This window comes from Variovorax stachyos (assembly GCF_051400855.1).
Lineage (GTDB): Bacteria > Pseudomonadota > Gammaproteobacteria > Burkholderiales > Burkholderiaceae_C > Variovorax.
Genome location: NZ_JBLFFN010000003.1, coordinates 1 through 53,395, shown reverse-complemented (window position 1 = coordinate 53,395; position 53,395 = coordinate 1). Strand labels below are relative to the sequence as shown.

The 53,395-nt window shown below is 68.2% G+C and carries 55 protein-coding genes (1 of these 55 cut by a window edge); 28 read left to right on the top strand and 27 right to left on the bottom strand.

What is annotated here, in order from left to right; genetic code table 11:
- The 15 genes in view from ACMGEZ_RS06415 to ACMGEZ_RS06345 are tightly spaced (at most 52 nt apart) and all read left to right on the top strand, a layout consistent with a single transcriptional unit that may run on beyond the window.
- On the top strand, window positions 1-587 hold the 3' portion of the coding sequence (locus tag ACMGEZ_RS06415; RefSeq protein ID WP_436821773.1) for a Bug family tripartite tricarboxylate transporter substrate binding protein. 388 nt of this gene lie to the left of the window's left edge; only the last 587 of its 975 coding nucleotides appear in the window; its start codon lies off the left edge, out of view; its stop codon occupies window positions 585-587.
- 5 nt (window positions 588-592) lie between these two features.
- Window positions 593-1,408 (top strand): SDR family oxidoreductase, encoded by an 816-nt coding sequence (locus ACMGEZ_RS06410; protein WP_436821424.1) that lies wholly within the window; start codon window positions 593-595, stop codon window positions 1,406-1,408.
- A 35-nt stretch (window positions 1,409-1,443) separates the two neighbouring features.
- Entirely contained in the window at window positions 1,444-1,998 is a 555-nt protein-coding gene (locus ACMGEZ_RS06405; RefSeq protein WP_436821423.1) for a cupin domain-containing protein, read from the top strand.
- Window positions 1,999-2,018: 20 nt separating this feature from the next.
- On the top strand, window positions 2,019-2,891 hold the full coding sequence (locus tag ACMGEZ_RS06400) for an alpha/beta fold hydrolase (protein WP_436821422.1): 873 nt from the start codon (window positions 2,019-2,021) through the stop codon (window positions 2,889-2,891).
- Between the two features lie 26 nt (window positions 2,892-2,917).
- Window positions 2,918-3,745, top strand: coding sequence for an IclR family transcriptional regulator (locus ACMGEZ_RS06395; protein ID WP_436821421.1), 828 nt, complete (start codon window positions 2,918-2,920; stop codon window positions 3,743-3,745).
- A gap of 10 nt (window positions 3,746-3,755) precedes the next feature.
- Complete coding sequence (locus ACMGEZ_RS06390; protein WP_436821420.1) at window positions 3,756-4,589, top strand: SDR family oxidoreductase; 834 nt, start codon at window positions 3,756-3,758, stop codon at window positions 4,587-4,589.
- Window positions 4,582-6,279: a thiamine pyrophosphate-binding protein gene (locus ACMGEZ_RS06385; RefSeq protein WP_436821419.1), complete on the top strand. Its 1,698-nt coding sequence runs from the start codon at window positions 4,582-4,584 to the stop codon at window positions 6,277-6,279. Before ACMGEZ_RS06390 ends, ACMGEZ_RS06385 begins: the two co-directional genes overlap by 8 nt.
- 9 nt (window positions 6,280-6,288) lie before the next feature.
- Window positions 6,289-7,089 (top strand): aspartate dehydrogenase, encoded by an 801-nt coding sequence (locus tag ACMGEZ_RS06380; RefSeq protein WP_436821418.1) that lies wholly within the window; start codon window positions 6,289-6,291, stop codon window positions 7,087-7,089.
- A gap of 6 nt (window positions 7,090-7,095) precedes the next feature.
- Complete coding sequence (locus ACMGEZ_RS06375; protein ID WP_436821417.1) at window positions 7,096-8,571, top strand: aldehyde dehydrogenase; 1,476 nt, start codon at window positions 7,096-7,098, stop codon at window positions 8,569-8,571.
- 13 nt (window positions 8,572-8,584) lie between these two features.
- Window positions 8,585-9,556 carry a VOC family protein gene (locus tag ACMGEZ_RS06370; RefSeq protein ID WP_436821416.1) on the top strand — a complete coding sequence of 324 codons (972 nt, stop codon included), beginning with the start codon at window positions 8,585-8,587 and terminating at the stop codon, window positions 9,554-9,556.
- Between the two features lie 11 nt (window positions 9,557-9,567).
- Window positions 9,568-10,563, top strand: coding sequence for a Bug family tripartite tricarboxylate transporter substrate binding protein (locus ACMGEZ_RS06365; protein WP_436821415.1), 996 nt, complete (start codon window positions 9,568-9,570; stop codon window positions 10,561-10,563).
- Window positions 10,564-10,615: 52 nt separating this feature from the next.
- The gene (locus ACMGEZ_RS06360) at window positions 10,616-10,837 is read left to right on the top strand and encodes a recombinase-like helix-turn-helix domain-containing protein (RefSeq protein WP_106554704.1); all 222 of its coding nucleotides are present in this window, start codon (window positions 10,616-10,618) and stop codon (window positions 10,835-10,837) included.
- 13 nt (window positions 10,838-10,850) lie between these two features.
- Window positions 10,851-11,888 carry a Rieske 2Fe-2S domain-containing protein gene (locus ACMGEZ_RS06355; protein ID WP_436821414.1) on the top strand — a complete coding sequence of 346 codons (1,038 nt, stop codon included), beginning with the start codon at window positions 10,851-10,853 and terminating at the stop codon, window positions 11,886-11,888.
- A 46-nt stretch (window positions 11,889-11,934) separates the two neighbouring features.
- Window positions 11,935-12,906 carry a PDR/VanB family oxidoreductase gene (locus ACMGEZ_RS06350; protein ID WP_436821413.1) on the top strand — a complete coding sequence of 324 codons (972 nt, stop codon included), beginning with the start codon at window positions 11,935-11,937 and terminating at the stop codon, window positions 12,904-12,906.
- A 28-nt stretch (window positions 12,907-12,934) separates the two neighbouring features.
- Window positions 12,935-14,041 (top strand): porin, encoded by a 1,107-nt coding sequence (locus ACMGEZ_RS06345; RefSeq protein WP_436821412.1) that lies wholly within the window; start codon window positions 12,935-12,937, stop codon window positions 14,039-14,041.
- Between the two features lie 15 nt (window positions 14,042-14,056).
- On the opposite strand, the gene ACMGEZ_RS06340 is transcribed toward ACMGEZ_RS06345, so the two are convergent.
- The 3 genes from ACMGEZ_RS06340 to ACMGEZ_RS06330 all read right to left on the bottom strand — a co-directional run bounded on the left by ACMGEZ_RS06340 (window position 14,057) and on the right by ACMGEZ_RS06330 (window position 16,192).
- Complete coding sequence (locus ACMGEZ_RS06340; RefSeq protein ID WP_436821411.1) at window positions 14,057-14,512, bottom strand: hypothetical protein; 456 nt, start codon at window positions 14,510-14,512, stop codon at window positions 14,057-14,059.
- A gap of 226 nt (window positions 14,513-14,738) precedes the next feature.
- A complete protein-coding gene (locus tag ACMGEZ_RS06335) occupies window positions 14,739-15,218 on the bottom strand; it encodes an aminoacyl-tRNA deacylase (RefSeq protein WP_436821410.1) in 480 nt (159 codons plus the stop codon).
- Between the two features lie 110 nt (window positions 15,219-15,328).
- The gene (locus ACMGEZ_RS06330) at window positions 15,329-16,192 is read right to left on the bottom strand and encodes an SDR family oxidoreductase (RefSeq protein WP_436821409.1); all 864 of its coding nucleotides are present in this window, start codon (window positions 16,190-16,192) and stop codon (window positions 15,329-15,331) included.
- A 100-nt stretch (window positions 16,193-16,292) separates the two neighbouring features.
- On the opposite strand from ACMGEZ_RS06330, the gene ACMGEZ_RS06325 reads away from it, so the two are divergent.
- Window positions 16,293-17,183 (top strand): LysR family transcriptional regulator, encoded by an 891-nt coding sequence (locus ACMGEZ_RS06325; protein WP_436821408.1) that lies wholly within the window; start codon window positions 16,293-16,295, stop codon window positions 17,181-17,183.
- 4 nt (window positions 17,184-17,187) lie between these two features.
- On the opposite strand, the gene ACMGEZ_RS06320 is transcribed toward ACMGEZ_RS06325, so the two are convergent.
- The 4 genes from ACMGEZ_RS06320 to ACMGEZ_RS06305 form a co-directional block, all read right to left on the bottom strand.
- Window positions 17,188-18,513 carry an MFS transporter gene (locus ACMGEZ_RS06320; protein WP_436821407.1) on the bottom strand — a complete coding sequence of 442 codons (1,326 nt, stop codon included), beginning with the start codon at window positions 18,511-18,513 and terminating at the stop codon, window positions 17,188-17,190.
- Window positions 18,514-18,596: 83 nt separating this feature from the next.
- Window positions 18,597-21,320, bottom strand: coding sequence for a CoA-binding protein (locus ACMGEZ_RS06315; protein ID WP_436821406.1), 2,724 nt, complete (start codon window positions 21,318-21,320; stop codon window positions 18,597-18,599).
- A 17-nt stretch (window positions 21,321-21,337) separates the two neighbouring features.
- Window positions 21,338-22,624: an ATP citrate lyase citrate-binding domain-containing protein gene (locus ACMGEZ_RS06310; RefSeq protein WP_436821405.1), complete on the bottom strand. Its 1,287-nt coding sequence runs from the start codon at window positions 22,622-22,624 to the stop codon at window positions 21,338-21,340.
- A 153-nt stretch (window positions 22,625-22,777) separates the two neighbouring features.
- A complete protein-coding gene (locus ACMGEZ_RS06305) occupies window positions 22,778-23,545 on the bottom strand; it encodes a class II aldolase/adducin family protein (protein ID WP_436821404.1) in 768 nt (255 codons plus the stop codon).
- A gap of 246 nt (window positions 23,546-23,791) precedes the next feature.
- Here ACMGEZ_RS06305 and ACMGEZ_RS06300 point away from each other — a divergent pair, with 246 nt between their 5' ends.
- Window positions 23,792-24,040 (top strand): hypothetical protein, encoded by a 249-nt coding sequence (locus tag ACMGEZ_RS06300; protein WP_436821403.1) that lies wholly within the window; start codon window positions 23,792-23,794, stop codon window positions 24,038-24,040.
- A 187-nt stretch (window positions 24,041-24,227) separates the two neighbouring features.
- Here the strand turns inward: ACMGEZ_RS06300 and ACMGEZ_RS06295 are convergent, their stop codons facing one another.
- From ACMGEZ_RS06295 to mltG, 6 genes are all read right to left on the bottom strand, one after another.
- Entirely contained in the window at window positions 24,228-24,890 is a 663-nt protein-coding gene (locus ACMGEZ_RS06295) for an ankyrin repeat domain-containing protein (RefSeq protein ID WP_436821402.1), read from the bottom strand.
- Entirely contained in the window at window positions 24,887-25,693 is an 807-nt protein-coding gene (locus ACMGEZ_RS06290) for a TatD family hydrolase (protein WP_436821401.1), read from the bottom strand. The genes ACMGEZ_RS06295 and ACMGEZ_RS06290 overlap by 4 nt, the downstream gene beginning before the upstream one ends.
- Before the next feature lie 63 nt (window positions 25,694-25,756).
- A complete protein-coding gene (locus ACMGEZ_RS06285) occupies window positions 25,757-26,131 on the bottom strand; it encodes a PilZ domain-containing protein (protein ID WP_436821400.1) in 375 nt (124 codons plus the stop codon).
- Window positions 26,128-27,147: a DNA polymerase III delta subunit-related protein gene (locus ACMGEZ_RS06280; RefSeq protein WP_436821399.1), complete on the bottom strand. Its 1,020-nt coding sequence runs from the start codon at window positions 27,145-27,147 to the stop codon at window positions 26,128-26,130. Before ACMGEZ_RS06280 ends, ACMGEZ_RS06285 begins: the two co-directional genes overlap by 4 nt.
- On the bottom strand, window positions 27,144-27,785 hold the full coding sequence (gene tmk / locus ACMGEZ_RS06275; RefSeq protein ID WP_436821398.1) for a dTMP kinase: 642 nt from the start codon (window positions 27,783-27,785) through the stop codon (window positions 27,144-27,146). Before tmk ends, ACMGEZ_RS06280 begins: the two co-directional genes overlap by 4 nt.
- Entirely contained in the window at window positions 27,782-28,801 is a 1,020-nt protein-coding gene (mltG, locus tag ACMGEZ_RS06270; RefSeq protein ID WP_436821397.1) for an endolytic transglycosylase MltG, read from the bottom strand. The genes tmk and mltG overlap by 4 nt, the downstream gene beginning before the upstream one ends.
- A gap of 86 nt (window positions 28,802-28,887) precedes the next feature.
- Here mltG and ygfZ point away from each other — a divergent pair, with 86 nt between their 5' ends.
- A complete protein-coding gene (gene ygfZ, locus ACMGEZ_RS06265; protein WP_436821396.1) occupies window positions 28,888-29,811 on the top strand; it encodes a CAF17-like 4Fe-4S cluster assembly/insertion protein YgfZ in 924 nt (307 codons plus the stop codon).
- Window positions 29,812-29,815: 4 nt separating this feature from the next.
- Here the strand turns inward: ygfZ and ACMGEZ_RS06260 are convergent, their stop codons facing one another.
- From ACMGEZ_RS06260 to ACMGEZ_RS06245, 4 genes are all read right to left on the bottom strand, one after another.
- Window positions 29,816-30,028, bottom strand: a complete 213-nt coding sequence (locus ACMGEZ_RS06260) for a YbdD/YjiX family protein (protein WP_436821395.1) — start codon at window positions 30,026-30,028, stop codon at window positions 29,816-29,818.
- Window positions 30,028-32,091, bottom strand: coding sequence for a carbon starvation CstA family protein (locus ACMGEZ_RS06255; RefSeq protein WP_436821394.1), 2,064 nt, complete (start codon window positions 32,089-32,091; stop codon window positions 30,028-30,030). The genes ACMGEZ_RS06260 and ACMGEZ_RS06255 overlap by 1 nt, the downstream gene beginning before the upstream one ends.
- Before the next feature lie 118 nt (window positions 32,092-32,209).
- Window positions 32,210-32,848, bottom strand: a complete 639-nt coding sequence (locus ACMGEZ_RS06250) for a response regulator transcription factor (RefSeq protein ID WP_436821393.1) — start codon at window positions 32,846-32,848, stop codon at window positions 32,210-32,212.
- Window positions 32,845-34,206, bottom strand: a complete 1,362-nt coding sequence (locus ACMGEZ_RS06245; protein ID WP_436821392.1) for a cache domain-containing protein — start codon at window positions 34,204-34,206, stop codon at window positions 32,845-32,847. The genes ACMGEZ_RS06250 and ACMGEZ_RS06245 overlap by 4 nt, the downstream gene beginning before the upstream one ends.
- Window positions 34,207-34,271: 65 nt before the next feature.
- On the opposite strand from ACMGEZ_RS06245, the gene ACMGEZ_RS06240 reads away from it, so the two are divergent.
- The gene (locus tag ACMGEZ_RS06240; RefSeq protein ID WP_436821772.1) at window positions 34,272-34,562 is read left to right on the top strand and encodes a nucleotidyltransferase family protein; all 291 of its coding nucleotides are present in this window, start codon (window positions 34,272-34,274) and stop codon (window positions 34,560-34,562) included.
- The gene (locus ACMGEZ_RS06235; protein ID WP_436821391.1) at window positions 34,559-34,909 is read left to right on the top strand and encodes a HepT-like ribonuclease domain-containing protein; all 351 of its coding nucleotides are present in this window, start codon (window positions 34,559-34,561) and stop codon (window positions 34,907-34,909) included. Before ACMGEZ_RS06240 ends, ACMGEZ_RS06235 begins: the two co-directional genes overlap by 4 nt.
- An 8-nt stretch (window positions 34,910-34,917) precedes the next feature.
- Here the strand turns inward: ACMGEZ_RS06235 and ACMGEZ_RS06230 are convergent, their stop codons facing one another.
- Both ACMGEZ_RS06230 and ACMGEZ_RS06225 read right to left on the bottom strand, forming a co-directional pair.
- The gene (locus ACMGEZ_RS06230) at window positions 34,918-35,787 is read right to left on the bottom strand and encodes a YbgC/FadM family acyl-CoA thioesterase (protein WP_436821390.1); all 870 of its coding nucleotides are present in this window, start codon (window positions 35,785-35,787) and stop codon (window positions 34,918-34,920) included.
- Window positions 35,784-36,734 (bottom strand): alpha/beta hydrolase, encoded by a 951-nt coding sequence (locus tag ACMGEZ_RS06225; RefSeq protein WP_436821389.1) that lies wholly within the window; start codon window positions 36,732-36,734, stop codon window positions 35,784-35,786. The genes ACMGEZ_RS06230 and ACMGEZ_RS06225 overlap by 4 nt, the downstream gene beginning before the upstream one ends.
- 66 nt (window positions 36,735-36,800) lie before the next feature.
- On the opposite strand from ACMGEZ_RS06225, the gene gbd reads away from it, so the two are divergent.
- On the top strand, window positions 36,801-37,937 hold the full coding sequence (gene gbd, locus ACMGEZ_RS06220) for a 4-hydroxybutyrate dehydrogenase (RefSeq protein ID WP_436821388.1): 1,137 nt from the start codon (window positions 36,801-36,803) through the stop codon (window positions 37,935-37,937).
- Here gbd and ACMGEZ_RS06215 read toward each other — a convergent pair.
- Window positions 37,907-38,791, bottom strand: a complete 885-nt coding sequence (locus ACMGEZ_RS06215; RefSeq protein WP_436821387.1) for a LysR family transcriptional regulator — start codon at window positions 38,789-38,791, stop codon at window positions 37,907-37,909. The two genes, gbd and ACMGEZ_RS06215, sit on opposite strands and share 31 nt — an antisense overlap.
- Window positions 38,792-38,882: 91 nt before the next feature.
- Here ACMGEZ_RS06215 and bla point away from each other — a divergent pair, with 91 nt between their 5' ends.
- On the top strand, window positions 38,883-39,764 hold the full coding sequence (bla, locus tag ACMGEZ_RS06210) for a class A beta-lactamase (protein ID WP_436821386.1): 882 nt from the start codon (window positions 38,883-38,885) through the stop codon (window positions 39,762-39,764).
- Between the two features lie 45 nt (window positions 39,765-39,809).
- Here the strand turns inward: bla and ACMGEZ_RS06205 are convergent, their stop codons facing one another.
- From ACMGEZ_RS06205 to ACMGEZ_RS06180, 6 genes are all read right to left on the bottom strand, one after another.
- Window positions 39,810-40,796, bottom strand: a complete 987-nt coding sequence (locus ACMGEZ_RS06205) for a tripartite tricarboxylate transporter substrate binding protein (protein WP_436821385.1) — start codon at window positions 40,794-40,796, stop codon at window positions 39,810-39,812.
- Between the two features lie 102 nt (window positions 40,797-40,898).
- On the bottom strand, window positions 40,899-41,120 hold the full coding sequence (locus tag ACMGEZ_RS06200; protein WP_436821384.1) for a hypothetical protein: 222 nt from the start codon (window positions 41,118-41,120) through the stop codon (window positions 40,899-40,901).
- A 66-nt stretch (window positions 41,121-41,186) separates the two neighbouring features.
- Window positions 41,187-42,260: a patatin-like phospholipase family protein gene (locus ACMGEZ_RS06195; RefSeq protein ID WP_436821383.1), complete on the bottom strand. Its 1,074-nt coding sequence runs from the start codon at window positions 42,258-42,260 to the stop codon at window positions 41,187-41,189.
- Window positions 42,257-43,291, bottom strand: coding sequence for an acyltransferase family protein (locus ACMGEZ_RS06190; protein WP_436821382.1), 1,035 nt, complete (start codon window positions 43,289-43,291; stop codon window positions 42,257-42,259). Before ACMGEZ_RS06190 ends, ACMGEZ_RS06195 begins: the two co-directional genes overlap by 4 nt.
- A gap of 7 nt (window positions 43,292-43,298) precedes the next feature.
- Window positions 43,299-45,656, bottom strand: a complete 2,358-nt coding sequence (locus ACMGEZ_RS06185) for a Tex family protein (protein WP_436821381.1) — start codon at window positions 45,654-45,656, stop codon at window positions 43,299-43,301.
- 171 nt (window positions 45,657-45,827) lie between these two features.
- A complete protein-coding gene (locus ACMGEZ_RS06180; protein WP_436821380.1) occupies window positions 45,828-46,730 on the bottom strand; it encodes a LysR family transcriptional regulator in 903 nt (300 codons plus the stop codon).
- Between the two features lie 168 nt (window positions 46,731-46,898).
- On the opposite strand from ACMGEZ_RS06180, the gene ACMGEZ_RS06175 reads away from it, so the two are divergent.
- The 6 genes from ACMGEZ_RS06175 to ACMGEZ_RS06150 all read left to right on the top strand — a co-directional run bounded on the left by ACMGEZ_RS06175 (window position 46,899) and on the right by ACMGEZ_RS06150 (window position 51,963).
- Window positions 46,899-47,711: a 2OG-Fe(II) oxygenase gene (locus ACMGEZ_RS06175; protein ID WP_436821379.1), complete on the top strand. Its 813-nt coding sequence runs from the start codon at window positions 46,899-46,901 to the stop codon at window positions 47,709-47,711.
- Window positions 47,712-47,717: 6 nt separating this feature from the next.
- Window positions 47,718-48,224, top strand: a complete 507-nt coding sequence (locus ACMGEZ_RS06170) for a hypothetical protein (protein WP_436821378.1) — start codon at window positions 47,718-47,720, stop codon at window positions 48,222-48,224.
- Window positions 48,116-48,520, top strand: a complete 405-nt coding sequence (locus ACMGEZ_RS06165) for a 2OG-Fe(II) oxygenase (protein ID WP_436821377.1) — start codon at window positions 48,116-48,118, stop codon at window positions 48,518-48,520. Before ACMGEZ_RS06170 ends, ACMGEZ_RS06165 begins: the two co-directional genes overlap by 109 nt.
- Before the next feature lie 6 nt (window positions 48,521-48,526).
- Entirely contained in the window at window positions 48,527-49,762 is a 1,236-nt protein-coding gene (locus tag ACMGEZ_RS06160) for an MFS transporter (protein ID WP_436821376.1), read from the top strand.
- A gap of 156 nt (window positions 49,763-49,918) precedes the next feature.
- The gene (locus ACMGEZ_RS06155; protein WP_436821375.1) at window positions 49,919-50,482 is read left to right on the top strand and encodes a DUF2239 family protein; all 564 of its coding nucleotides are present in this window, start codon (window positions 49,919-49,921) and stop codon (window positions 50,480-50,482) included.
- 134 nt (window positions 50,483-50,616) lie between these two features.
- Window positions 50,617-51,963 (top strand): MATE family efflux transporter, encoded by a 1,347-nt coding sequence (locus ACMGEZ_RS06150; protein WP_436821771.1) that lies wholly within the window; start codon window positions 50,617-50,619, stop codon window positions 51,961-51,963.
- 10 nt (window positions 51,964-51,973) lie between these two features.
- Here the strand turns inward: ACMGEZ_RS06150 and ACMGEZ_RS06145 are convergent, their stop codons facing one another.
- On the bottom strand, window positions 51,974-53,203 hold the full coding sequence (locus ACMGEZ_RS06145) for a catalase family protein (protein ID WP_436821374.1): 1,230 nt from the start codon (window positions 53,201-53,203) through the stop codon (window positions 51,974-51,976).
- Window positions 53,204-53,395 lie beyond the last annotated feature (192 nt).

Genomic DNA, 53,395 nt, shown 5'->3' with positions numbered 1-53,395 from the left:
CGCTGTTCCTGGTGGCGGGTTCGGGCTCCGGCTTCAAGAGCCTCAAGGACGTGCAGGCCAAGGGCCAGTCGCTCTCCTACGCCAGCCCGGGCAGCGGCTCGCCAATGCATATCCTTGGCGAGATGGTCAACAAGGCCGCTGGCATGAGCCTCGGCCACGTGCCCTACAAGGGCGTGGCGCCGGCGGTCAACGACGTGCTGGGCGGCCACGTGCCGCTGACCTACATCACCTACGGCCCGATCGCGCCGCACCTGGCCGGCGGCAAGATGCTGCCGCTCGCGGTCGCCGACCGCGCCCGTTCGCCGCTCGCGCCCAGCGTGCCCACCTTCGCGGAGCTGGGTTACAGGAACGTCGAGGTGACGGCCTGGCACGGCCTGTTCGGCCCCAAGGGCATGCCGCCCGAGGTCGTGAAGACGCTCAACGGCCACATGAACGAGATCCTCAAGATGCCCGACGTGGTGTCGAAGATGGCGGTTCTGGGCGCCTTGCCGCTCGGCGGCCCGCCGGAGGTGCTGGGCAAGACCAATGCCGCCGATTTCGAGCGCTTCGGCAAGATCATCAAGGAGCTCGGCATCCAAGCCGATTGAGCAACATGACCGAGCTCAAGGCCATCCCCGATCCCGACAGCCTGCAGGCCCTGCTGGCCGAGCTGCCGGCCAATCTGCTCGCCGGCCGCCGCGTGCTGGTGACCGGCGCCGCCCGCGGCCTCGGGCTGGCGTTCGCGAAATGCATCGCCGCCGCGGGCGGGTCCGTGGTGCTGGCCGACATCCTTTCGGAGCTTGCCGAGACCGAGGCGCAGGCCTTGCGCGAGGCCGGCTTCAAGGCCCATGCACTGGCGCTGGACCTGTGCGATCCGGCCTCCATCGAGGCCTGCGCCGCCGCAGCAGTGCAAGCGCTCGGCGGCCTCGACGGCCTGGTCAACAACGCCGCGATCACGAACTCGGGCGGCCGCGACGCGCATGCGCTGGACATCGAAACCTGGGACCGCGTGATGGACGTCAACGTGCGCGGCACCTGGCTCATGAGCCGCGCCTGCCAGCCGGCGCTGGCAGAGAGCGGGCGCGGCGCGATCGTCAACCTCGCTTCGGACACCGCCCTCTGGGGCGCGCCCAAGCTGCTGGCCTATGCCTCGAGCAAGGGCGCCGTGATCTCGATGACCCGCTCGCTCGCGCGGGAGTGGGGCGAGTCCGGCATCACCGTCAACGCCGTCGCGCCCGGGCTCACGCTGGTGGAGGCCACGGAGTACGTGCCGCTGGCGCGCCACCAGAAATACCTCGAGGGCCGCGCCCTCCCGCGCGAGCAGCAGGCGGTGGACGTCTGCGGCGCGGTGCTCTTTTCTCTCTCCGGCCTGGCGCGCTTCGTCACCGGCCAGCTGCTCGCCGTCAACGGCGGCTTCGTCATGCACTGATGCAGTGATGCACTGATTTCTTCAAGGAGTTTTCGATGAGCGATTTGTCCGAGCAAAAGAAATTCGACGACAGCAACGTCGGCGAAACCCTGCGCCGCCCGGCCGGCGCGAGCCTCGAGGCGTGGATGAACACCCGCATCGCGCGCTATTCGACCCGCAAGTACGACTGGGACGCGCTGAAGTTCCAGGCCGACCTCGACCCCAAGTTCCGCCGCGCGCAGATGCGCTACGTGGGCACCGGCGGCACCGGCGTGGCGAGCGACGTCAACACCGTGCCCGCCGAGCACTTCACCTTCTCGACCATGGTGATCCCGGCCGGCCACGAAGGCCCGCCGCACCTGCATGTGGACGTGGAAGAGGTCTTCTTCCTGCTGCGCGGCAAGCTCAAGGTGGTACTGACCACGCCCGAGGGCGAGCGCTACGAGACCGTGCTGACCGATCGCGACCTGATCTCGGTGCCCCCTGGCGTGTACCGCGAGGAGATCAACATCGGCGACGAGGATGCGCTGATGTGCGTGATGCTCGGCGCGAAGAAGCCGGTCACGCCGACGTACCCCGCCGATCACCCGCTGGCCAGGATCAAGCGCTGAGCGCGCGGGACCGTACAGCCATGAGCGATGCAGCCGTGATCGACGTCCAGACCTTGCCGGCTTCCGAGCTGGCGCGCCTCGAGTCGCGCTTCCCGGCGCGCAGCGTGCCGGTGCAGGGCGGCGCCGTGGTCTCGGTGCGCGAGTGCGGCGCGGGACCGGCGATCGTGTGCCTGCATGGCATCGGTTCGGGCTCGGCCTCGTGGCTGGACACGGCCCTGCTGCTCGAAGGCGAAGCGCGGCTGGTGGCGTGGGATGCGCCGGGCTACGGCGAATCGACGCCGATCCCCGCGCAGGCACCTGTGGCAAGCGACTACGCGCAACGCCTGCATGGCCTGCTCGATGCGCTGGAGATTTCATCGTGCGTGCTGGTCGGCCATTCGCTCGGCGCGCTGATGGCTGCGGCTGCGGCGGGCCCCGGCTCGCCGCTGGCGTCGCGCATCTCGAAGCTGCTGTTGATCAGCCCGGCCGCCGGGTACGGCGCCGCGGGCCGTGCAGAGGCGCGGGCCCGGGTGCGCGCCGAACGCCTGGGCACGCTCGATGAGCTCGGCGTCGCCGGCATGGCCGCGAAGCGCTCGGGCCGGCTGGTCTCGGCGCACGCGAGCGAGACCGCGCGCCAGTGGGTGCGCTGGAACATGGCCCGCCTGCACGATGCAGGGTACCGCCAGGCCGTGGAGCTGCTGTGCGGCGCCGACCTCATGGCCGACCTGCCGCCTGCCATGCCGGTGCGCGTGGCCTGCGGCGCGCTGGACGTGGTCACCACGCCAGAAGCCTGTGCCGAGGTGGCAAGGCAATGCGGGGTGCCGCTCGAGCTGCTGCCGGAGGCGGGTCACGCGAGCTATGTGGAACGGCCCACTGCCGTCGCCGCGCTGCTGCGCGACGCGTTGGCGGCCTGATCGTCGAAACAAGGAACGAGAGACCTATGAGCAACGACCTGATGGAAGAGGGCGCCGACCGCTACAACGTGCCCGCGCTGGAACGCGGCCTTCGCATGCTGTGCGAGTTCAGCCGCGAGAGCCGCACCCTGTCGGCGCCAGAGCTGGCGCGCCGCTTCGACCTGCCGCGCTCGACCGTGTTCCGCCTGCTCAGCACGCTGGAGAACATGGGCTTCCTCGAACGCGCAGAAGGCGGCCGCGACTACCGCCTTGGCCTGGCCGTGCTGCGCCTGGGCTTCGAGTACCTGGCTTCCCTGGAGCTCACGCAGCTGGGCACGCCGCTGCTCAATCGCCTGTGCGAAGAGCTGCGCACGCCCTGCAACCTGGTGGTGCGCGACGGCCGCTCCATCGTCTACGTGGCGAAGGTCGCCCCGCCCACGCCCTTCGCGAGCTCGGTCAGCGTCGGCACGCGCCTGCCCGCCCACGCGACCGTGCTGGGCCGCATCCTGCTGGAAGACCTGACGCTGCCGCAGCTGCGCGCGCTCTACCCCGAGGACAAGCTGGAGACCTTCTCGCCGAGCACGCCCAAGACCGTCAACGAGCTCTTCGACATGGTCCAGGCCGACCGCGAGCGCGGCTACGTGCTGGGCGAGGGCTTCTTCGAATCGAACATCTCCACCATCGCCGCGCCGGTGCGCGACCACAGCGGCCACATCGCCGCCGCACTGGGCGCGACCATCACCTCCGGCCGCATCGACGAGACCCGCATGGACGAGATGGTGCGCCGCGTGCGCGAGACTGCCGACGAGATCTCGGGCCTCCTGAACTACGCGCCCGCCGGCAAGGCCAAGGTGGTCCCGCTGCGCAGCGCCTGAGGCCGACGACATGGCTGCATCCCTTTCTTCCTTCTTCGCCGCCGACGCACTCGCCGGCCGCGTGGCCGTGGTGACCGGCGGCTCGTCGGGCATCGGCCTCGCGACCGTCGAAGCCCTGCTCGGCTGCGGCGCCGCGGTCGCGCTGTGCGGCCGCAATGCCGAGCGGCTCGAGCGCGCGGTGGCCGGCCTGCGCGAAGTGCAGCCCGAGGCCAGGCTCTTCGCCCAGACCTGCGACGTGCTGGACCCGGCCTCGGTGCGGGCCTTCGCCGCGGCCAGCGAGGCCGCGCTCGGCCCGGCCTCGATGCTCGTCAACAACGCCGGGCAGGGCCGCGTCTCCACCTTCGCCGACACGACGGACGCGGCCTGGACCGAGGAGCTGCACCTCAAGTTCTTCTCCGTCATCCATCCCACCCGCGCCTTCCTGCCGCAGCTCGCCGCGCAGCGCGCGGTGTGGGGCGATGCAGCCATCGTCTGCGCCAACTCGCTGCTGGCGCGCCAGCCCGAGCCGCACATGGTCGCCACCTCCGCCGCGCGCGCGGGCCTGCTGAACCTGGTGCGCTCCATGGCCACCGAGTTCGCGCCGCAGGGCGTGCGCGTCAACGGCATCCTGATCGGCCTGGTCGAGTCGGGCCAGTGGCGCCGCCGCTTCGAGGCGCGCGAAGACAAGTCGCTCGACTGGTCCGCCTGGAGCGGCCAGCTCGCGCAGAGCAAGCACATCCCGCTGGGTCGCCTGGGGCTTCCGACCGAAGCCGCGCGGGCGATTCTTTTCCTGGCCTCGCCCCTCGCGTCGTACACGACGGGCAGCCACATCGATATCTCTGGAGGCCTGTCCCGTCATGCATAACCCATCCACCCCCGCGCAGGTCACCGTCGGCGCCGTCGTCGCCGCCTTCCTCGAGCAGTGCGGCGTCAAGGCGGCCTTCGGTGTGATCTCGATCCACAACATGCCGATCCTCGACGCCTTCGCGCAACGGGGGGCCATCCGCTTCATCTCCGCGCGCGGCGAGGCCGGCGCGGGCAACATGGCCGATGCCTATGCCCGCTCGACCGCCAGCCTTGGCGTGTGCGTGACCAGCACCGGTCCGGCGGCGGGCAACATCGCCGGCAGCATGGTGGAAGCCCTCACCGCCGGCGCACCCGTGCTGCACATCACCGGCCAGATCGAGACGCCCTACCTGGACAAGGGCATGTCCTACATCCACGAGGCGCCGGACCAGTTGGCCATGCTCAAGGCCATCTCCAAGGCGGCCTTCCGCGTGCGCAGCGTCGACAACGTGCTCGGCACGCTCAAGCGGGCGGTGCAGGTCGCGCTGACCGCACCCACCGGCCCGGTCAGCGTGGAGATCCCGATCGACATCCAGTCGGCGCTGACCACGATGCCGGCCGACCTCTCACCGCTGCCCATCGAGGCCGCCGTGCCCTCCAAGGCCGGGCTCGATGCCCTGGCCGCGCGCCTCGCCACTGCCAAGCGCCCGATGCTGTGGATCGGCGGCGGGGCGCGTCGCGCCGGCGCGGCCATCAGGCGGCTGCAGAAGCTCGGCTTCGGTGTCGTGACGACCACGCAGGGCCGCGGCATCGTGCCCGAGGACGATCCGGGCTCGCTCGGCGCCTACAACATCCAGAAGCCGGTCGAGGCCTTCTACCAGAGCTGCGACGCGATGCTGGTGGTGGGCTCGCGCCTGCGCGGCAACGAGACGCTCAAGTACGAACTCAAGCTGCCGCGCCCGCTGTACCGCATCGATGCCGATGCCGCGGCGGAAGGCCGCTGCTACGCGACCGACGCCTTCGTCTGCGGCGATGCCACGCTCGCGCTCGAAGGGCTGGCCGACCGGCTGGAAGCGCTGCACTACAAGGCCGATCCGGCGCTGCTCACCGACCTGCGCGCCGCGCACGAGCAGGCGGTCGCCACGCTGCGCGACGGCCTCGGCCCCTACGCGGAACTCGTGCGCCAGATCCAGTCCGTGGCGGGCCGCAGCTTCAACTGGGTGCGCGACGTGACCGTCTCGAACAGCACCTGGGGCAACCGCGAGCTGCGCATCTTCGAGCCGAGTGCGGGGGTCCACGCGACGGGCGGCGGTATCGGCCAGGGCATGCCGATGGCCATCGGCGCGGCCATCGGCGCCGCGGTCACCGGCTCGGGGCGCAAGACCTTCTGCCTGGCCGGCGACGGCGGCTTCATCCTCAACCTGGGCGAGCTCGCCTGCATGGTGCAGGAAGAGGCCCCGATGGTGATCGTGCTCATGAACGACAAGAGCTACGGCGTGATCAAGAACATCCAGGACGCACAGTACGGCGGGCGCCGCTGCTATGCGGATCTGCACACGCCCGACTACGCGCTGCTGTGCAAGTCGATCGCGCTGCCGCACGCGCGCGTGTCGCGCCTGGAGGAGCTGAAGGGCCAGCTCGACGAGGCGCTGGCCGCGCGCGGCCCCTTCCTGCTGGAGATCGACATGCTGTCCATCGGCGGCTTCAAGAGCACCTTCGCCGGCCCGCCGACCAACACCGTGACGCAGATCCCTGCGTTGGCGAAGTGAGGCACTGACATGCTGCGCGTGGCACTCATCGGTTGTGGCGCCATCGGCAGCTCGGTCATCGAGCTGCTGAAGGGCGATGCAGGGCTGGCGGTGGTGGCCGTGGTCGTCCCGGCCGACGGCCTGGCCGCGGCGCAGGCCGCATTGCAGACGCTGGCGCCCGGCGTGCAGGTCGGGACCGGCGTGCCTGCATCCGGCGTCGACCTGGTGGTCGAGACCGCCGGCCACGCGGCCATCGAGGAACACGTGCTGCCCGCGCTGCGGCGCGGCACACCCTGCGTGGTCGCCTCGGTGGGCGCGCTGTCCGCGCAAGGCCTCGCGGAAAAGCTCGAGATCGCGGCCATCACCGGCGGCACCCAGGTGCAGCTGATCGCCGGCGCCATCGGCGCCATCGATGCGCTGGCTGCGGCCCGCATCGGCGGGCTCGACAGCGTGCGCTACACCGGCCGCAAGCCGCCGCGCGCCTGGAAGGGCACGCCGGCGGAGCAGGGCCGCGACCTCGATGCGCTGAGCGCCGAATGCGTGATCTTCGAAGGCAGTGCGCGCGAGGCCGCCGCGCTCTATCCCAAGAACGCCAACGTGGCGGCCACGGTGTCGCTCGCCGGGCTGGGGCTGGACCGCACGCAGGTGCGGCTGATTGCCGATCCGGCAGTGGACGAGAACGTGCACACGGTCGAAGCCGAGGGTGCCTTCGGCAGCTTCGAGCTGAGCATGCGCAACAAGCCGCTGGCGGCCAATCCCAAGACTTCAGCGCTGACGGTCTACAGCGCCGTTCGCGCCCTGCGCAACCGGGCCGCGGCTCTTGCCATCTGATTGATCATGATTTCCACAGAACTCCTCCCCATCAACGTGGCCGGCGAATGGCGCCTGGGCGGCGGCGACGCCTACGAGAGCCTCTATCCCGCCACCGCCGAACCTATTGCACGCCTCAAGGCTGCGAGCCTGGCCGACGTCGAGGAAGCCATCGTGCGCGCCGACCAGGCCTTTCGCACCAGCGGCTGGGCGCAGAAGCTGCCGCACGAGCGCGCCGCGGTGCTGCATCGCGTGGCGCAGCTGATCCGCGACGAGGCCGAGCCGCTGGCGCAGAAACAGCGCCTGGACAACGGTAAGCCCATCAACGAGACGCGCGCACTGGTCGCCAGCGCGGCCGGCACCTTCCAGTTCTTCGCGGCGGCGGTGGAGACATTGGAGGAGGCCATCACGCCCTCGCGCGGCCCCTTCGTGACGATGAGCGTGCACGAGCCCATGGGCGTGGTCGCTGCCATCACGCCGTGGAATTCGCCGATTGCGAGCGAGGCGCAGAAGCTCGCGCCGGCGCTCGCCGCGGGCAATGCGGTGATCGTCAAGCCGGCCGAAGTCACGCCGCTGATGGCGCTGGAGCTGGGCCGCATCTGCGAGTCCGCCGGCGTGCCGAAGGGCATCGTGAGCGTGCTGCCGGGCAAGGGCTCGGTAATTGGCGATGCGATCACCAAGCATCCGCTGGTCAAGCGCGTGTCCTTCACCGGGGGCACCGCGACGGGCAAGCACATCGCCCACATCGCGGCGGACAAGATGATGCCGGTGTCGCTGGAGCTCGGCGGAAAGTCGCCCACCATGGTGCTGGAGGATGCCGATCTGGACCACGCGGTGAACGGCGTGCTCTACGGCATCTTCAGCTCCTCGGGCGAATCGTGCATCGCGGGCTCGCGGCTCTTCGTGGCGCGCAGCATCTACGACGAATTCGTGACGCGCCTGGCCGAGGCGGCCAAGGCGCTGCGGGTGGGTGATCCGGCCTCGGAGGGCACGCAGATGGGCCCGCTGATCACCGCGAAGCACCGCGAGAGCATCGAGCGCTATGTGGAGCTCGGCGTCTCCGAGGGCGGGCACATCCGCACCGGTGGCGTGCGCCCGCATGGCGCGGACTTCGAACGCGGCTACTACTACACACCCACCATCCTGGAAGGCCTCACGAACGGCGCGCGCATCAGCCAGGAAGAAGTGTTCGGCCCGGTGCTGGTGGCGATGCCTTTCGACAACGAGCAGGAGCTGATCGCGCAGGCCAACGACAGCGTCTACGCGCTGGCCGCCGGCGTCTGGAGCCGCGACTTCAAGCGCGCCTGGCGCCTGGGGCGCGCGGTGCAGGCGGGCACGGTCTGGGTCAACACCTACAAGCAGTTCTCGGTCTCCACGCCCTTCGGCGGCTGGCGCGACAGCGGCCTGGGCCGCGAGAAGGGACGCGAGGGCATCTTCCAGTACATGGAGCAGAAGAGCATGTATTGGGGCACCAACGAGCAACCACTGCCGTGGGCCAACTGAACGGAGTCATGCAATGAGCATTCTTGGAATCGACCAGATCACTTACGCGGCAGACGACCTGCCGACCTGCCGGCGCTTCTTCTCCGATTGGGGACTGGCGCTGAAATCGGAGACGGCGGACGAGCTCGTCTTCGAGTGCCTCAACGGCTGCCGCGTCGTGGTGGCCGCAATGGACAGGCCCGGCCTGCCGCCGGCGATGGAGGAGGGCCCGACCCTTCGCGAAGTGGTGTGGGGCGTCGAGAGCGACGCCGACCTCGCCCGTTACGCCGCAGCCATCGCAGATGAGCCCGGCTTCCTGGACGCAGAAGCCGAGGGCGCGCGCCGCATCGGCTGCACCGACCCGAACGGCCTTGCGGTGCGCCTGCAGGTCAGCCGCAAGCGCAGCATCGAGGTCGATTGCGGCGCGATGAACACCTGGAACGCCAAGCCGCGCATCAACCAGCCCGCGCCGGTGTACGAGCGCGCCACGCCGATCGAGGTCGGCCACGTGGTCTTCTTCGTCGCCGACGTGAAGACCACCGCCGAGTTCTACGCGCAGCGCTTCGGCTTCGTGGGCTCCGACAGCTACCCCAATCGCGGCGCCTTCCTGCGCTGCGCGCCCGAGGGCGGGCACCACGACCTGTTCCTGCTGCAGCTGCCCTCGGGCAAGCGCGGGCTCAACCACGTGGCCTTCACGGTGCGCGACATCCACGAGGTCTTCGGCGGCGGGCTGCACTTCTCGCGCTGCGGCTGGGAAACGCAGCTGGGCCCGGGCCGGCACCCGATCTCGTCGGCCTACTTCTGGTACTTCAAGAACCCGGCAGGCGGGCTGATCGAGTACTACGCCGACGAGGACCAGCTCACGGCCGAGTGGCAGCCGCGCGAGTTCGAGCCGGGCCCGACGGTATTCGCCGAATGGGCGGTCGATGGCGGGCTCGATGGCAATACGCGCCGGCAGAAGAACGCCGAAGGCCCGCAGGGCAAGTTCCTCACCGAGAAAAAGTGACTTTGAAGACCATGCAACGACGTACCTCCCTGTTGTCCCTTGCCGGCGCCACCTTGGTGGCGCTGGCCACCACTGTCACCGCACACGCACAGACCGCGGTCGAAAAGCAGCTCTCGAGCGACCGCTTCACCATCGTCTCGCCGTTCCCGCCTGGTGGTCCGGTCGACACGCTCGCACGCGTGCTCTCCGAAGGCCTGGCCAAGCGCTACGGCCAGGCGGCCGTGGTCGAGAACATGCCCGGCGCGGCCGGCAACATCGGCATCGACAAGGTCAAGCGCGCGAAGGGCGATGGCCACACGCTGCTGGTGGTGCCGGCCGGCAACCTGACCATCAACCCGACGCTGATGCCGAACTTCCCCTTCAACATCGAGAAGGACTTCGTGCCCGTCACCATGCTGGCCAAGGCACCCAACGTGCTGGTGGCCTCGCCCTCCGCCGGCATCAAGACCGCGAAGGAGCTGGTGGCCCAGGCGAAGGCGAAGCCGGGCACGCTCTCCTATGCCTCGCCGGGCGTGGGCAGCGGCCTGCACCTGGCGGGCGAGCTCTTCAAGCAGCAGGCCGGCATCGACCTGCTGCACGTGCCCTACAAGGGCACCGCGCCCGCGCTCAACGACGTGCTGGGCGGCGTGGTGCCGCTGATGTTCAGCAACCTGCCCGCCACGCTGCCCTTCCTCAAGAACGGCAAGCTGGTCGCGCTCGGCGTGACCGAAGCCAAGCGCAGCCCGGCAGCGCCGGAGATCCCGACGCTGGCGGAGCAGGGCATCCAGGGCGTGGCCGTGACCTCGTGGTACGGCCTGCTTGCGCCGGCCGGCACGCCGCCCGCGGTGGCCGAGCAGCTGGCGAAGGATGCGGCGCAGATGCTCGCCGAGCCCGAGGTGCGCGATCGCCTCAAGGCGCAGGGCATGACCGAGGCGACCATGAAACCCGGCGAGTTCGCCGTCTACATCCGCGACGAGACCGCGATGTGGGCCAGGATCATCAAGGCCCGCAACATCGTGGCCGAGTGAGAAGTGCCGCCGCCGCTCGCCTGAACCCATCTCTCTTTCTACGGAGGCCACGATGCAACAAGACCGCTACCTGCAACCCCACCAGGCGCGCCAGCGCCCGGCAACCACCTACGAAGACCTGCTGGGCGACGCGATCGAGCGCGCTTTCGGCGACGGCGTGCACGACCTCGCCGGCCTGGTCGAACGGCTCAACGACAGCGGCCTGGCCACGCCCGGCGGCCAGCGCTGGACCGAGGACCTGTACCGCCAGGAAATGGCGAAGCTCGGCGCCTGAGGAGAACAGCACCATGACCACGATTGCCATCCAACCCGTCGCGCAAGACCCGGTGGACCAACTGCTCGAGATCGGCCTGAAGGACCTCTGGTACCCGATCTGCCCCTCGCATTTCATCCGCGAGAACCCCGTCTCGCTGCGCCGCCTGGGCCGCAAGCTGGCGCTGTGGCGCGACGGCGAGGGCAAGCTGCATGCGCTGGAGGACCGCTGCCCGCACCGCGGCGCGCCGCTGTCGCAGGGCGTAATCCTGGGCGACCGGCTGTCCTGCCCTTACCACGGCGTCGAAGTGCGCCATGACGGCGTGGTGACGCGCGTGCCCGGAAGCCCCGGCTGCAAGCTCGAGGGCTCGAAGGCAACGCGCCACTTCCACGTGGAAGAGCGCGCCGGCGCCGTGTTCCTCTACAACGCGAAGGAACCGGTGGACGTGCCGCCGCCGCTGGTGCTGCCCGAGCAGCTCTCGGACGATGCGCAGTATTCGTCCTTCCTCTGCTACACCGAGTGGAAGGGCGACTACCGCTACGTGCTCGACAACGTGATGGACCCGATGCACGGCACCTTCCTGCACAAGCAGTCGCACTCGATGGCCGAGGGCGAGTCGCAGGCGAAGTTCGGCATCCGCCCGACCGACCACGGCTTCGTGTTCGAGAAGGAGGGCCAGCGCAACGTGAACTTCGACTGGACCGAATGGGCCGACACCGGCATGCACTGGATGCGGCTGGAGATCCCGTACCCGCGCACCGGCGGGCCCGGCGGCAACTTCATCATCATCGGCGCCTTCTCCCCCATGCCCGACGGCATGACCGCGACCTTCTTCTGGCGAGTGCGCAAGCTGCCGCCCGGCTGGGAGCGCGACACCTGGCGCTTCCTCTACAAGAACCGGCTGGAGGCGCGCCACTGGCACGTGCTGGAGCAGGACCGCGTGATGCTGGAGGACATGGAGCCCGATGCCAACCAGCACGAGAACCTGTACCAGCACGACCTGGGCATCGTGCGCCTGCGCCGCCACATGCGCAACCTGGCACAAGCGCAGCTGGCGCAGGCCGCCGCCTGAGGTCTCTTACGGTTTCCAGAGTACGGTTTTCCAGAGGTCCACGCCCATGTCTTCCCCCACGCTCAATGCGCTCGTGCACACCATGCGCTACGAGGCCGAGGGCATCGTCAGCGTCGAGTTCCGCCCGGCTTCGCCCGAGGTGGAGTTCCCCGCCTTCGAAGCCGGCTCGCACATCGACCTGCACCTGCCCAACGGCCTGGTGCGCAGCTACTCGCTGTGCAACCCGGCCAGCGACCGCCAGCGCTACGTGGTCGGCGTGGCCAACGACCGCAAGAGCCGTGGCGGCTCGCGCTACGTGCACCAGCAGCTGCGCGTAGGCATGACCTTGCCGATCTCGGCCCCGCGCAACAACTTCCACCTGCAGGAGGACGCGCAGCGCTCGGTGCTGGTGGCCGGCGGCATCGGCGTCACGCCCATCTGGTGCATGCTGCAGCGGCTGGTCGCCATCGGCAAGCCGGTGGAGATGATCTACTGCGCACGCACGCGCAAGGAAGCCGCCTTCTGCGATGCCATCGACGCACTGGCGCGCGAGAACAAGGTCGCGCTGACCTGGCATTTCGATGCCGACAAAGGGGCGCCGCCGGATCTCGCGACGCTGCTGGCCGGCAAGAGCGCCGACAGCCACTTCTACTGCTGCGGCCCGGGGCCCATGCTCGATGCCTTCGAGAAGACCTGCGAGCAGCTGGGCTACGCGCATGCGCACATCGAGCGCTTCTCGGCCGCGCATGTCGAGGCGCCCAGCGCGACCGAGACCTACATCGTCGAGTGCGCGAAAAGCGGCAAGAGCGTGGAGGTGCCGCCGGGCAAGTCGATCCTCGACAGCCTGATCGACGCCGGTCTCAACCCGGACCACAGCTGCAAGGAAGGCGTGTGCGGCGCGTGCGAGACGAAGATCATCTCGGCCGGCGAGATCGAGCACCGTGACGGCATCCTCACCAAGGCCGAACAGGCCGCGAACAAGACCATGTTCATCTGCGTCTCGCAGTGCAAGCGTGGGCCGCTGGTGCTCGACATCTAGTTTCTCAACTACCTCTCCGAAAACTCCAATGAAGAAATCCCTTGTGGCCGCGGCCGCATGCGCGGCTGCGGCCGGCGCCTGCGCGCAATCCTCCTCCGTGCAGCTCTTCGGCGTCGTCGATGCCGCCGTCACGTACACCACCGGGTCGGGCTATGGTTCCTCCAGCAAATGGCAGCTGACCAACAGCGGCAACAGCTTCAGCCGGCTGGGCTTTCGCGGCAGCGAAGACCTCGGCGGCGGCCTGGCCGCGAGCTTCTGGCTGGAGGCCGGCCTGCAGAACGACAACGGCACCGGCTTCAACTCGAACACCAACAACCAGGCCAGTGGCGCGGCCGGCCCGGGTCTGCTGACCTTCAACCGGCGCTCGACCGTGAGCTTCTCCGGCGGCTTCGGCGAGCTGCGCCTGGGCCGCGACTACACGCCGACCTTCTGGAACACGGCGCTCTACGATCCCTTCGGAACCGGCGGCGGCATCGGCGCCAATCAGCTCTACTTCTCGGGCCTGGGCGGCCTCACGGCACCGACGGGCACGCGTGCCTCCAACAGCATCGGCTACTTTTTGCCGCCGAACCTGGGCGGCTTCTACGGGCAGGTGATGTACGCGATGGGCGAGAACGACAACCGCTCCGTGCTGCCGGGCACGCTGATCTCGAACCGCGACGACGGCGACTACGCGGGGATCCGGGTGGGCTATCTCAGCGGCCCGTTCAACGTGACGCTCGCTACCGGCAAGACGCGCTACGCAACCGGGGACCTGCGCGTGTCGAACATCGGCGCGTCCTATGTCTTCGAGTCGTTGATGAGCCTGAAGCTGATGGGCGAGATCTACAGCGAGTCATTGGGCGCGGTGGACGGCAAGGGCGCACTGCTGGGCTTCAGCCTGCCGGTGGGCGTGGGCGAGATCAAGGGTTCGTACGCGCGCTACAAGCGCGAGCCGGTGGGCAACGTGCCGGAGCCCACGACCTCGAAGCTCGCGCTGGGCTATGTCTACAACCTGTCGAAGCGCACGGCGCTGTACGGCACCGTGGCCTATCTGCGCAACCGCAATGGCGCGACGCAGGCGCTTGCAGGTTCCACCACGGCGCCGAACCGCGCGTCGAGGGGCACGGAGTTCGGCATTCGCCACGCGTTCTAGCGCGGCGTCGCGCGCTCAATCGAGGTAGTCGAGGAAGAGGGGGACGACGTCCTGGAGGAAGGCCGCTTCTCCCTCCGGAATGCTGCGCGGCTCCACATCGAAATGGATGAAGGTGCCGTAGGGCGAGCCGTCCTCGCGCCTCAGCAGCCGGCCGTAGTAGGACTCGACGAGCCCGTCGTAGGGGCTCACCAGACCCCGGTCCTCGGAGGCATGGCGGGTCTTGAACTCGCCCTCGCGGATCGCGAACTGGCAGAAGCTCCTGTCCAGCGGCACGGCCTTGAGCCAGCTGCGGTACTCGGCATTGCGGTCGAACACATGGACCGCTTCCATGGTCTCGCCGCGCAGCTTGTAGATCGCCGTGTAACGGTACGGTGTCCTGTCGTTGAGCAAGGCCAGGGCGGGATGGATCCCATGCTTGGCAAGAACGTTGCGAACCGCCGCCGTCTGGGCGGGCAAGTCGATCTCGTGCATGGGTATCTTGGGGTGGGCGAGGAGGGCAGGCCGGTTGTGAATCGTCGACGGAAATTCTAGGAAGGCTTGCCACCGGGACCTGACTTCGGTGGCAATCTCCCCAGCCGGGTGGGGCGATTGGGCCGGTGCCATCTTCATGTCATGCGCACGCGCGGATCCGGCAGGCCCCGAGCAACGATGAGATGAGGACGAAATGCCTACACGCGCGCGCAGCCGGTCCACGCCCTCAATGCATCGGCGACTTGCTGAACATCCCGTGCGGCTGGGCGCGCATCAGCTCGTGGAACTGATCGTGCGACATCCGCAGCAGTCGCTCGTGGTCGCCGACCTCCATGTAGACGACCTCGCTGCTTTCGAGTTCGTCGTCGACGATCGTGGGGATGCCCCAGGCCATGCCCACGGGCGGCACGGCGCCGCGCTCGCAGTCCTCGAACAGCGAGGCGATGCGATCCTCGTCGGCCAGGCGGAGCCGGTAGCGGCCGGCGAGGCGGGAGAACTCGCCCACCATGAGGACCCGGTCGGCGGGCAGCACGGCCATCACGCAGCCCTCGTCGTCCTGCAGGATGACCGACTTGGCCAATTGGCTCGGAGGCACGTGGGCGCTGCGCGCCGTCTCCGCGCTGCTGCGGCTGTGCTCGTGCGTCCAGATCTCGTAACCGGTGCCGCGCTCCTCGAGGTAGCGGGTCAGATGCGCAGGGATGGACATGGCATCTCCTTGTGCGAAGTGGACGACCGGACCCGATGCGGCCCGGGTCGACCCGCCAGTTTGCGCCGAGGGCCTGCCGATCGCAAGGGGTTGATCGGCCGGCGGTCAGGCTAGGCCGAAAGCTCGGAAGCGAAATCGCGATACGAGCGCAGCGGTCGCCCCAGGAGCGTCGTCAGGCGTTCGACGTCGCCGGCCTCCGGGATCATTCCTTCCGTCAGGAAACGTTCGCTCATGAGGCGCATGTCGTACGCCATCCAGCTCGGCATGAAGTTCAGGAGGTTCTTCTCGAAGCCAGCGGTGTCGTCGCCGCCGTAAGCGACCGGACGCCCCAGCACGTTCGACCAGATGCCGGCGACGTCTGCGCCCGTCAGCGTGTCGGGACCGACCAGATTGATCCGGTTCAGCGGGAGCGTTCCGGGCGCTCGGTCGCGGCGGAGCAGTTCGATGGCCGCAATTTCTGCGATGTCGCGTGCGTCGATCATCGCCAGCCCCTTGCCACCGATCGGCATCGGATAGACACCGTGCCCGAGAACGACATCCTTGATGGTGAATTCGTTCTGCATGAAGTAGGCCGGCCGCAGGATGGTGGCGCCGAAACCCATCTGCTCGAGCATCCGCTCGACACCGAACTTGCCCGCGAAGTGGGGAACGTTCAGGTACCGGTCGCTGTGGATCACGGACAGGTAGACGATCCGCTCGATGCCCGCTTCGCGCGCCAGGTTGAGCGTGACCAGGGCCTGCGTGAACTCGTCCGGGACCACGCCGTTGAGCATGAACAGCGTAGACACACCGGTCAGGGCGCGGCGCAGCGCTTCCACGTCCAGCAGGTCGCCCTGCACGACTTCGACACCTGCCGGGAAGGTGGTTTTCGACGGATCGCGAACGAGCGCGCGGACAGTAGCTCCGCGCTGGGTGAGTTGCTGGACGACTTGGCGGCCGACGGTGCCGCTTGCGCCCGTGATGAGAATCGTCATGGAAAAACTCCGGTTTCGTTGAGGAAGCCCAGATCTTCATCGTTCCGCGATTGGGGCACTAGCCCTTATATTTGGACACTTCGTCTCAAAGGTGGAACACATGGATCTGCTCGCCCTGGCTGACTTCAACCTCGTCGCAAAGCATGGTGGGTTCGGGCGTGCGGCCCGCGAAACGGGCCGCCCGAAGGCGACGCTGTCCCGTCGGGTCGCAGACCTTGAAAGCGGGCTCAACCTGCGTCTGTTCGAGCGGGGAGCGCGGGCGCTGAAGCTCACGGAGGAAGGACGCGCGCTCTACGAGAGGACTACCGTGTTGCTGACGGAAATCGACGAGACGGCGGCTGCGATCGCGTCCGGCTGTGACACGCCGCGAGGCAGCTTGCGGGTGAGTGCGCCAGTGCTCTTCTCGCAGGCAGCGATGGGAAGACTCGCTGCCCGATTTGCGCTCAGGCATCGCGAGATCCGGCTCGAGGTCACCAGTGAAGATCGGGCTGTCGATATGGTGGAAGAGGGCTACGACCTGGTGATCCGGGTCAACCCGGACCCTGATGCGAGCTTGGTAGGGCGGATCTTCATGAGAGACCGGCTTGTCGTGGTTGCGAGCCCGAGCCTCGCGCGACCGGCAGGCAAGGCGCCTGTGCCGGCCGTTGTGCGAGGAGCCGGCGCTCAGACAGCGTCATGGCAATTGAACGGCCCCTCTGGCAAGAAGCGCATTGCCGTGGAACCCGTGTTGCGCTTGGCCTCGTTGTTCATGGTGCGCGACGCTGTCCGAGCGGGCGTCGGGGCTGCACGCCTGCCCCTGTCTCTCGTGACGCCGGACCTGGCCGCTGGAAAGTTGGTGCATTGGGGTGACATCGACGGACCTGAAGTTGCGCTCTGGGCGCTGTATCCGTCGCGCAGGCTGCTGAGCGCCCGCGTTTCGACTTTCATGGATTTCTTGAAAGAAGCCTTTCCCACGGGGTCTCCCGATGAACTGGCGTCCTTTATCGATTGAGAGATCAGCGAAGGTCCAGGTGTAGTTCACTTGAGTGGGGCGCGGCCCGCCGCCGGTACAGCACCAGCGTCGCCGCCAGGCCGCACAGCGCCGCGATGCTGATCCAGCAGGCGGGCGCCGCCTTGTCCGCCGTGGCCTCGATCAGCCAGGTCGACACCGCCGGCGTGAAGCCGCCGAAGAGCGCGGTGGCCAGGCTGTAGGCGAGCGAGAAGCCGACCACGCGCACCTGCATCGGCATCACCTCGGTGAGCGCGACCACCATCGCGCCGTTGTACATGCCGAACAGGAAGGAGAACCACAGCAGCACGTCGAGCAGGCGGCCGAAGCTCGGCGCCGCGGCCAGCCACGACATCGCAGGGTAGGCCGTGAGGATGGCCAGCACGCTCATGGCGATCAGCATGGGCCTGCGGCCGACGCGATCGGAAATCGCCCCGCCCACCGGCAGCCAGAAGAAGTTGGAGACGGCAACCAGCAGCGTGACGAGCAGGCTGTCTTTCGCGCTCAGGTGCAGCACGGTGCGTCCGAAGGTGGGCGTGTACACGGTGATCAGGTAGAAGGTGGCGGTCGTCATCGCCACCAGCAGCATCCCGGCCAGCACGATGCGCCAGTTCTGCCGCAGCGACACGGCCACTTCGCGCGTAGTGGGATGGTGGGTTCCGGCCCGGAACGCCTCGGTCTCCTGCAGCGAGCGGCGCAGCACGAAGATGCAGGGAATGATCATGCAGCCGATGAAGAAGGGGATGCGCCAACCCCAGGCCATCAGCGCCTCGGCCGGCATCAGCGCGTTGAGCGCGAAGCCCAGCGCCGAGGCCAGCACGATCGCGACCTGCTGGCTGGCCGACTGCCACGCCGTGTAGAAGCCCTTCTGGCCGGGCGGGGCCATCTCCGACAGGTAGACCGAGACGCCGCCCAGCTCGGCCCCTGCGGAGAAGCCCTGCAGCAAGCGGCCGAGCAGCACCAGCGCGGGTGCGGCCAGGCCGATCGTGGCGTAGCCGGGCACGAAGGCGATCAGCACCGTGCCGCTGGCCATGATCGCGAGCGTGACGATCAGGCCCTTGCGGCGGCCGACCTCGTCGATGTAGGCGCCCAGCACGATGGCGCCCAGCGGGCGCATCAGGAAACCGGCGCCGAAGACCGCGAAGGTCAGCATCAGCGATGCGAAGTCGCTGCCGGACGGGAAGAAGGCGTGGGCGATCGAGGTCGCGTAGAAGCCGAACAGGAAGAAGTCGAACTGCTCGAGGAAGTTGCCGCTCGTGACGCGCAGCACAGCGCCGACCTTGGAGCTTGGCGCAGGCGCGGGTGCGCCGTCGGCCAGGATGGCTGAATTCATGGGGACTCTCCAGTGGTGTATGAGGTTCACCCTAGCTCAGGCGTGCTTGCGGCACCCTGACCTGCAGCTGAATTCGCGCCTGTTCAGGCCACGAACTTGCAGAGCGATGCGACCGTGCGCGTATCCATGTTGCGGCCGCGGTTGAGGTGGTCGTCGATCTCGGCGGCGCAGCCCAGCATGCGCGGGTACAGGAAGATCGTGAACGCGGCCGTCTCGAGATCGCGCTCGCCGATCTCGCCGGACTGCAGCGGCTTCCACAGCATCTTGAGGAGCAGGGCGGCGATCACCGCATCGACGTTCACGCAGTAGACGTTGCGCGAGACGCCGGCATCGAAGAGCTGCTGCACCAGCGCACGGTAGAAGTCGTGGAAGACGTTGTGGTCGCCGCGCGACTCGCGCAATTTCGCGATGAAGACCTCGCGCGGGTCGAGGTTGACCGGCTTGTCCTTGAAGACCGGGTGGTTCACGCCCGGCAGCTTGGCGATGTCCAGGCTGCCGGCGCTCTTCTTTCGCCTCTTGTACTGCGCGTACTGGTCCACCGCCTTCGTGGCCAGGGCCTGGAGATCGACGCCGTGGTCGGGCGCGCCCGGGTCCTCGAGGCCGCTCCCCTTGAACTGCTCGATCAGGTAGGCGATGCCCTCGTAGCCGTTGCCGCCATGCGCATAACCGGTGTGCGTGAGGAAGCCGACCAGCGCCTTGTTGAGCTGTACCCGCTCGGGCTGCTCGGGCCCGTCTGCCGATACCGCGCCCTTGGCACCCTGGGCCGAGATCGCGCCTGGGCCGTTGGTCAGCAGCAGGCCGACCAGCGTCTGGAAGGCGAACAGGTCGGCCTCGCCGGGCGTGCGGCCGAGGAGGGCGGCGAAGGCGATCTCGCCGAGGCTCGCGCTCTCCAGCATTTGCTGCTGCGCGATGCCGCAGAAGCGGCCTTCCTCATGCCGCGCGGCATGCGCCGAGGCACCGATCAGCGTGCCGAAGAGCTGCAGCCACCACGGGAAGTTCTGCGCCGTCAGCAGCGAGATGCGCTTGCGCGACAGCGGCCCCCAGGCGAGAGTGGCCGAGATCGCGGCCAGCACAGCCGCCTCGGTCGGGTGGCCGGGGAGGCTCTGCAGCCAACGCAGGAAGACCGAACGTCCGCCGCGCGCCTGCACGCCGGCCAGCAGGGCCTGGGCGCGGGCGTCTGGCGCGTCGCTCGTGAGCGTTGGTGCGGCCACCATGTCGATCTGCGCGATGTCGAAGCTGTCGCTGAGCGAGGCGCCGAACTCGTTGCCCAGGCCCGCGGCATGGAAGCGCTCGAGCATGAAGCCCAGCGCCTCGCGCGCCGCCTGCTGGCGCTTGGGCCCGACGATGGCGGCCGCCGCGGCCAGCACCGCATTCGGCGCATTGCCGGCCTCGCGGCTCGCTTGCGCCGCTGCGAGCTCGGGGCGGCCGTGCAGATTGACATGCGCCGCGATCGCGGGCGCGATCAACCGGCGGTCGTTCTCGCCGCCAGCGTCGTGCAGCAGCGCGAGCGCCACGTTGGACTCCAGCGAGAGCGTGGCCGCGTCCAGCATGCTGGTGCCATGCAGGCTGCTGACCTGCGTTTTCGCATCCATCTGCGAGGCGCCGGATGCGTCCTTCATCGTCTGGCGCGGCACCACGCCGCCGATCTGCGTGTTGAGCAGCGCCACCTGTTCGCCGTAAGGCGCCAGCGCCTGCACAACGGGTGGACGCAGCGCTTCCGGCAAGTCCAGCCCCTCGTCGGAACCGAACCAGGGCTTGAGTTCCAGCGTGCCCTCTGGCGCGAAGTCGGGCAGCGTGGCGTTGGCGCGCATCACCGCCGTGAGCGCGGCCGGGATGTGGGCGATGTTGGTAACCAGCGCGCCCTTGGCCGAGAACACCGGGTTTTCGGGCGTGAAGATCGCGTCGACGCCGAACTTCTCCATGAACCAGCGCTCCTTGGCCAGCGCGTCGTCCGAGCCGCCCGCCATTGCGCCGGCATGGCCGACCGCGCGTGTGAGCTTGCTCTTCCAGCGTCCGACCACGCAGGCGACGACCGGCTTGGTGAACTTCGCGTCCAGTTCGTAGTAGCCGCCCGGCTCGCAGTACAGCACCGCCGCCTTGCTGCGCGCGTCGTTGGCGAGCGCGAAGGCGAACTCGGGCGCGGCGTAGTGGATGTAGACATCCTTGCCCGAGGAGATCACCGTGGTGGTGCCCCAGCCTGCCATGCGCAGGTACTGCGCGATGGTGGTGGAGAAGCCGCCCGAGTTCGAGAAGATCGCGATCGAGCCCGGCCGCAGCGAGTCGCCGGGCTTGTCGCCGCCCAGGGCGCCGCCGATGCGCACCTGGTTCCACGAGTCGGCCACGCCCAGGCCATTTGCACCGAAGATGTCGATGCCGTTCTGCTGGCCCATGGCGCGGATCTCGCGTGCGTCGTGCACGGCGATCTTCTCGGTGATGATGAAGATCTTGCGCAGCTCCGGGTTCACGCGGATCAATTCAGCCACGCCGTCGCGCGCCGCCGAGGGCGGCAGGTACACCACGCCGCAGTTGAAGCGGTGGCCCGCCGCCAGCCCGTCGCGCACGTTGTTGAAGACGGGGATCTCGCCGATCGGCGTCTCCAGCACCGCGCCGCCCTTGCCGGGCGCGGTGCCGAAGACCACGTTGCCGCCCGAGTAGGCATGGCTCACCGGCGTCACGTCGCTCGATTCGCCGCCCAGGATGTTGAGCACGCAGACGCGGTCCTCGCGCGAGGCGACCTGCGTGAGCGAGCTGATGCCCACGTGGTACTTGAAGTCGCCCACGCCTGTCTTCTGCCAGCTGGATTGCATGATGCTGTCCTCCCTTTTCAAGCGACCGTTGCGGCCGGGATGCCGAGTCGCGCGGCGACCTGCTCGCGCCCGCCGTCCTTCATCCACGCGTTGACCTTGCGGGCGAACTGGATCACCTCGCTCATGTCGGAGTCGAAGCCGAAGAGTCGGTAGGGCAGGCCGAGCGCATCGCAGGTGTCGCGCAGGGCGCCCATGCCGCGCACCAGGTTCGGCCCGCCGCGTCCCAGCACCACGTACAGCGGCGTCGGCCCGTGCTGGCTGAAGTGCTCGCGCAGCGCATCGGCCATCGCGCGCAGGGTCTCGAAGATGTCGGTGTTGTTGCTCTTGCCGCCGATGATGAAGAGCACGTTGGCCTGCTTCAGCCAATGCTTGAAGCAGATGCGCGCCACCTCCTTCATCTTCTCGTAGGGCGGGTTGCCGCCGAAGTCGGAGCTGATGATCGCGTCGTCGCCCAGCATCTCGGTCACCAGCGAGTTGGCGCCGCCGCCGAAGGTGGGAGCGAGCACCGTGCCGTTGTCGTTGATCACGTAGACGTCGCTCTGGCCCTGGTGCGTGCGCAGGGTGTTGATCTCCTGTTCGAAATCGGAGTAGTCGGCCGCGAACAGATGCGGCGGCAGTCCCAGGCGAAGCCAGCGCGGGTCGTCGCGGTCGAAACCACACTTGAAGTCGCAGGCGACCGGGGTGAGGCGGCCCTTTTTGTCTTCGCGCATGCGGATCGGGTTGAGCTCCAGCGTGGTCATGCCGAAGTCGTGGAACAGCTCCCACAGCTTGGGGAGCTGCTGCACCAGCGGCGAGATGATCTCCTTGGGCGCCCCGATCTCGGTCAGCGCGTTGGCCACCACGAAGGCCTTCAGGCCGGTGAGCGGGTCGAAGGGCACCGTCGCGACCTGGGTCTTGTCCAGCTCCTCGATGTCCATGCCGCCCATGTGCGTGAGCGTCATGGTCGGCGCGCGGAAGCGGGTGGAATCGCTGATGGAAAAGTAGACCTCGTGCTTGGCCGGCACGCCGGCCTCGAAGGTCACGCCGTTGGCCTTGGCCTTGACATGGCCGACCGTGTGCTCGGCAAAGTAGAGGCGCTCCTTCTCGGCCAGCGCGGTCTTCAGGTCGCTCGCACGGCCCAGCAGGCCGGCCTTGCCCTTCTTGCCGATGCCGCCCTTGAAGACGGGCTTGACGAAGATGAGCCCGTACTTGTCGATCAGCGCCTTGATTTCCTCTTCGCTGGCCGCGGGGCCCAGCACCTCGGTGGCGGGAAAGCCCGCGAAGTGCAGCAGGCGTGCGCCGTGCAACATGCCGGTGATCTGCATGGTCGATGTCTCCTGTGAGTGCGCGAACTGCGCCGTGGGCTGCCCGCGTCTCGGGAGGCCTCGGAGAAATCGTAGGAATCGAAGCTGTCGATCCGCCGTCAGTACGGTGAGGGTAAGTACGGGTGGCGAGAAAGTGCCTGTTGCGGCCCGCCGCTAGTCCTTGTAGCTCGGATCGATGCGGTCGAGCTTGCGGATCAATGCGGGCCAGACGAAGGCGCCACCTAGGCCGCCGGTCTGCACCTTCAGCGCCTGGCCGACGCCTTCGATGATGCGGGGATCCACATGAGTGAGCTCGCCGCCGCCCGCCTGTGCGGCGATCTGGATCTGGCAGGTGTTCTCGAAGGTGTACATCGAGAGGAAGGCGTCGGCGATGGTCCGGCCCACGGTCAGCAGGCCGTGGTTGCGCAGCATCAGGAAGTTCGCTTCGCCCATGTCGGCCTGCAGCCGCGGCTTCTCGTCGTCGCGGAAGGCCACGCCCTCGTAGTCGTGATAGGCCAGCGAGGCCAGCACGAAGGTGGACTGCTGGCTGATCGGCAGCACGCCGCTTTTTTGCGCGCTGACGGCGATGCCCGCTCGCGTGTGGGTGTGCAGCACGCACTGGATGTCCGGCCGCGCCGCATGGATGGCGCTATGAATGACGAAGCCGGCGGGATTGACAGGGTAGGGCGAGGTGATCACCTTGTTGCAATCCTGGTCCACCTTGACCAGGCTGGACGCAGTGATCTCGTCGAACATCAGCCCGTAGGGGTTGATCAGGAAATGGTGCTCGGGCCCCGGCACGCGCGCGCTGATGTGGGTGAAGACGAGGTCGCTCCAGCCGTGAAGGGCGACGAGCCGGTAGCAGGCCGCGAGGTCCACGCGCAGTTGCCATTCCTCGGCGGAGACGAGCTTCTGGATTTCGGAATGGGTGGTGGTGTTCATGGCGGTGCGCGGTCCTCTGCGTTCGGATGGCCGATTTTCAGGAAACCGCGGCCGGTTTCAACGAGGGAAAACGCCCCCGGAACTCGCCGACCGAGCCTAGTGCATGGCAGCCATGCAAGTCATGACAAAGCGCCTATTGGCGATGAATGCGCAAGACGTATTCTCGAATGCAATATTCATCGTGGGCCAAGAGACATGCGGTCACCAGCAGACGGGCGCAGAAGACATCGACGGCTGTTTGCCTGGATGTCCCTGCTTGCGACACTTTCACTGTCCTGCCTGATCGGGATCGAGATGATCTTCCCGACTCCGCCCCTGACCCCTCCGCCGGAGCGCTCACTCCTGGATCTCCTCGAATTCGATCTGCCCGATCCGCAACTGCTGACCGTTGTCGTGATGCTGGTCGTGGATCTCGCCGCGTTCGCCGGTCTGATCGTCACGACGCTGCTGGATTGGGTGGAAGGTCGCCAGCGGCATCGTCATCGCTCCGCCTAGCGCAGCTTTCTGCAGTCCACTGGGCGCGATGTAGCCGATGCTTCGCGAAGGCTGCGGACGGTCAGGCCCTCAGTGCCGTCTTCATGGTAGGGAGCCCGGGGTGGAGGCCTTGCATGGTTGATTTAACATAATGCACATTGTATTTTTTGCGGCCGATAAGAGAGCGCTCAGCCCAATCGCGCATCGCTCACCATTTCCCATCGCTCGGCCGCTTCGCCCGAGCTGCGGTGCTCAGCAGCCGCACCGCGTCCGGCCGGTTGGCACGCTGGGCGAAGTCCAGGGCCGTCATGCCGAGCTGGTTCTTCATCGCCGTATCGGCGCCCTCGTCGAGCAACAACTGAACCGCGGCGCTCGAGCCGTACATCGCGGCCATCATCAGCGGCGTGCTGCCGTTGGGCGACTGCGCATCGATGAAGGCGTAGCTCTCCAGCAGCTGCTTCATGATCGCCACGTGCCCGCCGGTGGCTGCGTAATGCAGCGGTGTCCAGCCAGGCTTGTTGACATCCGCGTCGCGTGCGATCAGCCGCGTCACCAGATCCTGCTGGCCCTTGAGTGCGGCCAGCATCAGCGGGCTTTCATCCTTCGCATTGCGCAGCTCCACGTCGGTCTTGGGTGAATCCAGCAACACCTGGATGACCTTGGGCGATGGTTCGCGCATGGCGATCAGCAGGCCCGTCTGGCCTTGCTCATCGCGCGTGTTGGGGTCGAACCCGCGGTTCAGCAGATCCACGATGGCGCCGGCGTTGTCGTTGCGCACGGCGCGGAAAAAGTCGTCGAACGAGCCGGCGTGAAGTGAGAAAGATGCTGCAAATACAACAAGATAAATGGCTTTGTTAAAGTATTTCTTCATCTCATGACGCCTGAGAACAGGATCTCGAAGTTATGGCTGGTGACTTGGCCGATGGTCTCGACCGGCAGCTTGCGCAGTTCTGCGATCTGCTGAGCAACAAAAGGCACGTAGGACGGGTTGTTGATCTTCCCGCGGTACGGCACGGGCGCCAGGTAGGGGCTGTCGGTCTCGATCAGCATGCGGTCCAGCGGCACGAAGGTGGCTACGTCGCGCAAATCCTGCGCCTTCTTGAAGGTCAGGATGCCCGAGAAGGAGATGTAGAAACCCAGGTCCAGTGCGGCACGTGCCACCTCGGCCGTCTCGGTGAAGCAGTGGAACACGCCGCCCGCGGCCCCTGCCGAGCCATCCTCGCCCTCCTCCTTCAGGATTGCCAGCGTGTCGGCCGAAGCCTCGCGCGTGTGGATGATCAGCGGCTTGCGCACCTGCCGAGCGGCGCGGATGTGCACGCGAAAGCGATCGCGCTGCCACTCCAGGTCGCCGATGCTGCGGCCGCCCTTGCGCTCTTCCATCTGGTAGTAGTCGAGACCGGTCTCACCGATGGCCACCACCTTGGGCAGCGCGGAACGCGCCACCAGGTCGTCCACCGAAGGCTCTGCGATGTCCTCGTTGTCCGGATGGACGCCTACGCTGGCCCAGAAGTTGTCAAAACCAGCCGCCAAGGCCTGCACTTCGGGGAATTCTTCCAGCGTCGTGCAAATGCACAGCGCGCGGTCGACCTGCGCGGCGGCCATGGCCTCGCGGATCTGCGGCATCTGGCCGGCGAACTCGGGGAAGGTCAGGTGGCAATGGGAGTCGGTGAACATCGCAAGATTTCGGAAAACGGCGGCGCGACCGCAGCGCCTGCGGTCTGCGTCATGCAGACGGACTCAAATGGTCTGAGTGGGGCGGTCGGAGGCCGCGATGCCGCCGAGCGCCTCTTCGATGCGCGCCTTGAGCTGGCGTGACTTCTCGTCCGATGGGAAACGGATGCCGACGCCCGGCGCGCGGTTGCCGGCCGCACGCGCAGGCGTGATCCAGGCCACCTTGCCGGCCACCGGGTAGCGCTGCGGGTCCTCGGGGAGCGTGAGCAGCACGTAGACGTCGTCGCCCAGCCGGTACTCGCGCGAGGTCGGGATGAAGATGCCGCCTTCGGCGAACAGCGGGATGTAGGCCGCATAGAGCGCGCCCTTTTCCTTGATCGCCAGCTGGATGACGCTGGGGCGGGCGGGCGCGGCGGGGGTGGGGGTGGCTGTTGTGTTCATGGGCAGCGGCTGGCGGAGTTTAGGGTGGTTCGTGCTTCGCTCACAAGCGCTTCGAGCATCAGGCCGGCATTGAAAGGATGTTCTGCGGTTTTTGCCGCATTGGCGAGCGAACGGGCCCATCGGGCGAGCGCGGCTTTCGGCGGCGCGACCGGCAGGTCCGCGGCTTCGAAAAAGCGCGGCGCGGCGCCGCTGTCCACAGTCATCAAGTCGTGGCACAGCTTCTGCAGCGCGCTGATGGCCTGGGCCGGCGCATGGTCGGCCAGGGCGCCGACCTCGCCGCGCAGCATGGCCTTGGGCAGCAGGCTCCAGGCCTTGGGCGACTGGCCCGAGGCGGCGAGCCGCAGCGCATCGCTCGGCCGGCCGCCGGCGGCGCGCAGCAGGGCGGCCGCGTCTGCCGCCGGCACCCCCTGCCCCACCAGCCAGTCGCGCGCCTCGTCGTCGCCGGGCCACGGCAAGGTGAATCCGAGACAGCGGCTGCGAATGGTGGGCAGCAACTGCCAGGCGGCCTCGCTGGCCAGCACGAAGCGCACGTCGCCGACAGGCTCCTCCAGCGTCTTGAGCAAGGCGTTGGCGGTGATGGTGTTCATGCGCTCGGCGGGATAGACCAGCACGACCTTGCCGCGCCCGCGCGCGCTGGTACGCTGGGCGAAGCCGACCGCGTCGCGCATCGCCTCGACGCGGATCTCGCGGCTGGGCTTGCGCTTCTTGTCGTCGATGTCGGCCTGGCTCTTCTCGTCGAGCGGCCAGCCCAGCTCCTGCATCGCCACTTCGGGCATCAGCACGCAAAGATCGGCATGGGTTCGCACGGCGATCGCATGGCAGCTCGGGCAGTGGCCGCAAGCGCCCTGCCCGCCCGCTTCGTCCCGCTGCTCGCAGAGCCACGCGGCCGCGAGCGCCAGGCCCAGTTCGTACTGGCCCAGGCCCGAAGGCCCGTGCAGCAGCCAGGCGTGACCGCGCTGCCGCAGCAGCTCGACCAGGGGCTTGCGCAGCCACGGCGAGGGGGTCATGTCGCTCATGGCTTGCTGCCGGCCAAGCCACGCTGGGTCAAGGCCACCTCGATCTGCTGCCACACCCGCTCGCGCGGGCGGTTCGCGTCGATGCGCACGAAGCGCGGCGCGGACGCGGCGCGCTCGGCATAGCCGGCGGCGACGCGGCGGAAGAACTCCACCGGCTGCGATTCGAACTTGTCCGGCAGCCGCGCGCCGGCCAGGCGCTCGGCTGCCGTCTCGGGGGGCAGGTCGAACCACAGCGTGACCGCGGGCTGCAGCAACACGCCATCGCGCGCCTGCACCCACCGCTCCAGCGTGGAGAGCACCGCCGTGTCGAAGCCGCGCCCTGCGCCCTGATAGGCGAAGGTGGCGTCGGTGAAGCGGTCGCACAGCACCACGTCTCCCCGCGCCAGCGCGGGCTCGATCACCTGCACGATGTGGTCGCGCCGCGCCGCGAACACCAGCAGCGACTCGGTGAGCGGGTCCATGGCTTGCGTGAGGACCATCGTGCGCAGGGTCTCGGCCAGCGGCGTGCCGCCCGGCTCGCGCGTGCGCGTGACCTGCCGGCCCTGGGCCTTGAACAGCGCCTCCAGCGCATCGATGTGGCTCGACTTGCCCGCGCCGTCGATGCCTTCGAGCGTGAGGAACAGGCCCGGCTGCGTCATCGCCCGCTCCGTGGTGCCGTGTCGATGCCGCGCTGGTAGCGGTTCACAGCCCGGTTGTGCTCGTCGAGCGAACTGCTGAAGTGGCTGGAGCCGTCGCCGCGGGAGACGAAGTACAGTGATTTGCTCTGCGCCGGCTGCACCGCCGCCAGCAGCGCGGCCTTGCCCGGCATGGCAATCGGCGTGGGCGGCAGGCCGAGCCGCAGGTAGGTGTTCCAGGGCGTGTCGGCCTGCAGGTCTTTCTTGCGCAGGTTGCCGTCGAAGCGCATGCCCAGGCCGTAGATCACGGTGGGGTCGGTCTGCAGCGGCATGCCGGCGCGCAGCCGATTGACAAACACGGCCGCGATCTCGGCACGGTCCTTGGCCACGCCTGTCTCCTTCTCGACGATGCTGGCGAGGATCAGCGCCTCGTCGGGCGTCTTGAGCGGCAGATCGGACGCGCGCGCGGCCCACGCGGCTTCCAGTTTCTTGTCCATGGCCCGCATCGCCCGCTGCAGCAGCGCGAGGTCGGTGGAGCCCTTCGAATAGGTGTAGGTGTCGGGAAAGAAGCGGCCCTCTGGATGCACGCCGGGCTTGCCGAGCCGGGCCATCAGCTCCTCGTCGCTCTGGCCCAGGGTCTCGGGCTTCAGCTGCTCGGCCTTGGCCAGGGCGGCGCGTACCTGGCGGAAGCTCCAGCCCTCGACCAGCACGATGCTGCGCGTGGCCTCCTCGCCGCGCACCAGCATGTTGAGCAGCAGCCGCGGCGTGACGCCCTGCTCCAGCTCGTAGCTGCCGGCGCGGATCTGCCGGTCCTGGCCGGAGAAGCGGAACCAGCCGTAGAGCAGCTGCCACGGCACGCGCACGCCTGCATCGGCCACCGCCTGTGCGACGCCCCGCGGCGTGGTGCCCGGCTCGACCGAGAGGTCCACAGTGGGCGCAGGCAGTTTCAGCGGATGCTGCACCCACCAGAGCCCTGCCGCGCCGGCGCCGAGAACGACGAAGGCGGCGAGCAGAAAGAGCGTGAGAAGGAAGCGGCGCACGGATGCGAATGGAGCGGCGGACGGAAGGGGAAAGCGCGGTAGCCCTGCGGGCCGAACGGAACGGATCGGCCCATGATAATTCAGCGATGACCCCAGTCGTTCTGAATGGCGTAACAGCCCTTTCGCACCTCGGCGTGATCCGCGCCGAGGGCCCCGAAGCCGCCGACTTCCTCAATGGCCAGCTGACGCAGGACTTCGCCCTCCTCGGCCCGACCGAAGCGCGCCTGGCCGCGCTGTGCACGGCCAAGGGCCGCATGATCGCGAGCTTCATCGGCATCCGGCCGCAGCCCGACCGCGTCCTGCTGGTCATCGGCCGCGACATCCTGGCGGCCACGCTCAAGCGCCTGTCGATGTACGTGCTGCGTGCCAAGCTCAAGCTCAGCGATGCCAGCGAAGAGTTCATGCTCCACGGCCTGGCGGGCACCGCGCTCGCGGCCAACGGCGTCAGCGCGGATGCGCCGCCGGGGCGCTGCAGCCAGGTCGGCGCCGTCAACGTGGTCTCGCTCTATCCCTCCGACGGCGTGCCGCGCGCGCTGCGCATCGCGCCGGCGGGCAGCACCGCGCCCGAGGGCCCGGCACTCGACTCCGCGCTGTGGCAGTGGAGCGAGGTGCGCAGCGGCATCGTGACCGTGACCGAGCCGATCGTCGAAGCCTTCGTGCCGCAGATGCTCAACTACGAATCGGTGGGCGGAGTGAACTTCAAGAAAGGCTGCTACCCCGGCCAGGAGGTGGTGGCGCGCAGCCAGTTCCGCGGCACCCTCAAGCGCCGGACCTACCTGGTGCAGGCGCCGGCGCCAGTCGCCGCGGGCCAGGAGGTCTTTGCCGCCAACGACCCCGAGCAGCCGGTCGGCATGGTGGCACAGGCGGCGCCGGCACCCGGCGGCGGATGGGCTGCGCTGGTGTCCATGCAGATCGCGGCGCTCACTGCGGGCGGCCTGCGCGCCGGCAGCGCCGAGGGGCCCGCCCTCAGTGTCGAGCCCCTGCCCTACCCGCTGCTCGAAGACATCTGAGCGCTCAACAGCAGCGCCCCTTGCCGCCGCCGTAGCGCGCCTCCAGGCGCTCGCGGAAAAACGCCTCGTAGCTCATCGGCGTCGCTTCGGGATGCGTGCGCGCCATGTGGCTGAGGTAGGCGTCGTAGTCCGGCAGGCCCACCATCAGCCGCAGCGATTGCGCCAGCGAGCGCGTCAGATAGCGCCCGGCTTCGGGCAAGCCGGCCAGCGATCGCATCAGGCCGCCTGTGCCGGCAGCGGCTCGAAAGGCGTCTCGCGCGCCGTCGGCTTGTTCGAGGCGCGCGCCGCGAGCGCGCTGCGCACGCTGTAGAACAGCACGCTCAGCACCACGAAGATGAAGAGCCCGCAGAGCGCGGCGTCGAGCCGGTCGTTGAAGACGATGCGTGCCATCGCCTCCGGCGTCTTGGCTGGCGCGAGCAGCACGCCCTTCTCGATCGCGTCCGCATACTTCGCCGCGTGCGACAGGAAGCCCACCTTCGGGTCCGCCGAGAAGATCTTCTGCCAGCCCGCGGTCAGCGTGCACGCCAGCAGCCAGGCGGCCGGCGCGATAGCGACCCAGGCGTAGCGCTCGCGCTTCATGCGGAACAGCACCACCACGCCCAGCATCAGCGCCACCGCGGCCAGCATCTGGTTGGAGATGCCGAACAGCGGCCACAGCGTGTTGATGCCGCCCAGCGGATCGACCACGCCCTGGTACAGGAAGTACCCCCAGGCCGCGACACAGAGAAAGGTCGCGATCAGGTTGGCGACGGCAGAGTCGGTGCGCTTGAGCGCCGGCACGAAGCTGCCCAGCAGGTCCTGCAGCATGAAGCGCCCGGCGCGCGTGCCGGCGTCGACCGCAGTCAGGATGAACAGCGCCTCGAACAAGATGGCGAAGTGGTACCAGAAGGCCATCATGGCCTTCCCGCCGATGGCCTGGTGCAGGATGTGCGCCATGCCAACGGCGAGCGTCGGCGCGCCGCCGGCACGGCCGAGGATGGTGCTCTCGCCCACGTCCTTGGCGGTCTGCACCAGCATCTCGGGCGTGACCACGAAGCCCCAGTTCGAGATGGTCTGCGCCACCGCTTCCGGCGTGGTGCCGACCAGCGCGGCCGGGCTGTTCATCGCGAAGTACACGCCCGGCTCGATGCAGGCCGCCGCCACCAGCGCCATCACCGCCACGAAAGATTCGGCCAGCATCCCGCCGTAGCCGATGAAGCGCGCATGACGCTCGTTGTCCAGCATCTTCGGCGTGGTGCCCGAGGAGATCAGCGCATGGAAGCCGGACACCGCGCCGCAGGCGATGGTGATGAAGAGGAAGGGAAATAGACTGCCCGACCACACCGGCCCGTTGCCCTGTGCGAACTGCGTCACCGCCGGCATCTGCAGGGTCGGCGCGACGAACACGATGCCGATCGCCAGCGCGACGATGGTCCCGATCTTCAGGAAGGTCGAGAGATAGTCGCGCGGTGCCAGCAGCAGCCACACCGGCAGGCTCGCGGCGATGAAGCCGTAGCCGATCAGCATCCAGGTCAGCGCCTTGCCGTCGAAGGTGAAGAGCGGCGCCCAGTCCGGGTTCTGCGCCACAGCCTGGCCACCGAAGATGGCCAGCATCAGCAGCACGAAGCCGATCATCGAGACCTCGCCGATGCGCCCCGGCCGGATGTAGCGCAGGTACACGCCCATGAAGACCGCGACAGGAATCGTCGCCGCCACCGTGAAGGTGCCCCAGGGCGATTCGGCCAGCGCCTTCACCACGATCAGCGCCAGCACCGCGAGGATGATGATCATGATCATGAAGGTGCCGAACAGCGCGATCAGCCCCGGCACGGTGCCCATCTCCTGCTTGACCAGGTCGCCCAGCGAGCGCCCGTCGCGTCGCGTCGAGATGAAGAGCACGATGAAGTCCTGCACCGCGCCGGCGAAGACCACGCCGGCCACGATCCACAGCAGCCCCGGCAGGTAGCCCATCTGCGCCGCCAGCACCGGCCCCACCAGCGGACCGGCCCCGGCAATGGCCGCGAAATGGTGGCCGAAGAGCACGTTCTTGTCGGTGGGCACGTAGTCCAGCCCGTCGTTGTGACGGTGGGCGGGCGTCATGCGCTTGCCGTCGAGCCCCAGCACTCTGTCGGCGATGAAGAGGCTGTAGTAGCGGTAGGCGATCAGGTAGCAGCAGATCGCTGCGACCACGACCCACAGGGCACTGATGGCCTCGCCTCGGGCCAGGGCCACGGTCCCCAGCGAAAAGGCGCCGGCCACGGCCACGGCAAGCCACACCAGGTGGCGGCGGATGCTGTGCATGCGGATGTCTCCAGAGGTTGAACCCGGGCGAGTGTCCCGATTCACCGGGTGGCTGGCATCCGTCGCACCGCGCGGGCGGGGCGCGTGGTGTTGCCTAAGGGATAACCCCTATCTCTTCTCAGCGCGAGCCGAACTCGCGCGCATGCTCCACCGCGTACTTGATCAGCTCCGCCTGCCCCTCGATACCGAGCCGCCGCTTGATGCTCTGCCGGTGCGCCTCCACCGTACGCACGCTCAGGCCGAGGTCGCGCGCGATCTGCTTGCTCGATTCCCCACGCCCCAGCGCCGACAGGATCTCGCTCTCGCGCGGCGTGAGCAGCGGCCGCGGCGCCTGGTTGCGGAACAGCCGCTGCGACACCGCCGGACTCAGGAAGGTCCCGCCCGCCGCTGCTGCCTCGATGGCCGCCACGATCTCGGCTGCCGGCGCATCCTTGAGCACGTAGCCGCGCGCGCCGGCCGACAGCGCCTGCTGCACGTACTCGGGGTTGTCGTACATGCTCAGCATTACCACGCGCACCGCGGGCGCGAGCGCCTGCAGCCGCGCGGCCAGCTCGATGCCGTTCATGTCCTTCATGCCGACGTCGGCCAGCACCAGCTGGGGCTGCAGGCGCTCGATCGCTTCCAGCGCCTCCTCGGCGCTGCCGGCCTCGCCGACGATCTCGATGCCGGGCAGCGGATCGAGACGCGCATGCAGGCCGTCGCGCACCAGCGGATGGTCGTCGACCAAAAACACGCGGATCGGCTGTGTCGTTGTCATGCCGCTTCCAGGCTCTTCGCGGGGACGAAGGCGACGATGGCCGTCCCCTTGCTGCCCGAGTGCAGGTCGAGCCGCCCGCCGATGGCCACGATGCGCTCGCGCATGTTGCGCAAGCCGATGCCCCGTTGCGGGTCGAGCTGCGTGGCGGCCAGGTCGAAGCCGACTCCATCGTCGTTCACCTCCAGCCGCACGCCGCGCCGCTCGAAGAACAGGGCGATGCGCACCTGCCGCGCCCGTGCGTGTTTGCGCACATTGGTCAGCGCCTCCTGGGTCACGCGGAACAGCGCAGTCTTGACCTCCTCCGGCAGCTCGCGTGGTGCGCCCTGCACCGCGACCACGGCGGCCACGTCGCCTTCCTCGCCGAACTCCGCGCCCAGCCGCTCCAGCGCAGCCGGCAGGCCCAGCTGGTCCAGCAGCGCCGGCCGCAGCCGGTGAGAAATGCGCCGCACTTCGGCAAGGCATGCGTTGAGCCGCACCAGCGCCTTGCCCAGCACCGCCGGCGCAGGCTGATGCGTGCTCCCCAGCATCTCCACGGCGGACTCCACCAGCAGCTTGGTCGACACCAGCGTCTGGCTGGTGCCGTCGTGCAGCTCGCGCGCGAGCCGGCCGCGCTCCTCCTCCTGCGACTGCACCACCTGGCGCGCCAGCAGGCGCAGCTTGGCCTCGGCCACCCGATGCTCGCTGAGGTTGAGCAGCAGCCCGCCGGCGCTCACCGCCGCAAGGCACAGCGCCGCGATGGCCGCGATCCACAGCATGGTGGTCGCGACGTTGAGATTCATCTGCCGGTCCAGCGTCTGCATGGCCGCCTGGATGTCGTCCAGGTACAGGCCGGTGCCGACCATCCAGTTCCAGCGCGGCAGCGCGGTCACGTAGCCCAGCTTGGGCGCGGTCTGCGAGCTCGAGGGCTTGCGCCACTCGTACTCGACGAAGCCGCCGCCATCGCGGGCCCGTGCGATCAGCGCCTGGATGGTGAAGCGCCCACGCGAGTCGCGCATTTCCCACAGGTTCTGGTCCACCAGCTCGGGCTGGCGCGAGTGCATCAGCGAGCGCCCCTCGAGGTCGTAGACGAAGAAATAGCCGTCATTGCCGTAGTCGAGCGCGGCCAGCCGGCGCAGCGCCTCGGTGCGCGTGGCTTCGTCGTCCCGGCCCGTGTCGTACAGCGGCTGCACCACGCTGACCGCCAGCGCCACGTAGCTGCGCAGCTCGTTGCGGCGCTGGTTCATGTACGTCTCTTCGATCAGCGCGCGCTCGCGCGTCGCCAGGTCGCGCTCCTGGTGGCGCACCGCCAGTGCCACCAGCACCAATGCGACCAGCAGCGGCGCAACGGCAAGGGCTACGATCTTGAGGCGGAGGTTCATGCGGCGGAAAGGCTACCACCTCGCGCGCGCTGCTCTATCATCGAATTCCGTTGTGGGTGAACATCATGAAGCCATCAGAAGCCTTGCACGCCAACCGTGCCGCGATTCGCCGCGTCGTCGAATCTCATCGGGCTGGGAATGCGCGCGTGTTCGGCTCGGTCCTGAATGGCCAGGACACGGACAGCAGCGATCTGGATATCCTCATCGACCCGACCTCGGAAACGACGCTGTTCGACATCGGCGCGATCCGTCACGAACTCGGCGAGCTGCTTGGCGTGCCGGTGGATGTGCTGACACCCAATGCCTTGCCGGATAAGTTTCGAGCCATCGTGCTCGCGCAGGCGCGTCCCATATGAGCCGGGACCAGCAGCGCGTTGCTGACTATCTGGCACACATCGTCGAGGCCATCGAGCGGATCGCCCGCTACACGCGGGAAATGGACGAAACGATGTTCCTGAACAACCAATTGGTACAGGACGGAGTGATCCGAAATCTCGAGATCATTGGCGAGGCTAGTCACAACATCGAGGTGCACCACCCGGAATTCGCGGTGGCTCATCCCGAATTGCCCTTGGCATTTGCCTGCCAGATGCGCAATGCCGTAGCGCACGGCTACTTCAAGGTGGATCTCGAGATTGTCTGGAGGACGATCCACCGCGACCTTCCCCGCCTTCACGCTCGGATTCAGGAAGTGCTGGCCTAGGAAGTGCCTCAGAGCGCGCGCCGCATCTCGATGTGCGCGATGCCCGCTTCCTCGAACGGTTCGCCGTGCGGCAAGTAGCCCAGGCGCGTGTAGAAGGCCTCGGCGCTGCGCTGCGCATGCAGCGTTACCTCGCGGTCGCCGCGCGCCTTGGCCGCCTCTTCGAGCGCGCGCAGCACCGCCGCGCCATGGCCGCCGCCGCGCAGCACGCGGTGCACCGCCATCCGGCCGACGCGGCCCTGGCCCGGCGCACCCGGCACCAGCCGCCCGGTCGCGATCACCTGGCCCAGCCGGTTGCGCGCCACCGCGTGGATGGCGCTCTCGTCGTGCTCGTCCCACTCCAGTTCCTTGGGAATGCGCTGCTCCTCGATGAAGACGCTGCGGCGCACCGCACCCGCGCCTTCGCCGAGTTCGGCCCAGGTGCCGGTGCGGACTTCGGCGAGGGCTTCACCGGATTCGTAGGCCGTAAAGATCTCGCGCAGCAACGCCGGCACCGGCTTCGAGGTCTGGGTAGCCGGATCGGCGAACACGTAGACCAGCTCGCACCCGACCAGGAAGTCGTCGCCGCGGAACAGCCCGCCGTGGAAGACGATGGAGGAGTTGCCCACGCGCACGCACTTCATGGCGACGTCCAGCACGTCGTCCACCCGCGCCGAAGCCTGGAAGTCGACAGTGGCCTTGCGCACGTAGAGGTCGCCGCCCAGCGCGTGCATGGCTTCCTCGTAAGGCAGCGCCAGCGCGCGCCAGTAGTCGGCGATCGCGGTGTCGAAGTACATCAGGTAGTGCGCGTTGAAGACGATCTTCTGCATGTCCACCTCGGCCCAGCGCACGCGCAGGCGGTGGAAGAAGCGGTAGTCGGATCGGCGGGTGTTCTCGGTCATGGTTGCAAGGCTTCCTTCAGAGCACGCGCCGCATCGGCCTGGGCCTGCAGCGCTTCGGGTATGGCACGGCCCATTTTGACGAATTCGTGGATCACGCCGCGGTAGATCTCCAGCGCCACCGGCACGCCCGCGGCACGCAGCTTGTCGGCATAGGCGATGCCCTCGTCCACCACCGGGTCGCACTCGGCCAGGCCGATCCAGGCCGGCGCCACGTCTTCCACGTCTTCGGCGTTGAGCGGGGCGAAGCGCCAGTCGTCCCGCTCGGCCGGGCGGTTGAGGTACTGCGCGAAGAACCAGGTGATGAGCTGCTCTCCCAGCAACGGGCCATCGGCGAAGCGGCGGTGCGAGGGCGTGTCCTGGTGCGCGGTGGTGCCCGGGTAGAAAAGCATCTGCAAGGCCACAGGCAGGCCCGCGTCGCGCGCCTGGATGGCGCACACGGCCGCCAACGTGCCGCCCGCGCTGTCGCCGCCCAGCGCCAGGCGGGTGCCGTCCAGGCGGAGTTCGGCCGCGCTCTGCGCAACGAACTGCACGGCATCCCACGCATCGTTCGAGGCGGTCGGAAACTTGTGCTCGGGCGCCAGGCGGTAGTCCAACGACACGACGGCGCAGCCGCTTTTCTCGCTCAGCACGCGGCACAGCGTGTCGTGGGTGGCGATGCTGCCGACGGTGAAGCCGCCGCCGTGGAAGAACAGCAGCACCGGCAGCACGGCGCGCGAGGGGGCATAGAGCCGGGCCCGCAGCGGATGCCCGTCGCGCGCGGGAATCGCGAAGTCCTCCACGCGCTCCAGCTGCGGCTTGGGCACCTCGAGCACGCCGGCGCCCTTCTCGTACGCGGCCTTGGCCTCGGATGGCGTGAGCGTGTAGTACGGCGCCTGGTGCGCGCGTGCCATGCGCTCGACCACCCCCGCCATCTTGGCGGTGAGCGGCGGTGGGAGGGTTTGGGTCATGGGCAAGACGGGCGGCACTTGTTAAATTGGAAGGCCCGAATCGTAGCCTCCACCCCCACACGCCCCATGGCCCTCATTCAATACCTCACCCAGATCCAGTTCGACTTCGGCGCCATCCAGCTGTTGCGCAGCGAATGCGACCGCATCGGCATCGCCCGGCCGCTGATCGTCACCGATGCCGGCGTGCGTGCCGCCGGCATCCTGCAGAAGGCGCTGGACGCGCTCGGCGACCTCCCCGCAGCGGTGTTCGACCAGACCCCCTCCAACCCCACCGAGGCTGCCGTGCGCGCCGCCGCCGCGATCTACCGCGACGAGCGCTGCGACGGCCTGGTCGCCGTCGGCGGCGGCTCGGCCATCGACTGCGCCAAGGGCGTGGCGATCGCGGCCACGCACGAGGGGGCGCTCAAGACCTACGCCACCATCGAAGGCGGCTCGCCGAAGATCACCGAGCGCGTGGCGCCCCTGGTCGCGGTGCCCACCACCAGCGGCACCGGCAGCGAGGTGGCGCGCGGCGCCATCGTGATCGTTGACGACCACCGCAAGCTCGGCTTCCACAGCTGGTTCCTGATGCCCAAGGCCGCGATCTGCGACCCCGAGCTCACGCTGGGCCTGCCGCCGCGGCTCACGGCCGCCACCGGCATGGACGCCATCGCGCACTGCATGGAGACCTTCATGTCGGCCGCCTTCAACCCGCCGGCCGACGGCATCGCACTCGAAGGGCTGCGGCGCGCCTGGAACTACATCGAGCGCGCCACCAAGGACGGCAGCGACCGCGAGGCGCGCCTCAACCTGATGAGCGCGTCGATGCAGGGCGCCATGGCCTTCCAGAAGGGACTGGGCTGCGTGCACTCGCTGAGCCACAGCCTGGGCGGCATCGACCCGCGCCTGCACCACGGCACGCTCAACGCCCTCTTCCTGCCGGCCGTGATCCGCTTCAACGCAGGAGCTGAGTCGGTGCAGAAGGAGCAGCGCCTGCAACGCATGGCGCAGGCCATGAACCTCGACTCGCCCGGCGACCTGTCCGTGGCAATCCGCGACATGAACGCCCGCCTGGCCTTGCCGAAGGGACTCGCCGAAGTGGGCGTGACGGACGCGATGTTCGAGCAGATCATCGACGGCGCGATGGCCGATCACTGCCACAAGACCAACCCGCGGCTGGCGAGCCGCGAGGACTACCGGGTGATGCTCGAAGCCTCGATGTAGTCGGCCAGCCAGCGGCGGAAGGCCTCCATCGCGGCGCTGGGCCTTTTCGACTTGAGCCGCACGAGCCAGTAGCTGCCCGTCATCACCTCGGTCGAAAGTGGCCGCACGAGCCGGCTTTCGTCGAGTTCGCGTTCGAACATGGCGGCAGGCGCGAGTGCCACGCCGGCACCCTGCATCGCGGCTTCCACCATCAGCCGCGAGGAATCGAACACCGGCCCGCGGATCGCCGGGCAGGCCGCGCCGGCCGCCGCGAACCAGGCGGGCCAGTCCTCGGCGCGGTAGGAACGCAGCAATGTCTGCTGCGCCAGGTCTCGCGGGCGGGCGATGCGCGCTGCGACAGCCGGCGCGCACAGCACCGACAGCGGCGCCTCCATCAGGTGCTCGGCTCTCAGCCCCGGCCAGTTCCCATCGCCGAAGCGGATCGCATAGTCCAGCCCCTCGCCCGCGAGGTCGACCACATTGTTGTGCGTCATCAGCCTCAGGTCGACGAAGGGGCAGCTTTGCTGAAACAGCTTCAGCCGAGGCAGCAGCCAACCCACGGCGAAGGTGCCCACCACCCCGACGGTCAGCACCTCGAAGAAGTGGCCGTTGTCGAACTGCTGGACCACCGCCTCCATGCGGCCGAAGGACTCGGCCAATACCGGCAGCAGCGCGTGGCCCTCGTCGCTGAGTGCCAGCCCGCGCGGCAGGCGGCGGAACAGCGCCACGCCCAGCCGTGCCTCGAGGCCGCGCACCTGCTGGCTGACAGCGGCCTGCGTCACGTTCAGCTCGGCCGCCGCCAGCGTAAAGCTCAGGTGGCGCGCCGAGGATTCGAAGGCGCGCAGTGCGTTGAGAGGAAGATGGGTGCGAGCCATAAGATTTTCTTGTGCGAGACAGCAAATACTATCGTTTGCGCTGGCGCCTTGGTTGGCGGAAAGTCGCTGCTTTTCAGGAGCACGCATCCCCATGATTCAACGACGTCAATTCGCAGGCGCCCTTCTTCTTCCGCTGGCCGCCGTTTCCTTCGACATCCACGCCGACGGCCGCAAGGGCGGCCTCGCGCAGCAGGTCGCCGACATCGAGAAGAAGACCGGAGGACGTCTCGGCGTTTCCGTGCTCGACACCGCGAACGGCCGGCGCGCCGGGCATCGCCAGGACGAGCGCTTCGCGCTGTGCAGCACCTTCAAGTTTCTGGCCGCGGCGCTGGTGCTGGCACGGGTGGACCAGGGCAAGGAGAGGCTGGACCGCCGTGTGGCCTACTCGCGCGACGAACTCGTGACCTATTCGCCGGCCACCGAGAAGCACGCCGGCACCGACGGCATGACCATGGCCCAGCTGTGCGAGGCCGCGGTCACGCTGAGCGACAACACGGCGGGCAACCTGATGCTCGCGAGCTTCGGCGGACCTGCCGGCCTTACTACCTTCATGCGATCGCTGGGCGATGCGCACACGCGGCTGGACCGCATCGAGACAGCGCTCAACGAAGCCCGCGCCGGTGATCCGCGCGACACCACCACGCCGGCCGCGATGGTCGACAGCATGCAAAAGATTCTCTTGGGCAGTGCGCTCTCGCCCGCCTCGCGCGCCCAGTTGCTGCAATGGCTGGACGACAACAAGACCGGCGGCCAGCGCATCCGCGCCGGCCTGCCGGCGGACTGGAAGGTGGGCGACAAGACCGGCACCGGCGAGAACGGGGCCACCAACGACGTCGCGATCCTGCGCCCGCCGGGACGCGCGCCCATCCTGCTGTCGGTCTACCTGACGGAAACGAAGGCCTCGATGGCCGATCGCAATGCGGCGCACGCCGCCGTCGCAGCCGCGGTGGTGCCCTGGATCACCGGCGCCTGACGACGCGCCTGTAGCCCCAGGCATCGAGCGCGCGCCCTCCCCCGCTCACTCGGCCTTCACGCCCGCCGTGCGGATGACCTTGCCCCACTTCTCGGTCTCGGCCGCGATGAAGGCATCGAACTCCTCCGGCGTGCTGCCGGCGGGGAAGGTGCCCATCGCGTCGAGCTTCGCGCGGGTCTCGTCGCTCTTGATGATCCGGGCCACCTCGTCCGACATGCGCTTGACGATCTCGCGCGGCGTGCCCGCCGGCGCCAGCACGCCGGCCCATGTGCTGCCCGTGAAGCCGGCGAAGCCCTGCTCGATGAAGGTGGGCACCTCGGGCACGGCCGGCAGCCGGCGGTCGCTGGCCACGCCGATCAGGCGCACCTTGCCGGCCTTGCCCTGGTTGATGAGCCCGGTCGGCGCGTCGAAGAAGAGCTGGATCTGCCCGCCCATCAAGTCGGTCAGTGCCGGCACCGCGCCCCGGTACGGGATGTGGATCATGTAGGTTTTCGTCAGCGACTTCCACAGCTCGGTGGTCAGGTGCGCGGCCGAGCCGTTGCCGGAGGAGCCGAAGCTGACCTTGCCCGGATTCGCCCGCGCATAGTCGATCAGCTCCTTCGCGGTCTTGAAGGGCGCGTCGTTGTTCACCGCCGCGAGCAGTGGCGAGATACCCAGCAGCGAGACGCCGGCGAGGTCCTTCCTGGGGTCGTAGGGCAGCTTGGGGTAGAGCGTGGTGTTGGCCGCGTAGGCCGCAATCACCACGCCGAAGGTGCTGCCGTCGGGCGCCGACTTGGCCAGTGCATCGACGCCGATCAGGCTGTTGGCGCCGGGCTTGTTGTCGATGAGCACCGGCTGCCCCAGCCGCGCAGTAAGCCCAGGCTGAACCAGGCGCGCCATCTGGTCGGTGAAGCCGCCCGGGGTGTACGGCACGATGATGCGGATCGGCTTGCCGGGCCAGGTGGCTTGCGCGAAGCCGGGTGCCGCAATCGACACTGCGGCCGCGGCGGCTGAGAGGTGGAAGGCCCGGCGGGACAAGGGTCGAGTTGGCATGAGGCTCTCCGGTGGAGCGGCCATTCTGGGAGGTGGCGCCGGCCGGCTTCCTCAGGGTTTGCCCGCCGCCGCGTGTCCTGCGGCACCCATTCGCGCGGGTCCTCAGCCCTTCCTGCCGCCGAACACCACGAGCGCGCCGCCGACCACGATCGCGGCCACGCCGGCCCAGGTCGGGAAGTTGATGGTTTCCTTCTCCTTCACCGACAGCTCGATCGGGCCGATCTTGGCCTGGTGCGTTTCCTTGGTGAAGCTGAAGCCGCCGAGGCCGATGGCGGCGATGCCTGCGACGATCAGGATGAGGCCGATGATTCGTGTTGCGTTCATGGTGTCGTGCTTCCCCGTGGTTTGAAGTGGATGCCCGACTGTAGCCGCCGCGCGGCACTCCGCGGCTCAGAGCGCCTGCACGTCCGCGACCGGGCTGCCGCGGTGCAGCCACTCGGCCAATTCGTCCGCGAGTCGGCGCGCTTCCTGCGCTGCCGTGCCCCAGGCCTTGATGCGCGCCGGCGAATCGTTGGCGTAGCGCAGGAAGTCGTTGCGGTCGGGAAGCTTGGCGTTGGGCAGCTTGCGCACCCACTCCGAATCCGGCGCGAGCACCACCGTGCGCTCCAGAAAGCGGGTGGGCTTGTGCCGCCACTTGAGCCCCTTGTCCAGCCAGCCCGGCACCACCGCCTTCTGGAAATGCGGGTACAGCACCACGCCGTCGGCATTGCCGTAGTTCAGGTGCAGGTGGTAGTCCGTGATGCCACCATCCCAGTAGGCGCCCGGCGGCGCCCCCGGGATGTCGTGCACCGCCTCGAGCATGAAGGGAATCGAGCACGAGGCCTGCAGCGCGAGCTCGAAGTTGGCCTCGTCCAGCGCGACCTGGCGGGTGCGGAAGTCCTGCGTGCCAAAGGGCAGCGCCGCACCCGGACTGGAGAAGACCACGCGCTCCAGCCACGCCCCCAGGCCCTTGCGGTGCACGCTGTTGGTGATGAAGGCGCCGAGATAGCCGGCCGGGGTGCGCGCCCTGCCCTCGCGGCCGAGGATGTGGCGCCCGCGCGCAGTGATCACATGCAGCCGGTAGCGCGAATGCGCGAGCACCTCGCGCGTACGGCCGCCATAGAAGTCGCGCAGCCCCTCGCTGAACTTCGCGCTGACCTGCCGTGCGCTCATGCGCTTCTGACCGGCCGGCACTTCGAAATGCTGTTGGATGTAGCCCTGCTCGAATTGCTCGAAGGCCGTCTTCGGATCGCTCAGGCACGCGCTGGCAAGCCGCCACGCGCCGATGGAGGCGCCGACCAGGTCCACCGGCTGCGTACTCTGCGGCAGCCACTGGCCGAACAGGAAGCGGTCGATGGGCCCGAGGATCAGCCCCTTCGGCCCGCCAGCCGCGCCCGGGACGGTGCGCACATCCTGCGGCGCCAGCCCGTTCGCGGCAATGTGCCCGCGCGCCGCCGGGCCCGCGTAGATGCGCAGGGCCTTCATCGCTTGCCGACGAGCACCCCGAGGCCAAGCACCTGCAGCAGCCAGCCGATGACGAGGCCGCCGAGCATCGTTGCCGCTACCACGACGACCAGGCCCCAGGCTCCCGCATGGGACACGGCGAATGCCGTGAAGCCCGTGCTCCTGCTGACCTCCAGCATCGCGACGTTGGCCACGTAGATCGCGAAGGTGTTCCTGCCGATGAAAGCGACCACCCTGCCCAGCACACCAGGCCGCCGCGGCGGCGCGCGGTCGGCCGCGACGGCACTCATCAGCAGCAGCAGGGAGGCGAGGGTTACGGTCAGGGCCAGGTATGCCGAGTGCTCGGCGAACAGCCGGCTCTCGATGGGCGCCGCGAGCAGCAGCAGCACGGCGACGATGCCAAGGCCCGGCTTGCGGCCGAACTCGCCGCGAGCGAGCGCGATGCCCATCGCCACATAGGGAATCCAGTAGATGAAGAGCCGGTCGCCGACCGCCGAGATCCACCGGTTCTCGAAGAGCCAGTAGCCCGCGACCACGTTCAGCGCCACGCCGGCCGCGATCACCGGCAGGGTCGGCGCCTCGGCCACCCAACGCCGCAACAGCGGAAAGAGCAGCGTGAGCTGGAACAGGATCACGAAGTAGTACTGCCCCGACCAGCCGTAGCCTCCGAACCACCCGCCGACGATGGTGTGCAGCGGGGTGGCGTCCCAGCGGCCGTCGTAGAACTTCTCGATGTAGAGCAGTGTCCAGGCGATGTAGGCCACGCCCAGCTCCACCAGGCGCTGGCCCAGGTAGGCCAGGTGCGTCTCGGGCCCGCGGCGCGTCAGGGCCTTTTCGAGGTAGTAGGCCCACAACCCGATGAACACGGGCACGCCGAAGCGGTACACGTCCTCGAAGGGCAGGCCCGCGTGGATGCAGACCACGCCGACGATGGCGGCGGCCTTCAGGTAGTCCGCGTGCAGGTCGCGGCTGCCGGCCGCCGCAGCGCTTCGCGCCGGCAGTACATCGGCGCGGTCGACCAGCGGGCGAAGGTCAGGTTGCGGGCTTCCCATTGCGTTCCTAGGGCTTGCGCAGGCCCTGCAGCTTGGCGAAGGCGCTGGCCATCTGGCCGGCGGGCTGCGGCGAGTTGTCGCGGCGCGGGCCCTGCTGTCCGCGCCCGGCGCCTTCGAAGCGGTTCTCGCGCGGGCCGTCGCGGCGGCCGGGCGCCGCGTCCAGCTTCATCGAAAGCCCGATGCGCTTGCGCACCACGTCCACTTCCATCACCTTGACCTTCACGATATCGCCGGTCTTCACCACCTCGCGCGCGTCGTTGACGAACTTGTGCGAGAGCTGGCTCACGTGCACGAGGCCGTCCTGGTGCACGCCCAGGTCGACGAAGGCGCCGAACTGGGCCACGTTGCTCACCGTGCCCTCGAGCACCATGCCCTCCACCAGGTCCTTGATGTCCTCGACGCCGTCGTTGAAGCGCGCGACCTTGAAGTCCGGACGCGGATCGCGGCCCGGCTTCTCGAGCTCGCCGAGGATGTCCTTCACCGTGATGACGCCGAACTTCTCGTTGGCGAAGAGCTCGGGCCTGAGGGTCTTGAGCATCTCGGCACGGCCCATCAGCGCATCGATGGGCTTGCCCGTCTTCTCGATCATCTGCTCGACCACCGGGTAGGTCTCGGGGTGCACGCCCGTCATGTCCAGCGGATTGGTGCCGCCGCGGATGCGCAGGAAGCCCGCGCTCTGCTCGAAGGTCTTGCCGCCGAAGCCCGTGACTTCGAGCAACTGCTTGCGCGTGGCGAAGGCGCCATTGGCCTCGCGCCAGCGCACCACGGCCTTGGCGACGCCCGCGGACAGGCCGGAGACGCGCGACAGGAGCGGCACGCTCGCGGTGTTGAGGTCCACCCCCACGGAGTTCACGCAATCTTCGACCACGGCATTCAAGGTACGCGCCAGCTCGCTCTGGTTCACGTCGTGCTGGTACTGGCCGACGCCAATGGATTTGGGATCGATCTTCACCAGCTCGGCCAGCGGATCCTGCAGGCGCCGCGCGATGCTGGCCGCGCCACGAAGGCTGACGTCGACGTCAGGCATTTCCTGCGATGCAAACTCGCTGGCGGAATAGACGGAGGCACCCGCCTCGCTCACCACCACCTTGTCGACCGCGAGCGGCGGCGCGCCGGCCTGCTCGGCCATCTTCGCGAGCAGCTTGATCAGGTCCGCCGCCAGCTTGTCGGTCTCGCGGCTGGCGGTGCCGTTGCCGATGGCGATCAGGTTCACGCCGTGCTTGGCGCACAGCTTGCCCAGCGTGTGGAGCGAGCCTTCCCAGTCGCGCCGCGGTTCGTGCGGGAACACGGTGGCCGTGTCGACCAGCTTGCCGGTGGCATCGACCACCGCGACCTTCACGCCGGTGCGAATGCCCGGGTCCAGGCCCATCACCACACGCGGGCCGGCCGGTGCGGCCAGCAGCAGGTCGCGCAGGTTGTCGGCGAAGACCTTGATGGCGACCTTCTCGGCCTCCTCGCGCAGCCGCGAGAACAGGTCGCGCTCGGTCGAGAGCGAGAGCTTCACGCGCCAGGTCCAGGCCACGCACTTGCGGATCAGGTCATCGGCCGCGCGGCCTGCATGGCTCCAGCCCAGGTGCAGCGCGATCTTGCCTTCGGCGATCGACGGCTTGCCAGGCTCGGGCTCGACAGGCAACACGAGCTTGGCGTCGAGGATGTCGAGCGCCCGGCCGCGGAACACGGCCAGCGCACGGTGCGACGGCACGCGGCCGATAGGCTCGTCGTAGTCGAAGTAGTCGCGGAACTTGGCGACGTCGGCGTTGTTCTCGTCCTTGCCCGCCATCAGGCTGGACTTGAACAGGCCCTCGGCCCACAGCCATTCGCGCAGACGCTGCACCAGCACCGCGTCCTCGGCCCAGCGCTCCGAGAGGATGTCGCGCACGCCGTCGAGCACGAGCTGCACGGTCGAGAAATCCAGACCATCGGCCGCGGGCTTGACGAAGGCCGCGGCCTCCTCGGCCGGGTTCAGCGTCGGGTCGGCGAAGAGCTTGTCGGCCAACGGCTCGATGCCCGCCTCGCGCGCCATCTGCCCCTTGGTGCGGCGCTTGGGCTTGTAGGGCAGGTACAGGTCTTCCAGCTCCTGCTTGGTCGGCGCGGCATCGATCGCGGAGTGCAACTCGGGCGTGAGCTTGCCCTGCTCCTCGATGCTCTTCAGCACCGCCGCGCGCCGCTCCTCGAGTTCGCGCAGGTAGGCGAGGCGTGCCTCCAGCTCTCGCAACTGCACATCGTCGAGTCCATCGGTGGCTTCCTTGCGGTAGCGCGCGATGAAGGGCACGGTGGCGCCGCCGTCGAGCAGATCGACGGCGGCCTTCACCTGGTGCTCGCCGACCTTGATTTCGGCGGCGAGCTGGCGAATGATTTTCTGCATGTCTGGGGGAAGTTCGCTACGGAAGCCGCGCGGGCGCCCGCGGGTGGCGAGAAGAAGAGAAAAACGAAGCGGGCAAGTTTGCCATAGGGCGCGGATCGCCTCGCCTGAGGACCCGTGCACATTGCAACAGCTCTTGTGTGCGCGATGCGTCTTCAGGCGCCTTGCTGGCCGCTACGCGACGCGGCGCTGCGCCGACGCAGACGCCAGCGGCGTCAATGCATCCAGGATGGCCCGCACCCGTGCCGGCACCATCCGGTTGGCCGGCATCACCGCGTGAATCGGCGTGCTGGGAGGCCGGCAGTTCGGCAGCAGCTCGATCAAGGTGCCGGCAGCCAACTGGCGGTTCACCATGTAGTCGGGCAGTTGCGCGATGCCCAGCCCCAGCTCGGCAGCCTGGGCCATGGCCTCTCCATCGGAAAACCGGAACTGGGCCACGGCGCGGAAGTCGCGCTGGCGCCGCCCTTCGCGAAAGTGCCAGACCTGATCGCGGCCGCTGGTCGGCATGCGAAACAGGATGGCCCGGTGTCCGGCCAGGGCCGACACATCCTCGGGGCGGCCCTGGGCATCCAGATAGGCCGGCGCGGCGCACAAGACCCAGTCCTGGCTCGCGATGCGCCGCGCTACCAGGCGCGAGTCCGACATGGCGCCGATGCGGATCGCCAGGTCCACGCCCTCCTCCACCAGATCGACAAAGGCATCCGACAGCCGCACATCCAGCCGCAGTTCAGGGTGCTTGGCCGCGAGCTGGACGATCGCGGGCATCACGCGCTCGCGACCGAACACCACGGGCAGGTCGACCCGCAAGGTTCCGCAGGGCTTGGTGTGCGTGCCCAAGGCCTCGGCCTGAAGCTCTTCGAGCTCGGCGATGACCCGCTGGCAGCGGTCGAACAGCCGCTCGCCATCGGAGGTCAGCGTCACGCGCCGCGTAGTGCGATGAAAAAGCCGCAGCCGCAGCGTCGATTCGAGCCGGCCCACGGCCTTGGCGACCGTCGAGGGCGTGGTCCCGAGCTCTCGCGCCGCGGCGGCGAACGAGCCGTGCTTGACGGTCTCGGTGAATGTCAGAAGCCACTCCATTCCCAGCATTCCAGTCCTCCCTATTGCAGAAATTTATTCCTCAGTGTCATGCCTGAGGTGCGCATTCTCAATCAGGGTTGACGAGCGCAAACTGCCGGCCTTCAGCGCACTCGAGGCAGCAGTCTTCGCGGCCTCGCAACATCACGGCAAATCAGGGAGACCTCATACATGGACACGTTCATCGATGATGAGCATGAGTCGAAGCTCGTCCTGGCGGCGACACGCGGCGAGCTCAGCGCCCAGGCCCTCGTCGCGCTCGCCAGCGGCGCGGCAATGGTGCTGCACATACGCGGCTTCGTCGACCCCAGCACCTGCGCGCTGCTGGCGCAGCGTGCCGAGCACCTGGGCTATTCGTCCTACCTGAACGTGCCGAGCGTACGGCGCATCGGCATGGCGTATTACGAGACCGAAGGCAAGCCCGAGCTCATCGACAGCTACTTCGCCTCGGCGTCACAGCATCTTTCCGACTTCAGGCGCGCCTGCGCGCCCTTCTGCTCGCCGATCGACACCTTGCGCTGCACGCTCGATGAAATCTGGCCGCATGGCGCGCGCCTGCAGTCGCTGGGCGGCCGCAAGATGTTCGTCGGCCTCTCGCGCAGCGTGGAGCCCGGCACCACCTTCCTGGCACACCACGACATCTTCGCGGAAGACGCCCCGGGACAGCCCGAGGCCACCAGCCTGAGTGCCCAGTTCGGCGCCAACATCTACATGCAGATGCCTGGTGCCGGTGGCGCGCTGCTGATGTGGAAGAAAGAGATTGCGCCCGCAACCTTCAACAAGATGCGGGGCGAGAACTACGGCATTCCCATTGATCGACTGGGCCCGCCGGATGTCAGGGTGCGGCCGGCGCCGGGCGACCTCCTGATCTTCAACTCCCGAAAGATGCATGCCGTTTCGCCAGGCACCGGGCGCAGCCGCTTGGCGTTGTCCTGTTTCGTCGGCTACCGCGGCGAATCCAATCCCCTGAGTTTCTGGAGTTGAAGCCCCATGTCCAACATTACCGAAGAAAAGCCCCGCGATCTGCTCACGCTCTCCGGTGGGCTGAGCCACGAGGCCCTGCAGGCCCTGACGCGCCGCGAAGCACTGATCGTGCGCATACCCGGCTTCATCTCGGCCGGCGTGTGCCACCTGATCGCGCGCGGCCTGCTGCGCCACGGATATGACGACTACCTCAATGCGCCGGCCGTCGGTCGTATCGGCATGTCCTTCTTCGAGACCGGCGGCAACCGCGAGGTCATCGACCAGTACTTCGCCACCGCGCTTCCCAACATCCGCCTCCTGCGCAATGCATGCGCGCCCTACCAGTGCCCCATCGACGTCTTTCGATGCGTCGTCGACGAGCTCTGGCCCTCGGGCGCAAGTCTTCAGAGCCTGTCGGGCGCAAGATGTTCGTCGGTCTGTCACGCAACATGCGGCCCGGCGCACCGCTGCTGGCGCACCACGACCTCTTCGCGCGGCTGGCACCCCATGCCCCCGAGGCCAACGACCTGCTGATGCAGATGGCGGTCAACATCTACGTCAATGTGCCGCAGCACGGCGGCGAGCTCATGATGTGGCGCGACGAGATCACCGATGCGGAATTCCTGCGTCGACGCGGCGACAAGTACGGCATGGACATCGAGCCGCTGGGCCCGCCCGACATCGTCGTGAAGCCGCAACTGGGCGACCTGATTCTCTTCAATGCGCGCAAGCTGCACGCCGTGGCGCCTGGCGCCGGCTCCGACCGGCTGACCCTGTCTTCGTTTCTCGGCTTCCGTGGCGATGCCCAGCCGCTGACCTTCTGGAGCTGAGGACAGATGACGCCAATGACCAGCGGCCGGGCGCTTGTCGTCTTCGCCGTCTTTGCACTGGGCTATTTCCTCTCGTCATTGGTGCGCGGCGTGACGGCGACACTGGCGCCCGCACTGACCCAGGAGTTCGCGCTCTCGTCGAGCCAGCTCGGGCTGCTCGGCGGCGCCTACTTCCTGGGCTTCGCGATGCTGCAGTTGCCGTTGGGCAACTGGCTCGACCGCTTCGGCCCTCGCCGCGTGTTGAGCTTCTCCCTGGCGGCGGCAGCGCTCAGCTGCATCGCCTTTGCGATGGCGGATGGCTTCGTGTCCTTGCTGCTGGCGCGCTTCATCTGCGGCGTGGGCGTGAGCGCGTGCCTGATCGCGCCGCTCACCGGCGCACGCCTGTGGTTGCACGGCAGCCAGCAACAAAGCGCCAATGCATGGATGCTGATGGTGGGATCCCTGGGTCTGCTGAGCGCCACGCTGCCGGTGCAATGGGCCCTGCCGCTCTACGGCTGGCGCTCGCTGTTCCTGGTGCTCGCGCTCTTCTTCGCGCTGACGGTGCTGGGAACCGCATGGCAAGTGCCGGCCATGCCCACCCCGCCGGCATCCACGCGGCGCGGCAGCCTGTTCGCGAGCTACGCGCCCATCTTCGCGAATCGCTACTTCCGCCGCATGGCGTGGGTCGGGTTCGTCAACTACGGCGTCCTGGTGGCGGTCCAGACCTTGTGGGCGGGCCCCTGGATGACTGCGGTGGCCGGCTACTCCGCCGCAGACGCCGCGCGCGGCCTGTTCGCGATGAACCTGACGATGCTCTTCGTGTTCTGGTTCTGGGGGTTGGCCACCCCCCGTCTGCATCGGGCGGGGCTGAGTGCGGAGCGCATCATCCTGCGCGGCTTGCCCTTCGGCTTCATCGCGCTTGTGGCCATCGCCTGGCTCGGGCCGCGCGCAGGCTGGGAGGCGTTTGCCGTCTACTGCGCGCTGTCGAGTGTTCTGGCGCTCACGCATCCTGCCGTCGGCATGGCCTTTCCCGCGCACGAGGCCGGACGCGCCATCTCGGCATTCAACCTGCTGCTGTTCGCAGGCGTCTTCGCCACCCAGTGGTGCGTCGGCGCGGCTCTGGACCGGCTCCAGGCAGCGCATTGGCCAGTCGTCGATGCCTACCGCGCGGTATTCGCGGTTCTGGCGCTGGCCTGTTGCCTGAGCTACCTCTGGCTGCTTCAAGGCATGAACACTGAGAGACCGGTGCCAGCGAACGCCTGACAAAGTCCAGGCACACAACAGGAAGGAGCACCGGCGGACCCCGCCGAGCTCACGGCAGATCGGTATTGAGCCACACGTGGTGTTCAGAGTGACTCGCGCGAAAATTTTCACCCGGGTAGATTGCGAAATGTGTTTCGCCCGGGTATTATTCGCGCCATGTCCTCTGTTGCCGAGCCCACCCTCACCGCCTTTGCCAACTTCGAGCGCATCGCCGCCGGCCCGCGCGCCGAGGTCGTCGCCCAGCTGCGTGCACGAACCGATGCCCAGTCGGTCTTCGTCTTCGACGACAGCACCGGGGAGCGCCTCGATCTCGACCTGCGCGAAGACGTGCGCGCGGCTTCGGAAGGCCCCGCTGCCGACGAGCAAGCCACCCGCGGCGTCGGCCGCCCCAAGCTGGGCGTGGTCGCCCGCGAGGTCACGCTGCTGCCCCGCCACTGGGACTGGCTCAGCCGCCAGCCCGGCGGCGCCTCGGTGGCGCTGCGCCGGCTGATCGACGAGGCCCGCCGCGTCCATGCCGACGGCGACGCGCAGCGCGCCTCGCGCGAAGCCGCCTACCGCTTCATGAGCGCCATCGCGGGCGATCTGCCGGGCTTCGAGGAGGCGGCGCGCGCACTGTTCGCCGGCGAGGGCGCGCGCTTCGCGGAGCTCGTGTCTGCATGGCCCGAAGACGTGCGCGCGTACCTGCAGCGGCTGGCGGCAGCGGCGTGGAGCGGCCAATGAGCGGCGCCGTGCCTGCTCGGCCGATGGAGGCCGAAGACGTGGAACACGCCGGCGAGATCGCCGCGCCACCGACGACGGTGGCAGACCCGGCTCCGCCGCAGATCGCCTCGAAGGCCAATCCGCGCGCCGCGGCCATGGCTTCACGCCCGCTGTGGAAGACCTTCCTCGTCTTCCTCGCGCCCATGCTCCTGAGCAACATCCTGCAGTCGCTCTCCGGCACGCTCAACAACGTGTACCTGGGCCAGATGATCGGCGTGGGCGCGCTGGCGGCGGTGTCCAGCTTCTTCCCCGTGATGTTCTTCTTCATCGCCTTCACCATCGGCCTCGGCGCCGGCGCCTCGGTGCTGATCGGCCAGGCCTGGGGTGCGCGCGAGCCCGAGAAGGCGCGCGCCGTGGCCGGCACCACGCTGACGGTGGGCGTGCTGTTCGGGCTGTGCGTCGCGGTCTTCGGCGGCGCCTTCACGCAGCCGATGCTGGCCGCGCTGGGCACGCCGCCAGACATCCTGGCCGACGCCACTCGCTATGCACGCATCATCCTGATAGCGATGCCGGGCCTCTTCGTGTTCCTGCTCTCGACCGCGATGCTGCGCGGCGTGGGCGACACGGTGGCGCCGCTCTATACGTTGATCATCTCCACCGCGCTGGGGCTGGTGATCACGCCGGCACTGATCCGCGGCTGGTTCGGCCTGCCGCAGATGGGCGTGGCCAGCGGCGCCTGGGCCACGGTGATCTCCTTCGTGGTCGCGACGACGTGGCTCGCCTTCCACCTGCGGCGCAAGAAGAGCCCCCTCGCGCCCGACGCCGGCTTCGTGCGGCACCTGCGCGTGCGGCCGGCGCTGCTGAAGGCGGTGCTCAAGGTCGGCGTGCCGACTGGCGTGCAGATGATCGTGGTCTCGCTGGCCGAGCTCGCCCTGCTCTCCTTCGTCAACGCCTACGGCTCGGAAGCTACCGCGGCCTACGGCGCGGTGAACCAGGTCGTCGCCTACGTGCAGTTCCCGGCCATCTCGATTGCCATCGCCGCCTCGGTGCTGGGTGCGCAGGCCATCGGCGCCGGCCAGGTGCAGCGCCTGGGCGCCATTGCGCGCACCGCGCTGATGATGAACGTGGTGCTGACCGGCGGGCTGGTGCTCCTGGGCTACCTGTTCTCGCGGCCGCTGATGGGCTTCTTCATCACCAGCGAGCCCGTGATCGAGGTGGCGCAGACGCTGCTGCACATCATGCTGTGGAGCACGGTGATCTTCGGTATGGGCGCGGCCCTGTCGGGAATCATGCGCGCCAGCGGCTCGGTGCTGGTGCCGACCTCGATCTCGATCTTCTGCATCGCATTGATCGAGGTGCCGGTGGCATGGTGGCTCAGCCATCGCATGGGGCTCAACGGAATCTGGGTGTCGTACCCGGTGGCCTTTGCCGCAATGCTGACGCTGCAGGCGAGCTACTACCGGTTCATATGGCGCAAGAAGGCGATCCGGCGGTTGATCTGAGCGAGCGTTCCTAGTCGAACACTTCATCCCCCGTAGGCTCATAGTGCGGCACTGCATTCATGTCGTGCCGCAGCTTCGACAGTTCCCAATACATCCGCCGGCGCGCCCGGCTCTGGTTGCCCAGCGGCCGATGCTCGGCAATGGTGTGCCAGGGGTTGTACGAGAGCTTCTTCGCGAATTCCATCTGCGCGGGTGAATCGAAGCTCTGCTTCGGGATGCGCAGCGTGGCCACGCTGACGCGCGGCGACAGCTTCTCTGGCCACAGCACGCCCGCGTTCTCGATCGGCATCCGGTGCGGGTCGGTCTGCATCTGCAGGCGGATGTCGAACTCCACCTCTTCCCTGCCCAGGGTCGCGGCCATGGCCTGGCGCAGGTAGTCGTCGGGCGGACGCAGCGGCAGGCGGGGAATCGGCGTGCGCTTCGTCGACTTCGGCCATACCGAGTACTGCATCGCCTGCCCTTCGCCCAGCAGGTACGGCACGCAGCTGAAATACGGCGCCTCCAGGGGGCTGGACTGCGTCTTGATGAAGAGCGACTGCATGACCAGGTCGAGCACGTGCGACTCGCGCAGGTTGACGAAGTAGAAGATCTGCGCGTTCTTCACGCTCTCGATCTGCAGCGCAGCGTTGGCCTTCACGTCGGGCGTGACAAAGGTGGGCGTGGAAACGCCGAACATGTCGAGCGTGTGCTGCTCCTCCTCCATCAACTTCGGGCCCGGCACGCCCATGAGCTTGATGCTGATGCTCATGAAGCCCACGTCCTCGATGTCCGGCGTGATGTAGGGACCGGGGCCCGAGAAGCGCACCCAGGCCCGGAAGCGCTGGGGCCTGGCGTAGATGCCCCTCTTCATGTGCGCCGGGATGTCGTCATGCACGACGAACTCGCCGCGCACGATGCCCTGGGTCTTGGTGTTGCCGCCGCGCTCGAAGCCGCCGGGCTTCCACAGGTCGCGCATCTGCTGCGTGAAGCTGCGCACGATCGAGTCGACGAACGCCTCTTCGCCGGGCAGCAGTCTCTCTTCCGCAATCGCGAGGCCTTCGTTCGGGCGGCGGCTGTTGATCAGCGCCGTGGTCAGGCGCGCCAGCGGGTCGCGCAGCAGCGCGTCGAAGGCCGGGCGCACGAAGGGGTCGAAGCGGCGCTCCAGGCGCAGGAGTGCCATGCCGGAGTCGCTGACGAAGTTCTTCAGCGCCGAGCCGGTGTTGGCGCGTGGTGCGGGGCGGCTCGCGTTCGAGTTGGTCATCGAATGTCCTCGCGCTTGGTTGTCGCTGTTGCCTCTCTGGCTCCCTCCCCCTCTCTGACTCCCTCCCCTGCCGGGGGAGGGTTGGGGTGGGGGCACTCGGTTCGTTTGATTTCGTACGTTGCTGTTGTGTTGAGTGCGGAGCCGGGAATTCGCCCCGGCGGGCGAGTCACTTTCTTTGTCTCGCCAAAGAAA

Bases quoted from the DNA above. Each gene is read 5' to 3' on its own strand.
- ACMGEZ_RS06410 (WP_436821424.1), top strand. From the start codon at position 593: ATGACCGAGCTCAAGGCCATCCCCGATCCCGACAGCCTGCAGGCCCTG.
- ACMGEZ_RS06405 (WP_436821423.1), top strand. From the start codon at position 1,444: ATGAGCGATTTGTCCGAGCAAAAGAAATTCGACGACAGCAACGTCGGC.
- ACMGEZ_RS06400 (WP_436821422.1), top strand. From the start codon at position 2,019: ATGAGCGATGCAGCCGTGATCGACGTCCAGACCTTGCCGGCTTCCGAG.
- ACMGEZ_RS06395 (WP_436821421.1), top strand. From the start codon at position 2,918: ATGAGCAACGACCTGATGGAAGAGGGCGCCGACCGCTACAACGTGCCC.
- ACMGEZ_RS06390 (WP_436821420.1), top strand. From the start codon at position 3,756: ATGGCTGCATCCCTTTCTTCCTTCTTCGCCGCCGACGCACTCGCCGGC.
- ACMGEZ_RS06385 (WP_436821419.1), top strand. From the start codon at position 4,582: ATGCATAACCCATCCACCCCCGCGCAGGTCACCGTCGGCGCCGTCGTC.
- ACMGEZ_RS06380 (WP_436821418.1), top strand. From the start codon at position 6,289: ATGCTGCGCGTGGCACTCATCGGTTGTGGCGCCATCGGCAGCTCGGTC.
- ACMGEZ_RS06375 (WP_436821417.1), top strand. From the start codon at position 7,096: ATGATTTCCACAGAACTCCTCCCCATCAACGTGGCCGGCGAATGGCGC.
- ACMGEZ_RS06370 (WP_436821416.1), top strand. From the start codon at position 8,585: ATGAGCATTCTTGGAATCGACCAGATCACTTACGCGGCAGACGACCTG.
- ACMGEZ_RS06365 (WP_436821415.1), top strand. From the start codon at position 9,568: ATGCAACGACGTACCTCCCTGTTGTCCCTTGCCGGCGCCACCTTGGTG.
- ACMGEZ_RS06360 (WP_106554704.1), top strand. From the start codon at position 10,616: ATGCAACAAGACCGCTACCTGCAACCCCACCAGGCGCGCCAGCGCCCG.
- ACMGEZ_RS06355 (WP_436821414.1), top strand. From the start codon at position 10,851: ATGACCACGATTGCCATCCAACCCGTCGCGCAAGACCCGGTGGACCAA.
- ACMGEZ_RS06350 (WP_436821413.1), top strand. From the start codon at position 11,935: ATGTCTTCCCCCACGCTCAATGCGCTCGTGCACACCATGCGCTACGAG.
- ACMGEZ_RS06345 (WP_436821412.1), top strand. From the start codon at position 12,935: ATGAAGAAATCCCTTGTGGCCGCGGCCGCATGCGCGGCTGCGGCCGGC.
- ACMGEZ_RS06340 (WP_436821411.1), bottom strand. From the start codon at position 14,512: ATGCACGAGATCGACTTGCCCGCCCAGACGGCGGCGGTTCGCAACGTT.
- ACMGEZ_RS06335 (WP_436821410.1), bottom strand. From the start codon at position 15,218: ATGTCCATCCCTGCGCATCTGACCCGCTACCTCGAGGAGCGCGGCACC.
- ACMGEZ_RS06330 (WP_436821409.1), bottom strand. From the start codon at position 16,192: ATGACGATTCTCATCACGGGCGCAAGCGGCACCGTCGGCCGCCAAGTC.
- ACMGEZ_RS06325 (WP_436821408.1), top strand. From the start codon at position 16,293: ATGGATCTGCTCGCCCTGGCTGACTTCAACCTCGTCGCAAAGCATGGT.
- ACMGEZ_RS06320 (WP_436821407.1), bottom strand. From the start codon at position 18,513: ATGAATTCAGCCATCCTGGCCGACGGCGCACCCGCGCCTGCGCCAAGC.
- ACMGEZ_RS06315 (WP_436821406.1), bottom strand. From the start codon at position 21,320: ATGCAATCCAGCTGGCAGAAGACAGGCGTGGGCGACTTCAAGTACCAC.
- ACMGEZ_RS06310 (WP_436821405.1), bottom strand. From the start codon at position 22,624: ATGCAGATCACCGGCATGTTGCACGGCGCACGCCTGCTGCACTTCGCG.
- ACMGEZ_RS06305 (WP_436821404.1), bottom strand. From the start codon at position 23,545: ATGAACACCACCACCCATTCCGAAATCCAGAAGCTCGTCTCCGCCGAG.
- ACMGEZ_RS06300 (WP_436821403.1), top strand. From the start codon at position 23,792: ATGTCCCTGCTTGCGACACTTTCACTGTCCTGCCTGATCGGGATCGAG.
- ACMGEZ_RS06295 (WP_436821402.1), bottom strand. From the start codon at position 24,890: ATGAAGAAATACTTTAACAAAGCCATTTATCTTGTTGTATTTGCAGCA.
- ACMGEZ_RS06290 (WP_436821401.1), bottom strand. From the start codon at position 25,693: ATGTTCACCGACTCCCATTGCCACCTGACCTTCCCCGAGTTCGCCGGC.
- ACMGEZ_RS06285 (WP_436821400.1), bottom strand. From the start codon at position 26,131: ATGAACACAACAGCCACCCCCACCCCCGCCGCGCCCGCCCGCCCCAGC.
- ACMGEZ_RS06280 (WP_436821399.1), bottom strand. From the start codon at position 27,147: ATGAGCGACATGACCCCCTCGCCGTGGCTGCGCAAGCCCCTGGTCGAG.
- tmk (WP_436821398.1), bottom strand. From the start codon at position 27,785: ATGACGCAGCCGGGCCTGTTCCTCACGCTCGAAGGCATCGACGGCGCG.
- ygfZ (WP_436821396.1), top strand. From the start codon at position 28,888: ATGACCCCAGTCGTTCTGAATGGCGTAACAGCCCTTTCGCACCTCGGC.
- ACMGEZ_RS06260 (WP_436821395.1), bottom strand. From the start codon at position 30,028: ATGCGATCGCTGGCCGGCTTGCCCGAAGCCGGGCGCTATCTGACGCGC.
- ACMGEZ_RS06255 (WP_436821394.1), bottom strand. From the start codon at position 32,091: ATGCACAGCATCCGCCGCCACCTGGTGTGGCTTGCCGTGGCCGTGGCC.
- ACMGEZ_RS06250 (WP_436821393.1), bottom strand. From the start codon at position 32,848: ATGACAACGACACAGCCGATCCGCGTGTTTTTGGTCGACGACCATCCG.
- ACMGEZ_RS06245 (WP_436821392.1), bottom strand. From the start codon at position 34,206: ATGAACCTCCGCCTCAAGATCGTAGCCCTTGCCGTTGCGCCGCTGCTG.
- ACMGEZ_RS06240 (WP_436821772.1), top strand. From the start codon at position 34,272: ATGAAGCCATCAGAAGCCTTGCACGCCAACCGTGCCGCGATTCGCCGC.
- ACMGEZ_RS06235 (WP_436821391.1), top strand. From the start codon at position 34,559: ATGAGCCGGGACCAGCAGCGCGTTGCTGACTATCTGGCACACATCGTC.
- ACMGEZ_RS06230 (WP_436821390.1), bottom strand. From the start codon at position 35,787: ATGACCGAGAACACCCGCCGATCCGACTACCGCTTCTTCCACCGCCTG.
- ACMGEZ_RS06225 (WP_436821389.1), bottom strand. From the start codon at position 36,734: ATGACCCAAACCCTCCCACCGCCGCTCACCGCCAAGATGGCGGGGGTG.
- gbd (WP_436821388.1), top strand. From the start codon at position 36,801: ATGGCCCTCATTCAATACCTCACCCAGATCCAGTTCGACTTCGGCGCC.
- ACMGEZ_RS06215 (WP_436821387.1), bottom strand. From the start codon at position 38,791: ATGGCTCGCACCCATCTTCCTCTCAACGCACTGCGCGCCTTCGAATCC.
- bla (WP_436821386.1), top strand. From the start codon at position 38,883: ATGATTCAACGACGTCAATTCGCAGGCGCCCTTCTTCTTCCGCTGGCC.
- ACMGEZ_RS06205 (WP_436821385.1), bottom strand. From the start codon at position 40,796: ATGCCAACTCGACCCTTGTCCCGCCGGGCCTTCCACCTCTCAGCCGCC.
- ACMGEZ_RS06200 (WP_436821384.1), bottom strand. From the start codon at position 41,120: ATGAACGCAACACGAATCATCGGCCTCATCCTGATCGTCGCAGGCATC.
- ACMGEZ_RS06195 (WP_436821383.1), bottom strand. From the start codon at position 42,260: ATGAAGGCCCTGCGCATCTACGCGGGCCCGGCGGCGCGCGGGCACATT.
- ACMGEZ_RS06190 (WP_436821382.1), bottom strand. From the start codon at position 43,291: ATGGGAAGCCCGCAACCTGACCTTCGCCCGCTGGTCGACCGCGCCGAT.
- ACMGEZ_RS06185 (WP_436821381.1), bottom strand. From the start codon at position 45,656: ATGCAGAAAATCATTCGCCAGCTCGCCGCCGAAATCAAGGTCGGCGAG.
- ACMGEZ_RS06180 (WP_436821380.1), bottom strand. From the start codon at position 46,730: ATGGAGTGGCTTCTGACATTCACCGAGACCGTCAAGCACGGCTCGTTC.
- ACMGEZ_RS06175 (WP_436821379.1), top strand. From the start codon at position 46,899: ATGGACACGTTCATCGATGATGAGCATGAGTCGAAGCTCGTCCTGGCG.
- ACMGEZ_RS06170 (WP_436821378.1), top strand. From the start codon at position 47,718: ATGTCCAACATTACCGAAGAAAAGCCCCGCGATCTGCTCACGCTCTCC.
- ACMGEZ_RS06165 (WP_436821377.1), top strand. From the start codon at position 48,116: ATGTTCGTCGGTCTGTCACGCAACATGCGGCCCGGCGCACCGCTGCTG.
- ACMGEZ_RS06160 (WP_436821376.1), top strand. From the start codon at position 48,527: ATGACGCCAATGACCAGCGGCCGGGCGCTTGTCGTCTTCGCCGTCTTT.
- ACMGEZ_RS06155 (WP_436821375.1), top strand. From the start codon at position 49,919: ATGTCCTCTGTTGCCGAGCCCACCCTCACCGCCTTTGCCAACTTCGAG.
- ACMGEZ_RS06150 (WP_436821771.1), top strand. From the start codon at position 50,617: ATGGCTTCACGCCCGCTGTGGAAGACCTTCCTCGTCTTCCTCGCGCCC.
- ACMGEZ_RS06145 (WP_436821374.1), bottom strand. From the start codon at position 53,203: ATGACCAACTCGAACGCGAGCCGCCCCGCACCACGCGCCAACACCGGC.